Genomic DNA, 56321 nt, shown 5'->3' on the forward strand with positions numbered 1-56321 from the left:
ACGATCTGCTGGAGGCGTGGCGATCCTCCGATCACCGGCCGGTGCCGATCACGAAGGTCGTCGGGCACCGCTGGTCGGCGCGTTCGTCGGGGGTACGCGAGTTCCTGGCGCGGAACCAGGTGCCGTACCGCTGGTACTCGTGCGACGAGCCGGAGGGCCGGCGGCTGCTGGCCGCCGCCGGGCAGGACGAGCAGCGGCTGCCGCTCGTCGTCACCGCGGACGGCACCGCGCTCGTCGAGCCCGAGGATCCGGAACTGGCCGACCGGGTGGGTCTTGCCACGACGCCGACTGCGGACTTCTACGACCTCGTCGTCATCGGCGGCGGTCCTGCGGGGCTCGGCGCGGCCGTGTACGGCGCCTCGGAGGGACTGCGGACCGTGCTCGTGGAGCGGACGGCCACCGGCGGGCAGGCCGGGCAGAGCTCCCGTATCGAGAACTATCTCGGCTTCCCGGACGGCGTGTCCGGCTCCCAGCTCACCGACCGGGCACGGCGTCAGGCGGCGAAGTTCGGGGCCGAGATCCTGACCGCGCGCGAGGTGACCGGTCTTGAGGTCAACGGTGCGGCGCGCACCGTGCGGTTCTCCGACGGCTCCGCGGTCGCCGCGCACTGCGTGATCCTGGCGACCGGCGTGACATACCGGCAGCTGGCGGCGCCCGGAGCGGACGACCTGACCGGATGCGGAGTGTTCTACGGCTCGGCACTGACCGAGGCCGCCGCCTGCCAGGGACACGACGTGTACATCGTCGGCGGCGCCAACTCCGCCGGGCAGGCCGCCATGCATCTGGCCAAGGGTGCCAAGTCGGTCACCCTGCTGGTCCGCGGCGCGTCCCTGTCCGACTCGATGTCGCACTACCTGATCCAGCAGATCACGGAAGCGCCCAACATCTCGGTGCGTACGGGCACGGTCGTCGAGGCGGCGCACGGCTCGGACCATCTGGAGCAGCTCACCCTGCGCGATGTGGAGAGCGGGCACACCGAACTCGTCGACGCGCAGTGGATGTTCGTGTTCATCGGTGCGGCGCCGCTGACCGACTGGCTGGAGGGCACGGTGCTCAGGGACGACCGCGGATTCATTGTCGCCGGGCCCGATCTGACCGCCGACGGCCGGCCACCGGCGGGCTGGGAGCTGGACCGGCCGCCGTACCACCTGGAGACCAATGTGCCCGGGGTGTTCGTGGCGGGCGACGCGCGCGCCGAGTCCGCCAAGCGTGTCGCCTCCGCCGTCGGAGAGGGAGCCATGGCCGTGATGCTCGTCCACCGGTATCTGGAGCAGTCGTGAGCGGGCAGCCGATGCCGTGCGACGCGGCGGAGCTCGGCACGCTGTTCCTGTTCGAGAAGCTGGACGCCGATCAGCTGGCGCGGCTGTGCCGCGAGGGCCGGGTGGAGAAGTTCGAGCCCGGCTATGTGTACCAGGAGGGCGAGCCGGCCACCTGTTTCTTCGTACTCCTCGAAGGCACGCTGGTGATGTCGCGCCGGGTCGGGGCCGACGACGTGGAGATCAGCCGCACCTCCCAGCGCGGGGTGTACGCGGGTGCCATGCAGGCCTATCTCGCCGCACCGGACCAGGCGCGCTACAGGGGTTCCCTGCGGGTCACCGAGCCTTCGCGGTTCTTCGTCCTGCCCGCCGAGACATTCGCCGCGGTGCTGCGGGACTGGTTCCCCATGGCCGTACATCTGCTGGAAGGAATGTTCTTCGGAAGCCAGAACACCCAGCGGACGATCAACCAGCGCGAGCGGCTGCTGGCGCTCGGCTCGCTGTCCGCGGGGCTGACGCATGAGCTCAACAATCCGGCGGCAGCCGCGGTGCGGGCCACCTCGACACTGCGGGACCGGGTCGCGCACATGCGGCACAAACTCGGTGTCATCGCCGCGGGTCCGTACCACCGTGAGGCGTTGAAGACGCTGATCGACATCCAGGAGAGCACGGCCGAACGCGTCGCCAAGGCACCCGCCCTGAGCCCTCTCGAAGCCTCCGACCGCGAGGACGCGCTCACCGACTGGCTCGACGATCACGGCATCGAGGGCGGCTGGCAGATCGCCCCGACGTTCGTGCAGGCCGGGCTCGACACCGACTGGCTGGAACGGGTCGCAGCAGTCGTGGACCAGGAGATGCTGCAGGGGGCCGTGGGCTGGCTCAACTACACCGTCGAGACCGAGCTCCTCATGAACGAGATCGAGGACTCCACGACGCGAGTCTCGAACCTCGTGAACGCGGCCAAGCAGTACTCCCAGCTCGACCGGGCGCCCTACCAGGTATGCGACGTGCACGAACTCCTCGACAGCACGCTGCTGATGCTGTCCGGGAAGATCGGCTCGAGTATCAAGGTCGTCAAGGAGTACGACCGTACGCTGCCGAGAATTCCCACGTACCCCGGTGAGCTCAACCAGGTGTGGACGAACATCGTCGACAACGCGGTCTCCGCGATGAACGGTGCGGACGGCGCGGCTGGCGAGGGCACGCTGACCGTGCGGACGGCCCTGGAGCGGGAGCAGTTGCTCGTCGAGTTCCGCGACACGGGGCCCGGGGTGCCGGAGGAGATCCGCGGCCGCATCTTCGATCCGTTCTTCACGACGAAGCCCGTGGGTGAGGGCACCGGTCTCGGTCTGGACATCTCCTGGCGCATCGTGGTGAACAAGCACCACGGGCACCTGGAGGTGCACTCCGTGCCCGGCGACACCCGTTTCCGGGTCTTCCTTCCGCTCACGGCCACGGATCCCGAGCCCTCGGCCGCGGATAGGCCGGGGCGCGCCATGTCTCCCCGGCCGGTCGCAACCGGGACCCCTCAGGAGGCGCCATGACCACTCCGGCCGGAACCGACCCCGGCGTTCCGCCGAGCGGCACCGGATGCGTCGAGTGCGGTGAGGTCGGCGGCTGGTGGGTCCATCTGCGGCGGTGCGCCCAGTGCGGCCATATCGGCTGCTGCGACAGCTCCCCCGCGAAGCACGCCACGGCCCACTTCACGGCCACGGGCCATCCCGTCGTCCGCAGTTTCGAACCGGGTGAGGCCTGGTTCTGGAACTACGAGACCTCCGAGCTGTACGAGTCCGGCCCCGCCCTCGCTCCCCCGGTCAGCCGCCCGTCGGACCAGCCCTCGCCCGGGCCCGCGGGCCGGGTTCCCGCGGACTGGGCGGACACACTGAGCTGACGCGGCCCTGCGTGCCGGTCGCTTGGACGAGCGGGAGGAAGGCCGCAGCCATGATCGATCCGAGACATCCGCCACAGACACCGACGTACCCGGGCTCAGCCGGGTCCGCCCGTTATCTGCCCATCGCCGAGCACGGGCTGATCGGCGACCTGCGCACCGTCGCGCTGGTGGGCACCGACGGCACGATCGACTGGTACTGCTGTCCGTCCTTCGACTCTCCGAGTGTCTTCGGCTCGATTCTCGACGCGGACCGCGGCGGGTGCTTCGAGCTGGCCGCCGCCGTGCCGGCGACGACGAAGCAGTTCTATTTCCCGGACACCAACGTGCTCATCACCCGCTTTCTCACCGAGGACGGGGTCGGCGAGGTGCAGGACTTCATGCCGGTCGCCGATGAGACGACCGCGGCGACGGAGGCCGACCGGCACCGGCTGATCCGCCGGGTGGTCTGCGTACGGGGGTCCATCCCGTTCCGCGCCCGGATCGCGCCGCGGTTCGGTTACGGGGCGCAGCCGCACACCCTGCGGCAGCTCGACAACGCGACGCTGTTCGAGTCCCCCGATCTCTCGCTCGCGCTGACCGCCACCGTTCCGGTCGAGTGCGACGACCTCGACGTGACCACGGAGTTCAAGCTCAGCCAGGGCGAGTCCGCGGTGTTCGCGCTGGACCGGGTCGACGGCGGCATCGAGGCGCGCGGCTGCCCGCACATCGAGGCGGAGGAGCAGTTCGTCGCCACGGTGGCGTTCTGGCGGAGCTGGCTGTCCGCCTCTCAGTACCGCGGCCGGTGGCGGGAGATGGTGCACCGTTCCGCGCTGACCCTCAAACTGCTCACCTACGCACCGACCGGCGCGATGGTGGCCGCGCCGACGACCAGCCTGCCCGAGCAGATGGGTGGCGAGCGCAACTGGGACTACCGGTACCTGTGGGTCCGGGACGCCGCCTTCTGCGTCTACGCACTGCTGCGGCTCGGCTTCAGCAGCGAGGCCAAGGCGTTCATGGACTTCCTGTCCGCGCGCGTCGACCGGAACGGCGGCGGGCCCTCGGGCCCCCTGCAGATCATGTACGGCATCGACGGGCGCACCGAGCTGCCCGAGCGCGAACTGGACCACCTGGAGGGACACCAGGGCTCCGCACCGGTACGCGTCGGCAATGACGCGGCCGGCCAGCTGCAGCTCGACATCTACGGAGCCCTCATCGACTCGGTGTACCTCTACGACAAGTGGGGGCAGCCCATCTCCAGCGACCACTGGGACGCGGTCTGTGCCCTGGTCGACTGGGTCTGCGAGCACTGGGACCAGCCTGACGAGGGCGTCTGGGAGACACGCGGCGGGCGTAAGAAATTCCTGTACTCCCGCCTGATGTGCTGGGTGGCCATCGAACGCGCCATGCGTATCGCCCGGCGCCGTGGCCTGCCCGCCGAGCTGACCCGCTGGGGGCAGGTCCGCGACACGATCTACCGGCGGATCATGGACACGGGCTGGTCCGCGACCCGGCAGGCGTTCGTCCAGCACGAGGACGACCACGTGCTCGACGCCTCGGTGCTGATGATGCCGCTGGCGAAGTTCGTCTCCCCCAGCGACCCGAAGTGGCTCTCCACCCTGGACGCGCTCACCGCCGACCTGGTGTCCGACTCGCTCGTCTACCGCTACGACCCCCTGGTCAGCCCGGACGGTCTGAGCGGTCAGGAGGGCACCTTCTCCATCTGCTCCTTCTGGTACGTCGAGGCACTCACGCGCGCCGGCCGGCTCGACGAGGCCCGGCTGACCTTCGAGAAGATGCTCACCTACGCCAACCACCTCGGCCTGTACGCCGAGGAGATCAGCCACACCGGCGAGCAGCAGGGCAACTTCCCGCAGGCCTTCACCCACCTGGCACTGATCAGCGCCGCGTTCAATCTCGACCGGGTGCTGGGCTGAGCAGTTGGAGGCGGACTGAAGTGTCAGAGGTGCGTGCCAGGATGGTTCCGTGCCGACCACCGCATTCACCACGCCGTTCATCGGCCGCGAGGACGAACTCACCCGGCTGAACCGGGTGTTGGACCATGCCCGGGCAGGCGAGGCGCGTGCTGTGCTGGTGGCCGGGGACGCCGGTGTGGGCAAGACGCGCCTGCTGGCCGAGGCCGCCGGGCACGCCGTGGAGACGGACATGACCGTCCTCACCGGGCACTGCGTCGACCTTGGTGACGTCGGCCTGCCGTATCTGCCGTTCACCGAGGTCCTCGGCGTGCTCGCCGCCGACGACCGGTTCTCCGCCACCCTCGCGAAGCATCCCGTGGTCGGCCGGCTGCTCGGCGACGGCGGCGGTGCCGTACGGGACGCGGGCGGCCGACTGCAGCTGTTCGAGGACATGGCCGCTCTGCTGGCCGGCCTCTCCGAGGTCACGGCCCTGCTTCTGGTGCTGGAGGACCTGCACTGGGCCGACCAGTCCTCCCGCGACCTGCTGCGCTTCCTGCTCAGCCGGGGCATCCTCCAGCGGCCTGCGGGCGGCACCCCCACCCACCGCCTGGCGCTCTTCGCGTCGTACCGGGCCGACGATCTGCACCGCCGCCACCCGCTGCGCCCCCTGCTGGCCGAGCTGGTGCGGCTGCCCGCCGTCGACCGCCTCGAGCTGCGGCCGATGCCCGACGCCGAGGTGGCCCGGCTGGTACGCGCCCAGCGGCCCGCTCCGCTGCCGGAGGCCACCGTCCGCCGTATCGTCGAGCGCGCCGAGGGCAACGCCTTCTACGCGGAGGAACTGCTCGCCGCCACCGCCGACACCGTGCCCGGCGGATCCACTCCGGCGTCCGCCGTACCCAGTGGCCTCGCCGATGTCCTCCTCATCCGTTTCGAGCAGCTGTCCGCCACCGCCCAGCAGGTACTGCGCACGGCGGCCGTCGCCGGGCGCCGCGTCGAGCACGAGCTGCTGCACGACGCCGTCGGCCTGCCCGAGCAGGAGCTGGAGTCGGCGCTGCGCGAGGCCGTCGGCCGACAGCTCCTCGTCCCCGGCGAGGAGGACACGTACTCCTTCCGGCACGCCCTCATCCGTGAAGCCGTCTACGCCGATCTGCTGCCGGGCGAGCGGGTGCGGCTGCACCGAGCGTTCGCCCGGCTGCTCGCCGGGCGGGGCCACAAGGCCGAAAGCGCGGCCGAGCGCGCCCACCACTCCCGCGAGAGCCACGACCTGGCGGACGCCCTCGCGGCCTCACTCGAGGCCGCCGACCACGCCGCGCGGATCGGCGCACCCGCCGAGGAACTCCGCCACCTCGAAGCCGTCCTCGACCTGTGGTCGGCGGTGCCCCGTTCCGCTCTGCCGGACGGCGTCCCCGACACGGTGACGCTCACCCTGCGTGCCTCGGCCGCGGCCGCCCACGCCGGCGAGACCCACCGGGCGGTCGCGCTCACCCGTGCCGCGCTCGCCCGAGTCGGCTCGGACACGGACTCCGAACTGGCCGCGCGCGTCCGGTACACCCTCGCGGGCAATCTGATGCAGGTCGACAGCCTGACAGCGGCATTCACCTACAGCAGTGAGGCGCTCGCCATGATCTCCGCGGAGCCTCCGTCGCGTACGTGGGTGTGGGCCGCGGCCACCCACGTCATGGCGGCGAGATATGTGGGCGAGGACGAGACCGCCCGCCGCGTCGCCCTGCAGGCCCTGCGCGTCGCCGAGCTACTCGACGTGGGCGACGCCCGGGCCGATCTGCTGATCTCCCTGATCGGTCTCGAAGCGCACAACCGCCGTACCCCGGAAGGCCGGGCCCGGCTGCGGGAGGCCCGCGAACTGGCCCGTCGCGCCGGCAACGTCCCCATCGAAATACGCGCGCTGTTCAATCTCGCCATCGGCTCATACGAGGCCGGCGCCCTGGACGAGTGCCTCAGCTGGCTCTCCGACGGCCTGGAGCGCGCGGACCACGCCGGGCTGCTTTCCTCGCCGTATCCCCTGGAGATGCGCTTCCTGCACTCCATGGTCCTGTACACCCTCGGCCGCTGGGACGAATGCGTTCAGGCAGCGGCCGCCGACGCCGAACGGCTGCCCGCGGCAGGCGCGTTCGCGATCGGTCCCGCGCTGTACGTGGCTCTGGCCCGCGGCGATCACACGGCAGTCGAGCGGGCCCGCGCCCTCCTCGACGGACCGTTCGACTGGATGGCCACCCTCGTCGCGGGCATCGTGCTCACCGACGCCGCGGCCCTGCGGGGCGAACCCGAGGCGGCCGTCGAGCAGATGCGTACGGCGCTCGAGGCACTGACCGACGAGTCCGTTGTGGAGCACCCCGATGTCGCCGTACGGCTCGCGGCCCTCACGCTGTCCGCCGTCGCGGACGCGGCCGTGGAGTCACGGCTGACCGGCGACGAAGCGGGGGCTCTCCGCTGGACGGACACGGCCACGGAGCTGGTGGAGCTGGCCCGGGTCACGGCCGCCAAGGGTCAGGACGGCGGACCGCAGGGCCCCGAGGGACTGGCATGGCAGGCCCGCGCGGAGGCGGAATGGGCGCGCGCCACCAGCGGGCCCGATGTCGCAGCCTGCGAGAAGGCCGTCGCCGCGTTCGGCTACGGGGACGTCTATGAGCAGGCTCGCTGCCAACTCCGCCTGACGGAGGCCTTGGTGACGGCGGAGCGCCGCGAGGAGGCGGCCGAGCACGCACGTGAGGTGCGCGACACGGCCGTACGGCTCGGTGCGGTGCCGCTCCGCGACAGCGTGGACCAACTGATCCGCCGGGCCCGCCTCGCGGACATCTCACCCGCGGCAGGTGGCGCCCCGGTGCTGACCTCGCGCGAGAACGACGTTCTGCGGCTCCTCGCCCGGGGCCGCACCAACCGCCAGATCGGCGAGGAGCTGTTCATCAGCGGCAAGACGGCGAGCGTCCATGTCTCCAACATCCTCGCCAAGCTGGGCGCCACCGGCCGCACCGAAGCCGTGGCTCTCGCCTACCGCGAAGGTCTGATCGAGCCCGGGACGATCACGTCCGGCTGACGGCTCGGACGGTAGCGATGCGGAAAGGGGCCGCCGCCCCATCCCGGCTCATGACCCGTGACGCAGCATCCGCATCTGTTCTTCCAGCGGGGCCAGACCGACGTCGCGACGGCGTTCGTCGAGGGTGTCGGGGCAGCGGGTCGGGTACGGGCGGAACGTCGCCGGGTCGATGCGCGTGCCGTAGTACTGCGGCTGGCCCAGTTCGACGGCGCAGTGGTCGGCGATGTAGGCGTGATGCAGGGCAGGGCAGCGGCCGTCCGCCGTGGCCTGGGCGATCAGGTCGCGGCAGCTGAGCTGGAAGTCGAGATCCGGGGCGTGCAGCAGAATCATCAGGGCCGCCGTCGACGCCTCCGCGCCCACCAGGTCGGCGGTCGGCCAGGCGTGCCGGCGGACGATCGCCTTGAGCGCCTCGGCGTTGTCCTTGCGGCAGTCGAGGATGCGGCGGCGCAGGCCCGGCGTGCGATTGCGCTGTGCCTGCCGCATGAGCAGTTGTTCCTCCTCCGCCCTGCGCACGAGCTCGCGGGCGAGGGCGGAGGCCAGCGCGGGAAGCACGGTCGTGCCCGGGTCCTGGGGCACGTCGTGCGCCAGGGCGGTGTGTTCCTCGTGTTGCGCGTCGTGTGGCGCATCCTGGGTCGAGTGCCTTGAGGCACCGATGCCGTTCATGAGGGCTCCCGAAGCGTCAGCGTGAACCACACGCTCTTGCCCGTGGTGCCGGGGGCGGGCCCTGCGATGCCCCAGTCCTCGGACAGTGCGGCCACGAGGGCGAGTCCGCGTCCGGACTCCTCCGCCGTGTCCGTCGCACGCAGCTGTGGCAGGGCCGGCGAGCGGTCGGCGACCGTCACGCGTACGTCGTGGCCGGTGCGCTCGACGGTGACGGTGATGGTGTCGCCGGAATCGGTACTCCCGTGTCTGACGGCGTTGGCGAACAGCTCGCCCGTCGCGAGGACGGCGTTGTCGAGTTGCTCCGGCGTCAAGGGGAGGGAGGTGAGGTGTGCGGCGACGGCGCGGCGCACCGCAGAGGCACGTGACGGCTGGGCGGGGACCACGGTACGCAGGAGGCCGGGAGGTCCGCCGACCAGGACCGGAACGAACTCACCGGGCCGTGCCCGGCGGCCCGGTTCATCGGTCCGGAGCGAGAGTGACGCGTTCGAACGGCCGGCCTCCCTCACGGCGGCGGCCAGCACCTCGTGGGCCCCGGCGGGGCCCTTGGCCGGACTCCTTGTTTGTCCCTCGGTCACGGTGGCCATCCCGGTCTCGCATCACGGTGCGCGGCATCCCCGTACCTGCCTCGCGATCAACTCCCGTGCGATCGGGCACGGTTGACCGCCTTCGCCGCTGACTGTGCGACAGGTCACACGATCACTATGACGGCCTGCACATGCAGCCCGCAACACGCGTTCTGATAATTTCAGAACTATTCGCATCAGCCTGTCTCTGTCAGCGGCTACGTGGCACACTGCTCGCTGTGACGGCCGTTCCGGGAGGGTTGACGTGAGCGACAACCGCTCTGGCGGCAACGCGCCGACAGTCCTGCGCATGGTTCTCGGTAAGCGGCTTCGGCAACTGCGGGAGCAGGCCGGGGTGTCGTTCGAGGATGCGGCACGGGCCATCGAGGTGACCCCTCTGACGGTCCGGCGGATCGAGAAGGCCGAGGTCGGCCTTCGAATCCCGTACGTAAAGGAGTTGCTGCGCACCTACGGGGTTCCGGCGTCGGAGATCGACGACTTCCTCGCCTTGGCCAGGGAGGCCAACCAGCCCGGCTGGTGGTACAAGTACCGCGACGTACTGCCCGAGTGGTTCAGCGCCTACGTGAGCCTGGAGAGCGAAGCCAGCGTCATCCGTCTCTACGAACCCCACTACGTCCCGGGCCTGTTGCAGACCCACGACTACGCCACCGCACTGATGCGGGTGGGGTTTCCCAACGAGTCGAAGGAGGACATAGAGCGCCGGGTCACGCTGCGCCTCAAGCGCCAGGACCTGCTCGCCAAGCCGGAATCCCCCGCCATCTGGGCTGTCCTGGAAGAGAGCGTGCTGCGCCGCCCGGTGGGCGGACGCGAGGTGATGCAGGCTCAGATCGACCGGCTGGACGAGGCGTTGGACCTGCCGAAGGTCCGGATCCAGGTCATCAGCCTCGCCACAGGAGCACATCCCGGCGCGTACGGCCCGTTCCACTACTTCCGTTTCGGATTCTCCGAGCTTCCCGACGTCGTCTACACCGAAAGCCTCGCCGGCGCGGTCTATGTCGATCAGCCCGCCGACGTCGTCACGTATCTCGAAGTAATGGACCGGATGTCCGTGCAGGCGGAACCGGTCGCTCGAACCAGGGCCATCCTGGGTAAATTGCGCAAGGAGTTGGACGAATGAACGCCAAGGGCCCCATCTACAGCGGCATGCCGGCCACCGACCTGGGCACCGAGGGCTGGCACAAGCCCTGGAGCGGTACGAACGGCGGGAGCTGCGTCGAGGCCAAGCGGCTGCCCGACGGCAGCGTCGCCGTCCGCCAGTCCACGGACCCGGAGGGTCCCGCGCTGATCTACACCCGGGACGAGATGCTGACGTTCCTGGAGGGCGCGAAGTCCGGCAAGGCGGACTTCCTGGTCGCCTGAGGCACCACGGGAAAACCCGCACGCGGACTCCCCTCGTGCGGGTCGTCCGGTCACACTGAGGAAGTCAGTCGTCCGGAGGGAGTGGTATGCACACGCTCCATCCGGAAGTCAGTCGTCCGGAGGGAGTGGTATGCACACGCTCCATCAGGCCGTCGCTCGGTGCCGAACGCTGGTCGTCGAAGGCCCTGACGGCATCGGCAGGAGCGGTCTGCTCACCGAACTCGCCAGCCACGGGTTCCTCATCAGACGCGCACGGGAACAGTTGCACCACGTGGACCCGTGCCGCCCGTACCATGAACTCCTCGCCGCGCCAGGCCTGTTGGCCGTCGACGGCAGCATCATCCACGAACTCGTCTACGGTCCACTGCGCCGGGGACACTCCCGGGTGACCTGGATCCAGGCCCTCGACTTCGCCGAGGCGGTCGCCGAACGTGACGGCGCCCTCGTGCATCTGACGGCACCTCAGGACCAGACGGTGTCTCAAAAACAGGAGGACATGGAAGGCGCCGACGAGATCCGTGCGTACGAGCGGGCCTTCCGCACCCTCGCCCGGCACGTCCCCGTCGTCACCGTGGACGTCGGCGGCCTCGGCCCTCCGATCCGTGCGCCTGCCTCGTCCCCTTTTCAACTGGGGCGATACACACGGAAGTTGACGGTAGGTTGAGCACAGACCCGTGACGCACGGCAGGAGAACTCTGATGGCAGAAGCCCAGTCCCACCCCGACCAGGACGCTCTGTCCAAGATCGACACAACGGTGCCGCATTCGGCCCGGATCTGGAACTACTGGATGGGTGGGAAGGACAACTACGAGGTCGACCGGGTGGCGGGCGACGCCTACCGCGAGACCGCACCGAACATCGAGACCATGGCCCGCGCCTCTCGTGACTATCTGATCCGCACGGTGACCTTCGTGGCCGGTGAGCTCGGCATCCGCCAGTTCCTGGACATCGGCACGGGCCTGCCCTCGTACGACAACACCCACCAGGTCGCCCAGCGCATCGCGCCCGAGTCCCGCATCGTCTACGTGGACAACGACCCGTTGGTGCTCCGGCACGCCCAAGCCCTGCTGACCAGCACCCCCGAGGGCGTCACCAACTACATCGACGCGGATCTGCTCGAGCCCGAGAAGATCATCGCCCAGGCGGGCGAGATCCTGGACTTCACCAAGCCCGTCGCGCTGATGCTCATGGGCATCCTCGGCCACATCCACGACTACGAGGAGGCCAAGTCGATCGTCAGCCGCCTCCAGGCCGCGCTCCCGTCGGGCAGTTACTTCGTGCACTACGACAGCACGGACACCGACACGGCGCTCAAGGAGGCCCAGCAGGGCTACGACGACACGGGCGCCATTCCGTACGTGCTGCGCAGCCCCGAGCAACTCGCCGCGTACTACGAGGGACTTGAACTGCTCAAGCCCGGCATCGTGTCGTGCCCCCTGTGGCGCCCGGAGCCCGGGACGTCGCCCGAGCCCACGGACGTCTACGGCGGCGTGGCCCGCAAGCCGTGACGCCGCCACACCGATCAGTTGATCAGGAGCCTGCGGCCGGCTGGATGTTCTGGTTGAGCCGGAACAGGTTCCCCGGATCACGGTCGGCCTTCACGCGGGCCAGGCGGGCGTAGTTGTCGCGGTAGCTCGCGCGTACGCGTTCCTGGCCTTCGTCCATCATCATGTTGACGTAAGCGCCGCCCGCTGAGAACGGGTGCAGGGAGTCGAAGTAGTCGACGGTCCATTGTTTGATGCCCTCGGCATTGGCCGGGTCGGAGTCCACGCCCGCGTAGACGGACGCCCAGCGTGCGTCGCGGTAGCTCCAGGCGGTGTCCGTCGCTGCGAGGTCATGGACGGCGCCGTCGATGGGGTACAGGTGCATCGTCGACTTCCAGGTCGGCAGTTCGGCGCCGAACTTGGCGTGCAGGCCGATCGCGTCGCCGGGGATGTCGTTGACGAAGTCCGCGCGCCAGTACCACTGGTCGCCTGGCGGGTAGAGGCCGTCGAACGCGGACTGGATCGCGGGGTGCGGCATAGGCGCGGGGGCGTGCAGCAGGGGCGTGGGCAGTGCGTCGAGCAACGGTGCCATGACCCGTGCCGCCGCGTCCGTGTCCTCGCCCGCGTAGTACCAGACGACGCCGGCGATCTTCCGCAGGTGCAGTTCCTCGGGGAACGGCGGGGCCGGTGGGACGGAGCCGAAGAGGAAGAAGGCGTTGAGGTCGCGGGGTGCGTGCGGGATGAAGTCCCGGTAGGCGCTGAGGACTTCGGCGCCGAGTTCGACGGGCCAGAAGGTGGGCCCGGCGACGACCGTGCTCACCTCGTGCAGGCGGAACAGGAACGAGGTGACGACGCCGAAGTTCCCGCCGCCGCCGCGGATCGCCCAGTACAGGTCGGTGTTCTCGTCCGCGCTCGCGCGCACGTGCGCGCCGTCGGCCAGGACGAGTTCGGCCTCCAGGAGATTGTCGATGGTCAGCCCGCACTTACGGCTGAGGTGGCCGAGGCCGCCGCCCAGGGTGAGACCGCCGACGCCGGTCGTGGAGTTGATGCCGCTCGGGGTGGCCAGGCCGTGCTCGTGGGTGGCGCGGTCCACCTCGCCCCAGACGCAGCCTCCGCCGACGCGGACGGTGCGGGCCCTCGGGTCGACCTCGATGTTCTTGATCGGGGACAGATCGACGACCACACCGTCGTCGCAGGTCCCCAGGCCCGCTCCATGGTGCCCGCCGCCGCGCACCGCGAGCGGCAGGCCGTGGTCTCGGGCGAAGCCGACGGCGTGGGCGACGTCCTTGGCATCGCCGCAGCGCGCCACGAGGGCGGGCCGCCGGTCGATCATCGCGTTGTAGACGGCGCGGGCCTCGTCGTAGCCGGAGTCGTCCGGTCCTACCAACTGGCCTGCGAATCTGGTGAGTTCATGACGGGCTGCTTGTGCCGGAGTCATGGACATGCGTGTCCCCCGTTCGGTCCGGGGCCCTTCGACGGGCCCGATCCGCATGTTCTAGTCCGATGCCCGGGGCGCGGATATCCGTGACCGCCACCCAGGTCGGCGGCCACGGCTACCTACGTCTCGGCGCCGGGCAGCAGGCCCAGTTCCGTGGCCTGGACCGATACCTCGCGCCGGGTGCGGGCCCCCAGTTTGTCCAGCACGGCGGAGACATGGTTGTCGACAGTACGGACCGACAGCACGAGCCGCTCGGCGATCTCGTGGTTGGTGAGCCCCTGGGCGAGCAACCGCATCACCTGGAGCTGGCGCTCGGTGAGACCGGCGGGATTGTCTCGGGTCACGGCGAGCGGACCGCGCGGGATGTGCCGTACGCCGATCCGGCGCAGCTCGCCGCGGATCAGACGGGCGAGCGGCTGCGCGCCAAGGGCGTCCAGGGCGGAGAGTGCGGCCAGCTTGTCCTCGGGGTCCGCGCTCTCGGCGAGCGCGGCGGCGTGTTCGTACGGGCATCCGGCCGCCAGCCAGGCCCGCGCCGCCTCTCGCCATCGGCCGGCGCTCTGGAGGGCGTACGGATGATCCGAGCCGTCCGGCGGGATGGGATGTCCGGCCTTGGTGAGCCAGTATCCGAGCTCTGCCCGGTACGGTACGGCGGCCAGTCCCCGCGCCTGCTCGAAGGCTTCACCGGCGGCGTCCACCACTGCGGGCCGATCACCACGCAGCCAGGCGGCCTCGGCCAGGGCTGCCGCGACCGGTCCGATGCGCTGGAGCTCACGGGTATGCACGGCGATCTCCCGGGCCTGGTCCAGCGGTTCGCCGGCGCCGCTCCTGCCGCGCCGGACACGCACCCGCGCGAGCACGGTGAGCGCGGGGCAGCGGGCGGGTACGAAGTCATGGGCGCCGAGTTCGGCGTGCTGCTCGGCGTCGTCCCAGGCTCCGGCCGCGAACCGGCGCAGCGCCAGCTCGACGTGGAAGTAGCTGAGGAAGCCCAGGTGTTCGGCCCGGTCCGCCAGTTCCATGGCCGGGCCCAGGAAGCGGTCGGCCTCGGCGTACTGGAGGTTTTCGAGAAGGGACCAGATGAGGTTGGCGTACGAGCGGCAGGCGTGGTCGATCTCACCCGCCGCCAGCGCCACCTTCAGGCTCTCCTCCACCTGGGCGCGGCCGAGGGGGTCGCCGGACCGCCAGCGTGCGGAGCCCACGTTGTTGAGGGCGTGCGCGAGGATCGCCGGGTCGTCGGTGCGGTGGGCCAGGGCGATGGCGCGTTCACCGTAGTCGATGGCCTCGATGTGGCGGTCGGAGAGCATGTGCAGCTGCGAGGTGTTGCTGAGGGCGAGGGCGAGCAGCCGGTCGTCGCCCGCGTCCTCACCTACGGCGATGGCCTCCCGCGCGGCTCGCTGCGCCTCGTCGGCGTCGCCGGCCCACCAGTGGATCCGGGACAGCCAGCGCAGGTCGGCGCCGAGCGCACGGGTGTCGCCGAGGGACCGGCGCAGCGCGACCGCGTCCCGCTCGGCGCCGACGGCCGCCGCGGAGTCCGCGATGGTGTAGCTCTCGACGGCGTACCGCTCCAGCAGGCCTGCCAGTTCGGCCGTGCCGAAACGGTCACGCTGCCGCAGTACGAGCCGCAAGTGGGCCGCTGCTTCCCGGTGCGCTCCCGCCTCGGCGGCGTCGCGTGCCGCGTCGGGCCCGTAGCGCACGATCGCCTCCTGGTCGCCCGCTTCCGCCGCGTGGTGGACGACACGGGAGGGGTCGGAGCCGGGGGATGCGACGAGTGCGGCGAGCACGGCCCGGTTGAGTTCGATGCGGCGCGCGGCCGGCAGCGAGTCGGCGATGGCACGGCGGATCAACTCATGGCGGAAACCTGCCCGTTCGGGGGTCACCGTCAGCATTCCGCGCCGCTCGGCAGCCGCCAGTTCTGCCACGCCGTCCGTGAGCAGCGCGTCGACCAGCGGGCGCTCGACCGCGGAGGGCACCACGGCGAGCTGCTCCAGTGCGTCCCGGGTGCGGTCGTCGAGGCCGCGCAGCCGGGCCAGTACGGCGTCGACCACGGTCGGCGGTACGCCACCCGTGCCGCCGGCGGCCAGCACCTCGGCGACGAAGAAGGGGTTGCCGGATGTCACCGCGTACACCTCCGCCGGGTCCAGCCGGCTGGCCGCGCTGAGCCGGTGTACGGCCTGGACGGAGAGCCGGGACAGCGGGAGGCGGTGCACTCGCTCGGCTCTGGACACCTGGCCGAGGAGATGGCGCAGCGGGTGGGCGCGGTCCAGTTCGTCGTCCCGGTACGTCAGCACCAGGACGGCCGGGAGCCGTTCCACCCGGTGCACGAGGAACCGCAGCACGTCGAGCGAGGCCTCGTCGGCCCAGTGCACATCCTCGACGACGAGGACCGCGGGATGTGGGGCCGCGGTCAGCTCCGCGCGCAGGGTGTCGTACACCAGGTGCCGGTCGCCGCCCTGTGTGAGCGCCCGCGCCAGCTCCGTACCGACGCTTCCGACCAGGTCGCGGAAGGGGCCCAGGGGCCGCCGGGTCGCGAGGTCGTCGCACTCCCCCACCAGGATCCGCGCCTCGGTGGGCAGCACGCACGGCATGGCCTTCACCAGGGACGACTTGCCGATACCGGCCTCTCCGAAGACGAGCGCCACCGAACCGGCTCCGTCCGCCGCGTCCCGCGCGGCGGCGGCCAGTCGCTCCAGCTCGTGGTCTCTCTCGAGGACCCCCCGATCCACGGTGCGATTCTGGCACGTACGGGGGCGTTCCGGGACCGCGCGCGTGCGTATCTCCTGACCCGCACACGCCGGAGCGGCCGTCCGAAGCGCCGTGCGGGGACGCTTCGGACCGCCGCCTTCACCGTGGGAGGACCACCTGCGGGTGGGACCTACCTGTAGGTGATGTCCGAGTTGCTGTACTTGCAGTTCGTGCTGTCGGGGCCCGTTCCGACGGCGGTGTTGTTGTTGTACTTCTGGCAGGGGATGACCTTGCGGCCGGCGTCGTTGAGGATCGTGATGCCCCGCAGCGTCGCCACGTCATTGCGGTTGACGTTGATGCCGACCAGGCGCGCGGTGGATCCGGTGCCGGTCACCTCGATGTTGCTGAGGTTGACCTTGCGCGTGTGCTGCGTGGAGCAGTCGCCGCACGAGCGGTACAGCGTCTTGAACTCGCTGACCGCGAAGTTGGAGATGTTCACCGTGCCGGGCCCGTTGTGCTGGAAGACCTTGTCCGCGGCCTTCTTGGCGCCACCACCGATCACGTTGTAGGTGGAGCCGCCACGGAAGGTCGCGGCGTCCTCGCCGACGTCCTCCCACCACACGTTCTGCAGGGTGCAGTTGCCCTCGCAGTGGATGCCGTCGGCGCCGGGCGCGCCGATGATGACGTTCTTCAGCGTCGCGCCGTTCGCGAGCTTGAAGATCGGGTCCTGGCCCTCCTCCTGGCCGTCACCGGCCAGGTCCCCGGTGCCGTAGAACTTCTTCATCCCGTAGTCCTTGGTGCCGGACACGGAGATGGTGGAGGAGGTTCCCTGGCTGCCGTTGGGGGTCGGCCAGTTGGCGGCGCTCGCCGGGGGCGCGCCGAGTGTCATGATCATGACAGCAGAGAGGCCGAGCGTGGCCAGTCCGCTGGTCAGTGCGCGCCGACGGGCGCGGGGCTTTGCTGGTGAAGTCATGTCCCGATGCCTTCTTCCAGTTGGGGGGTGATCAGATCTTTCCGGTGCCCGCGCCGGACGTCACCGAGGCGACGACGGACGAGGCGGGCTCGGCGGTGTAGCTGTAGGGCGGATTGGTGAAGCTGCCGACCCGCGAGACCTCGGTGGCGGCTCCTCCGAGGTCGTTGCCGCGCAGGTTGGCGTATCCGTCGACGTCGCTGCTGCGGTTCGTGGTGACCGCGATCTTCGTCGAGCGGAAGACGTTGTTCTCGACGAGCATCTGGGCGCCCATGCGCGAGTGGCAGGCGGTGTCGGCTCCGGCCACGTAGTTGTTGTAGAAGTGCCCGGTGCCGAAGCGCAGGCTGGGGATGCGCGAGTAGACGTTGCTGAACTGGTTGTGGTGGTACGTCACCTTCAAGTGGCCCGTGTCCTCAGAGGCGTTGTTGTCGCTGTGGCCGACCAGTGAGCCCTTGAAGTGGTCCTTGAAGGTGTTCCAGGACACCGTCACATGGTCGGAGCCGTGGTTGATGTCCAGCAGCCCGTCGTAGTAGTCCTTGTCGTGATCGCGGTCCGCCGAGAAGGAGTTGTGGTCGATCCACACCTTCGTCGACTCCTGGACGGTGATCCCGTCCGACGGCTTGAGCGGCTTGCTGATGTTGAGGTTCCGGACGACGACGTTGGTCGCCTCCTTGATCCGCAGCCCGCCGCCGGTGAATCCGGACGCCGAACCGACGCCCAGCACCGTGGTGTTGGAGCCGATGTCGACCTGACCGCTCAGCGAGATCAGGCCGTTGACCCGGACCACCTTCGCCGATCCGCCCGTGACGGCCGTCTTGAAGGCGGCCAGGGTCGACACGGTCACCGGTGTGGCGCTGCCGCCACCGGTGGTCCCGGCACCGAAGCCGATGGGGGCGCTCTCGGCGGCACCGGCCGGCTGGGGAAGGACGAACACGGTGACGGTCGCGAGGGTGGCTGCGGCTGCCGCGGCCAGGGTGGATCTGTGCGCTCGTGTACGTGGGGGACGAGTACGCATGCGGGTGCGTCCCTTCAGGAGAACCCGAGAATCATGTATATGGCTGTAGTTCACTGATCTGATCGCACACGCAGACAGAGGCACACCCGATGCGGGGCGCATAGGGCTCTGGAGCGTGCGGTTCCGCAGGTGGTACGGACCATGGCGTCGCTATCTCATATACGAGATACCTGATACCGGGTCACTGTTCTGAACGGACCGTAAGGGGTAAGCGCTTTCTGGTCAACGGTTCCCGCAGAACGTGTTCCGGACATCTGGGAGCGCTTCCACGGACGGCGCCAGGGCCTGTCCGGCGGATCAGGTCGGACAGGCCCTGGGCTCGTCGTTCCCGTCGGGAACGTTCCGCCGGCCGGAGGCACCGTGCCGTCAGTGCCCCCCGTCCGGGGCAAAGGGCCCGGCAGTCGGGGCCCCTGCTATCGGGTTTGCGGGCGCGCCGCAGGTCCTTGCGTGGGGGTGCTCGCCCTGTGTTCTCCATGCTGATCTCTCTTACACGGGCGCCCAGTTGGGCTGACCGACAGGGAGGGAACAGGGATGACTGGGAGATCCCTATCTATTTTTTCCGGGTCATTGACGAAAAAGGTGAAGGGCCACCATGCTGGTCGGCAGGCGGTCTCACGACGGCCTCTGTCCCAACTTCGGCCGAGACGTGAAGAGTCCCCGCCTGTTGCGCAAGCACGGCAAGTTGAACCGGGGCGAACACGGCGGGCCGGCCTTCGGCCACGTGAAGCGCGGCGCGGACGGCACCGCGCGGCTGGGCTGCAGTCCCCGCGCGGTCCGAATGGAGTTGGGCGCCGGTGCCGCGCAAGGCCACGGCCAGCCAGTGGCCGTCCGACCACACGCCATGAAGATCACGATGCAGTTCACAGCGCCACGAGCTTTGGCGCGGAAGAAAGGAAATTGTGATGGGGGAAAACTTCGGCATGGACTCGACCGGAGCCGCCAACCGCCATGGGTTATCCCGTAGGCAGATGCTCGGCGCGTCCGGGGTTGCCGGGCTGGCCGCGCTCGGCGCCACGGGCTGCCAGGACGACGTGTCCGGACCGAGTAAGGATGCCGGACAGAGCCAGGCTGCGGGAACGCACCAGAAGGCAGAGCTGAGCCGGAACGTAGCGCCGGGTCAAGGTGCCGTGCCGGGCGAGGACGCGGCTCGCGTGAGCGCACCGCCCCCCGTCGGGGTCCTCGGGGCCAACTTCAACGGCGACCCGGGCAAGCTGACATTCGAGCAGCTGGAGGATGTCGACGCCACTTGGCTGCGGGGGTTCTATCCCATGCGCGATGCCGATGGTGCCGATCAGGAGGAAATCGCCGGGAGCCCACAGATCGGAACGCTTCTGACTGCCGGTGATCGTGGATACGGCACTATCCTGTCGCTCAAATTCGAATACAAAGAGAATCCCATCCCGACTCCCGGCAGCGATGCCTGGAGGACCGCGTTCGAACGCCTGGAAAAGGTGCTGCAGGTCGTCATAAACAAGGTCGACATTTTGGTGATCGGAAACGAACCGTTCATCGAAAGCCCGGACGAGGACGGCAACGACCGCCTCAACGTCTTCTACGAGAAGCTCGCTCAACGCGTCATCGCCTACCGTGACGAGAACTCCGCGGACAGGACCAAGCTCTATATGGGGGCGCTCAACCACCTCGATGACGAGAAAAAGCGAACGCGTGCCAAGCGGCGCTGGATGCTCTTCGTGAAGGACACCACGGCCATCGAGGGAGTGGACATCCATCCGCACGTGGCGGAGCCGGACGGTGGCGAGGACTACGTCCACTTCGTACTCGATCGCATGCGCCCCGAGCAGAAGTTCCTGGCCACCGAGTTCTCCCTGGTCAACCTCTGGTTCGACCACCTGACGGACCCGGTCTCCGCCGAATTCGCAGCCGTATACGAAGAGGAGCGGGGGAAACAGGTGTGGGAGGTGCTCAAGGGAGCTACCGAAAAGCGCTTCACCCAGCAGAAGTGGAACGACTTCCTCGCCACGAGTCCCTGGTTCAAGAGCAACAACACCTATCTCCAGGACCAGGTCGAGAGGTTCCGCAGCACCGGTAGGCTCGCGGTGGCCACCTACGGGGTGATCCAGGACAAAGCTATGGCGACGGACTTCACCGCGAAGAAAAAGCCGTGGCTACTCAACAGCTTGTTCTGCCCGTATACCGTGGAGGACGGCAAGGACGGTCTGCCCGGACGGAATCACGCGTGGATCAGCCAGTTCCGTGCGCTGCAGAAGACCTGACGGACCGGGAGGCATGGGGAACCTCCGGCCGGACAGGACAGCCGGACGCAAGTGTGCTCTGACCTGACCATAAGTCAGGGCAGCAGCTGGTCAGCCGCCGGCCTGCCGGACCGGCGGCGGCCGCCTGCGGCCAAGTTGGCTACGACAGCATCCTCGGCGCGCATCGCGACGCCGAAGTGGTCGATGAGGCCGTTGACAGACGCGCAGCCGTTGACGAGGCCGGACGACTGCGCCCCGACGTAGCCGCTTCTACGCCGCTCTGTCCGCCGACACCATGCCCGCCACCGATGCCCCGGACCGCAATTCGCGAGCCGGGGCGGGACGCTGCGCGAACGGTTCCCCGCTGGTCCGCTGCCCGCCTGACTCAGCGAGGACGACCTCGACGTCTACGACGCGGAGTTCGAGCGGACGGGCATGAGCGGGGCCCTCGACCGCTACCGGAACATGGACCGGGAGGACCTCGCCGCATTCGACGACGTCCCCGTCACCCAGCCTTCCCTGTTCATCGGCGCGCTCTGAACGCCTCCACGACCTGGATGGCCAGCACCATCGAGGCGTACACCACCCTGCCGGGCCTGATCTCCTCGCACCTCCTCGACGGCTGCGGCCACTGCATCCAGCAGGAGCGCCCCGACGAGGTCAACCCCGGCCCCGGGGGGCAATGAAACAGCGGTTGGCGCTAAGGCCTGATCTTGCCGTCTAGCACAGTGTGCAATGGCTCTGCCGAGGTTCGGGGCGAGGGGCGGCCCACGCCCTTGGGGCAGGCGTTCGCCGAGTACGGGCGGATCGCCAAAACCCTGCACCTGCTGCGGGTCGTCGACCCGGTCGACACCTACCGCCGGCAGATGAACCGGCAGCTCACCGTCCAGGAGTCGCGCACAACTCGCCCGCGACATCTGCCACGGCAAGCGCGGCCAGATCATGCAGGCATACCGGACGGGACAAGAAGACCAGCTCGGCGCGCTCGGCCTGGTCCTGAATGCCGCCGTGCTCTGGACGACCCGCTACCTGGACGCCGCGGTCGACCACCTGCGGGCCCTGCCGCCCGAGGAGCGGGAGCACGACGTCCTGGACGAGGACGTGGCCCGCCTCTCCCCGCTCAAGCACGCCAACCTCAACTGCCTGAGCCGCTACAGCTTCGCCGCCCGCCCGCCGCGCGAGGGTCTGCGGCCCGTGCGCTACCCGGCAACCGTCCACCTTGACGAGGACGACGGCGACTCGGTGTAGCAGCGGGCGAGACGGCTCCGTCGCGCTTTCGGCCAGCCCCCCGAGTATCGGTGGCCGCCGCACTCAGGACCGGGACGCGGAGGCGGCGGCGGTGCCGGCACGGGAACGGTTGGCGCGGATCTCGTCGTGGTGGTCGGCCGCCCAACCGATCAGCTGCTTGACGATCTCGTTCAGGCCGCCGCCGAGCGGGGCGAGCGCGTACTCGACGCGCGGTGGCACCTCGGCGTAGGCGGTACGGCTGATCAACCCGTCCTCTGTGAGCTGGCGAAGGGTGTGGGTCAGCATGCGCTGGGAGATGCCCGGGATCTGGCGCTGCAAGTCGGTGTAGCGCGTCGGGCCGCCCTCCAAGACGGCGATGATCAACATGCTCCACTTGTCGCCCACCCGGTCGAGCACCTGGCGGATGAAGTCCATGTGATCGGCGGGGATGCTCGCGCACGGCCCGACCGCAGCCGCCATCCCGATATCCGCGCTGTCCTGCATAGCGCCCGTTCCTCTCCGTCGCGCACACCGATGTGCCTTTTGTATCGCCTTCCATACTGGCTCATCATGGCGTTACGAACAAAGAGTAGGAATTGGAGGTCAGGCCATGAAGGTAGAGATCTGGTCTGAGATCGCCTGCCCCTGGTGCGGCCTGGGCAGCCATCGGTTGGATCGGGCCGTGGAGCGATTCGAGCACAGCGGCCACGTAGAGGTGGTCCACCGCTCGTTCCCTCTGGGCAGTGGCCTCCCCGAGGACCGCACGCTCAGCGTCCGCGAATTAGTGCTGGCCAAGTACGGCGTCATCCCCGGGCAGGCCGGCGTACCAGATATCGAAGGCATGGCCGCCGCCGAGGGCCTGGCCCCCTACCGGGTCCTGGACAACCGAGTCGGGAACACCGACCTGGCCCACGAGTTCCTGGCTCACGCCTCCACCGAAGGCAAGAACGGCGAAGCCTGGAACATGATCTTCCGCGCCTACTTCGGCAAGGCCGAGTCGATCTTCACGCTCGACGACCTGCTTGGGTTCTCCGACAAGCTCGGCCTGGACCGCGAACAGACTCGCCAGGTGCTCGCCGACCGGCGCTACCGCCGTCAGGTACAGGAAGACGCACACCAGGCGCAGCAGCTCGGGGCAACCGGCGCCCCCTTCACCGTCATCGACGGCCGGTACGCCGTGCCGGGTGCTCAGGGCAGCGACGCCCTGCTCGGGCTGCTACGGACCGCGTGGAACGAGACCCACCCGGTCACCGTGGCACCCGCCGGCGACGCGCCGGCCTGCGGCCCCGACGGCTGCGCCGTCCTCACCCGCCCCTGAACCACCGCACCATCACACACATCAGCTTTCGAAAGGCTCCACCATGTCGTACCTGCTGCACATCGACTCCTCCTCGCTCGACGAGGCGTCCGTCTCCCGTCAGGTCGCCCAGTCCTTCCGTGACGCCTGGCAGGGCGAGGTCGTCCACCACGATCTGGCTGCCGCTCCCGTGCCGCACCTGAGCGCCGCGGGCATCACCGCCCGCGTCACCGACCCGGCCCAGCACACCCCGGAGCAGGCATCGGCCGCCGCCCTTCAGGACGAACTCATCAAAGAGTTCCTCGGCGCAGGCGCCTACCTTTTCACCGTGCCGATGTACAACCTCACGATGCCCTCGGTGTTCAAGGCGTGGCTGGATCAGCTCATCGTCTTCGACCGGACCGTGATCCACGGCGGCCCCTCGCCCGCCGCCGGTCGCCCGGCCGTGCTGATCTCCGCCCGCGGTGGCGCCTACGGCCCCGGCGCGCCCCGGGAGGGTCTGGACTACGTTGTCCCCCCTCTGGAGGCCATACTCGGCCGGGACGAGCTGCTCGGCCTGGACCTCACCACGGTGACACCGGAGCTGACCGCGGCCCCGCACACTCCCGCCCTCGCCTCGCTCCTGCCCAAGCACGAGGCGTCCATGGCGAACGCCCACGATCAGGCGCGCCGCCTGGCCACCGCCATCGGCACCCCGCTTGCCGCCTGATCTTTCTCACCAGGTGGTCCCTACGACTGACCTGCTCGTTCTCGGGGGCAGCGGCCGCACCGGAACCCACGTACGCAAGCACGGCGGCCGGCCACCCGTCATTACCGACGACATGCTGCACACCGTGCTGCGTCGCCGGGCGAACGGCGAGTCGGTCGAGCAGATCCAGCCCGACCTGATCATCCCGAGCGGCAAGCGCAAGGGCCAGGCCACCAGCGTCGCGAGCATCTACCGCGCGCTTGCCGCGCACGAGAAGCAAGAGGCGTACCCCGAAGCCATCGCTCAGGCGCACGCCGACTTCGCCGACCTTCAGGACGTCGATGACATCCCCCGCCCTCGCCGAGACCGCATCCGGCGGCCGGACGATCCGCTCACCCCGGAGGAAGCCGACCTCCGGCAGCGCCTCCACGACCAGACCCAGCAGCCCACAGAGGCCGAATAGCCAGCAAGATCAGCCCTTAGCGCCAACCGCTGTTCCATTGTTCCCCGGGGCCGAACCAGATTCTGCCAGACAAGCGGCCGGCGCTCCGCCGTTCATGCCGAAGCGGTCCGTCAGACTCGGGGGCGGCCGTACCGCGCGTCGTTGTCACGCGTCGGCACCAGTGCGGCGAGCGCTGAACTGGTGTCCCGCAGCTCTTCGGGGACGGACTCCACCGCGCCGACACCACGACCGCGGTCCAGCCTCCGGCGCAGGCTCATGGGGGCACCCAAGTCCTTGCTCAACCCGACGGCCTCCACAAGGTCGCACAGGAACAGCATGTGTTCGTCGAGTCGGCGATGCTCGCTTCCGGCGGCGCGGACCTCCGCAATGAGCGCGTCGCGCAACGCACGGTCGGGGCAGTGGCGTTGGCTCGCGGGGAATCGGCTGAGGCCGGTGCGCTCGCCGGGCTCTGGGCGCAGTACGCCACGCTCGGCGAGCGCGGCCCGGTGCAGCGAGAACGCCTGATGGTGCCGCCGGAACCACCAGTGGAGGCGGACGCGGCCGTGTTCGGAAGCGGAACAGTGCTGCTGCAGCTCGGCCAGCAACGCGTCGGCCCAGACGAGGCCGGTAGGGCCGGTGTCGAGCAGCTCGATCTCGACGCCGTGCAGGCGGTAGACGTCGAAGCCCAGCATCTTGGATTTCCGGGAACGGACCAGCAGCTTGCGGCGCAGCGCGAGTTCGCCCAGTTCGGCCGCCGCGCATCCGATCACCGCCCGAGCGGAACCGTGCACCTTGCAAGAAGCCAGGTGTGAGAGCAGGACGAACTCCTCGGGCAGGGACAGGTGCTGCCGCGAACGCACAGACATGTGACTCATCTTCCTCGCTGTTGTGCGGACGGGTACGTTGCCGGGCCTCCCCCCTTATGGAAGGCGGGCCGGGCAACTATCAGTTGCGGTACGTGCGCAGGTAGTCGAACTGGGCGACTGCTCCCGCCGTGTTCAGTGAGACCAGGCCGATCTTGAGTCCTCCCTTCACCGGCAGGGTCCACACACCGGAGTTGACCCAGTGCTTGCCGTCCCGGCTGGTCGAGGCGCGTACCTCGTTCTCGTCGTGCGCCCGGTCGGCGTGGTAGGAGAGCCGCAGCCACATGGTGTCAGCGGTCGGTCCGCCGAATGTCTCGCCGTACGCCACCGAGGTCGGTGGCGTGGTGGTCGGACGCTCGCCCTCCTTGGCGAACTCACTGTCCAGCAGAAGAAGGCCGTCGCCCCGCTCCAACGGCAGTGCCGAGCGGGTCAGCGTGAAGTATCGGTCGTCGTTCTCGTACAGCACGAGGCCCGCCTTCTGGTTTGCCTGTCCCGGGGTGAAGTGGAGTTTCGTCTCCACGGTGTAGTCGCCCTCAGGAGCGTCACGTGTCAGCACCGATGCCGTATTGGTACCGAGGTTCAGCTCGGTGTTCTGTGTCGGCCAGGACAGGGCACCGCCGGTCATGGTGGTTCCGGAGGCCGGGCCGCGCACCCACTTCCAGGGCGAGGCCGGGTCCGTGCCCGGCACGGTGGCGCCGTTGAACTCGTCGCTGTAGTCCGTCAGTTGTGCACCCGGCTCGAGTTCGGGGACTCGGATGGTCTGTGGGGTGTGGAGCTTGGCCGCGCCCACGTTGTCCGCGGCGGTGCCCGCGCCGCGTGCGGCGGTGCCGATCTCGCCGGACCGCGACGCCTCGGCGGGCAGGCGTCGATGCTGTGTGGCGACCGCGTCGCGCAGGCGGTCCTCGCTGACTTCGACGGTCATACGGGTGCCGCGCACCTCTGCCGTGACGTTGTGCCAGGACTCCCACTGGAATCCGGACGGCAACGCGGTCACCTGCTCGCCACGGCTCGTACCGTCCGTCATGACCTCGGTGACCAGGGCGTTGCGGCTCCGGTCCAGCCAGGCGGTGACGTGGTTGTCGCGGTTCCGGTAGCCGAAGGTCAGCCCGGCCGCGCCGCCGGCCGAGGTCACCTTGAGGTCCGCCTCCGCGCGCAGGCGGGCGGGGGCCTTCTTGCCGGCGAGCAGATAAGCCGGGTCGGCGCCGTCGCCGGTGTGGGTCACGTACTGACGCGTGTCCGGGTCGTCGGCGAGCGACCAGTTGTCCGTACCGGCACCTTCGGCGTGCCAGCCGGAAAGGGAGCCGTCGTTGAACGTGCTGCCCGCATCCCAGGACGTCACCGGCGCGGGCTGACGGTCCTCGGAGGCCCCGGCTCCGGCCCGTACCACGGGCCAGCCGTCGATCCAGTCCAGCCGGTCGATCATCATGGGGCGCTTGGACAGCTGCTTCCGGTTGATGTCGGGCGTGGGGCTGAGATCCGGGTCGTCCGCGGCGATTCCGTGATAGACGAGCCAGTCCTGTCCCGCCAGGTCGGTCTGCAGCGAGTTGTGGCCCGGGCCGATCCAGCGATTGCCGTTCGCGCCGACGACGCCGCCGCCCTTACTGGTGGCCGCCATCAGGTCGACGCCCTCGTCATCCAGATAAGGCCCGGTCGGGCTGGTCGCACGGCCGACCTTGGCCTGGTAGCCGCTGTACGACCCCTGGCAGCAGCCAGCGTCGGAGTAGAACAGGTAGTAGTGCTCGCCGCGCCGGACGACGTACGCACCCTCCATCCGGCGTCCCTGGGCGACCTGGGTGACCTCACCCTCGATCCGCGTGCTGTCCGCGTTCATCCTGGCTGCACACAGGACGTCGTAACTCCCCCAGTACATATACGACTGGCCGCCGTTGTCGGTGAACTGCGCCGGGTCGATGTTGCCCGTGGGGCAGCCGCTCGACGCCTTCATGACGGGCCCCTGGTCGGTCCACGAGCCTGTGGGCGTGGGTGCGGTCGCGACTCCGATGGTGTTCCGGTCCGGCACCGAGTAGTAGAGGTAGTAGCGGCCGTCGATATAGCGGACGTCCGGTGCCCACAGCCGCGAACCGCCGTGCCAGTCGGGCTGGGTCGCCGGTGTGAAGACCTCCCCCGCGTACTCCCAGCGCACCATGTCGGCCGACCGCAGGATCGGCACGATCCGTTCGCCCTTCTCACCCTTGCTCTGGAACACGGGGTTCTGGGTGCCGTACGCGTACCAGAGCCCGTCCTTCCCGCGGATGGTCACCGGGTCGGGGAAGGTGTCGACCACGCCTTCGGTCACCGGGTTCGTGTACGTCCTGCGCTGCTCGTACGTCCCGCTGTGCTCGGTCCGGGTCGGTTCACCAGGGGCGGGCGGCTCCTGGGCTGTCGCGCCCTGGGGCTGCAGCAGCAGCGCGGCGACGAGGCCCAGGACCAGGGCAGCGATGCGGGGCAGGGCCCAGGGATGCCCGGCTCTCGCTGTGGATGGCTCACGCATGGCGACTCCTTGGGCTTGCTCCGTCAGGTCCGGGCGGAGGGCGAGTCAGGCGGTGCCTTCCAGCTCGAAGGAACTCAGGCTGGGGTCGTGGTCGGAGGCACCGACGTCGTACATCGGTGTCATCCAGTGGTAGAAGTTGTCGCCCCGCTCGCGGAGCAGGTCGTAGAGCCGGCGCAGCATGCGGCGGCGTACGGGCTCGAACTCGGGGTGCGTATACCGGTTGTCGAGCTCGCTGGGGTCCTGGAACAGGTCGTAGAGCTCGTTGACCGACTCGGGGTTGACGACGAGCTTGTAGCGCTCGTCGCGGAGCATCCGCTGCGGGTAGGGGAAGTGGTGGCCGTGGAACTCGGCGACCAGGTCGGTGGCCCAGTCAGGGTGTTCGCCACGCACCAGTGGTACGAGGCTTCGGCTGTCCACGGCGGGCGTGGGGTCGCAGCCGGCGAGGTCCAGGATGGTCGCCGTGCAGTCGGTGAGCGTGACCAGCTCGGGTCTGACCTGCGGGGCGGCCCCGGGGATGCGCACGATGCCGGGGATGCGGTAGATGTCCTCGTACATGGCCGGGCCTTTGTCGTGCAGCCGGTGGGCGCCGGTGAACTCGCCGTGGTCGGCGGTGAAGAAGGCCGCGGTCTCGTCGGTCAGGCCGAGTTCGTCGAGCCGGTTCAGGATGCGGCCGATCTGCTCGTCGATCAGCGTGACGTAGCCCCAGTAGACGGCGATCAGTTTGCGGGTGATCTCGATCGGGATGGTGTCGAACGTCCAGTGCTTGCTGTAGTTGCGCTGCACGGGCGGCTTGCCCTCGAAGGTCTCGGCGATCGACTCCGGCAGTTCCACGTGGTCCGGGTCATAGCGGTCGAAGTACGCGTCGGGCAGCAGGTAAGGCAGGTGGGGCCCGAAGAAGTGGGTGGCCAGGAAGAACGGGCGGCCGTCAGCGGCGTAGTCGGCGGCGTACTGGTCGAGCTGTTCGATGGCGCGGGTGGCGAGGTAGTACTCGAAGGTCGCCTCGACCGGCTGGTGCAGCCGTGCGGCGAGCAGGTTACCCGGGTTGCCGTTGGGCGTGGTGCCGCGCACGTGCTCGGATATCCGGAACGGCGGCAGCCCCCGTTCCTCCAGGTAGGCCAGGTAGTCGGGGTGGTCGACAGGGTTGTGCCAGCCGGGCAGGTCCGGCCCGTCGAATCCGTACGAGGCGGCGTTGCGGTGCGTGCCCCCGTGCCACTTGCCGATCAGGCCCAGCTGGTAGCCCCGCTCCCGCAGCGCGCCCGCGAAGGTGAACGCGTCTTCGCGCAGGTCCTCCAGATAGCCCACATTTCGCTCGTAGTTGGCCAGCAGCCGGTGGCGGAACGGCGCCTGCCCGGTGAGCAAACTGGCCCGGGCCGGGGTGCAGATGGCGGTGGGCGTGTAGCACCGGTCGAAGCGCGTGCCGTCGGCCGCCAGCCGGTCGAGGTTGGGGGTGGCCACGTGCGGGTTGCCGTAACAGCCCAGCGTGTCGACGCGGTGCTGGTCGGTCATCAGGAACAGCAGGTTCACTTCGCGTAGGCCTTCGTGTAGAGGTCACCGGTGTAGTAGCTGGACGGGTCCGGGGCCGATTCGAGCTGGCCGTTGCGGACGAAGAAGTCGCCCAGGACGTTCAGCCACTTGTCGACGGTGCCGTCTTTGGTCTTGGCGACCAGATCGGCGGTCGGCAGTGTCTCCACATTCGCGGCGTCGGCCTTGACCTTGCTCTCGTCGAGTTCGAGCATCCTGGCGGACTCGGTGATGGCCTCCCGGGGATGCCGGGCCCGCCAGTCGTTGGCCTTCTGGAGCACCTTGATCACCTTGCTGGTGAGTTCGGGCTTCACCTTGTTGCCCGCGACGAAGGCGGTGGGAAACGAGCTGTCCGTTTCCCGGGTGCTGGCCACCTCCTCGAGGTCGGGCACCTTCGCCTTGATGGTGTCGATCAGCGGGTACCAGATGCCCGCACCGTCGATCCGCCCAGAGGAGAACGCAGAGACGATCGTGGCCGGAGCCATCGGCACCTTCTGTACGTCCTTGGCGGTCATCCCCGCCTTCTCCAGCGCCAGGTTGAGCGCCATGTCGCCGGACGTGCCCTCGGGGACGCCGACCTTCTTCCCTTTGAGGTCCTTCATCGAGGTGATGCCGGGCTGGGCGATGACCCGGTCGGCGTACGCGAGCGTGTTGACCGCGACGACCTTGGCCTTGCCGGAGGCGGGCAGCCACATGGCGCCGGGGCCGATGTAGCCGAAGTCGAGGTTGCCGGCGCGGAGTGCCTGGACCTGGATCGGCCCGTCGTTGAAGGCCTTGACCTTCGCGGTGAGGCCCACCTCCTTCCACAGGCCGAGCTTCTTGGCGATGGCCAGCAGGCTCACACCGTTGTAGTCGCCGATGTAACCGAAGTCGACCGTGGAGTCGTTGGCGGTGTCCTCGGAGCAGGCACTCACGGAGAGTGCCAACATGGACACGGTCGAGGCGGCCGCGAGGGCACGCCGAATAGTGCTGCTGCGCATGGCGGGGCAGTCCTCTCGGGAGGAACCGAAAGCTCGGCAGAAAAAGGGCGGTCAGGCAGGGGATGCGGCCTGGGGCTGGTGGTAGACGGAGTGCCAGACCTCGTTCCGGATCTGCCGGAACTCCGCGGAGAGCCGGATCTCCTCGGTACGGGGATAGGGCAGGTCCACATCCAGGACCCGGTGGATACGGCCGGGCCTGGCCGCCATCACGACCACCCGGCCGGCCAAGTAGACGGCCTCGTCGACATCGTGCGTGATGAACAAGACCGTGCGCTGATCCTGCCGCCAGGTGTCGAGGAGCTGGTCCTGCAGTTGCACCCGGGACAGCGCGTCGAGCGCTCCGAACGGCTCGTCCATCAGCAGCACTTGCGGGTTCACCGCGTACGCGCGGGCGATCGCGCACCGCTGTTTCATGCCGCCGGACAGCGTCTTGGGCAGCGCGTCGGCGAAGTCGCCGAGCCCGACCAGGTCGATGGCGTGGTCGGCGCGCCGCTTGCGCTCCGCGGCGGGCAGCCCGGCAAGCTTCAGGCCGAACTCCACGTTGTGACGTACCGTCAGCCAGGGGAACAGCGCGTACTGCTGGAAGATCACGCCGCGGTCCGGCCCCGGACCGCTGACCGGCGCACCGTCCACCAGGACCTGGCCCGCCGTGGGCGCGACCAGTCCCGCCGCCATGCCCATCAGGGTGCTCTTGCCACAGCCGGACGGGCCGACGACCGTGACGAACTCCCGGTCGGCGATGTCCAGCGACACGTGGTCGAGGGCGACGAAGGTGGTGTCCTTCATCGGGAACGTCTTGGCCACGTCCTCAAAGGAGATCTTGGTGGTCATCGGCGCTCCTGCCAACCGGTGAGCCGTCGTTCGGCGAGCAGCAGCAGCCGGTCCATGGCCAGGCCGAGCACGCCGATGGTGATCAGCGCCACGAAGATCGTGGGGATTTCGTACCAGGTCGAGGCCTTCTGCATACGAAAGCCCAACCCTTCCTGCGCGCCGATCAGTTCGGCCGCCACCACGGTCGCCCAGGACGCGCCGAGCCCGATCCGCATCCCGACCAGGATGAACGGAGTGGACGCCGGGATGACGATCTTGACGAAGATGGTCCGGTCCGACGCGCCGAGCACCCGCGCGGCGTTGATGAGTGTCCGGTCCACGTCGACGACGCCCTGGTAGGCGGCCACCACACAGGACATGAACGCCGCCAGAAAGATCACGAAGATCTTCGGGGTTTCCCCGATTCCCATCAGCACGATCGCCAGCGGAATGAGGGCCAGCGGCGGGATCGTACGGAAGAACTGGACGAAGGGCTCGATGAGCCCCCGGGCCAAGGGGTACCAGCCCATGAGGAAGCCGATCGGGACGGCCACCACGGTGCCCATCGCGAAGCCCAGGAAGACCCGGCGCAGGCTCGCTAACGTGTCATCGAGGAGCGAGCCGTCAGCGATCATCTCGCCGGACCGCTCCGCCACGTTGACCGGTCCGGCAAGGTTCTCCACCCCGAGGGACGCCAGCGCCCAAACGGTCAGGCCGATCGCGAGCGCCACCAGGTTGAGGACCAGCGGCCGGCCGGCTCGCCGGGGGACGCGCCGCTCAACCGTCGGCGCGGGCTTCTCATCAGGTGTGGTGATCACGGCCATGGGTTCACCTGGTTCATCGGTCCTCCTCGGGATCCAGTTGCGCCGGATAGCGGGAAAGCACGGAGAATTCGCGCAGCACCAGCCTGATGCCGCCGAGGGCGCCGCCGACCTCGCCGAGCGTCGCCTGCCGCAGGTCGAGCCGGTGCCGCGAGAGCGGCAGGATGTGCGCGCTCAGCGCCTCCTCGACCGGTCCGGTGAGAGCGGCACCGGCCGCGGCCAGTTCACCGCCGATCACGATCACGCCGGGCCCGACCACATTGCACACCGTTGCGAGCACCATGCCGACCTGGGAGGCCGCCGCGCGCAGCACGTCCCGCGCCGCCCGGTCGCCGGAATCGACCGCCGCCACCAGTGTGGAGATGTCGTCGGCGCGCCCGCCCGAGGCGCGGTAGGAGTCGAGCACGGCGCCCACCGAGGCCACGGTCTCCAGGCAGCCGACACCGCCGCACTCGCAGCGCGCCCCAGCTGCGTCGACCGTGATGTGCCCGAACTCGCCGGACAGCCCGTATGCGCCGCGGTGCAGCGAGCCGCCCACCACTAGGCCGCCGCCGACACCGTGCGACAGCCGGAGATAGACCACGTCCTCATCACCGGCCGCCGCACCCCACACCGACTCGGCAAGCGCGGCGAGCCTGGTGTTGTTGTCCAGCAGCACCGGCACTCCGAAACGCTTGTGCAGCAGTTCCGGCAGGCCGTCGATGTCGCGGGAGTACGCGGCCTCGCCGCCCGGGTCGGCGAGGGGTCCGACGACGCCCACGCCGATGGCGCTGAGCGCACCGAACTCCAGCGCTCCGCCCGTCAGCGAGCCCACCAGACGCGCCGCGAGATCGGTCCGTTCCCCCCAGGACAGGTCCGCGGCGTGTGGCTCGCTCGCGGAACCGACGATCTCGTGCGCGACGTTGGCGGCGGCCACGTGCACCGCGCGTCGCGCGAAGTCGATGCCGATCGCCTGCCCGGCCTCGGGATTGAGGGTCAGCGTCTCCACCGGCCGGCCCCGTTTGCGCGGGGCCGCGTCGGAGGCGGCCGCGACCACGGCACCGCTGGCCAGCAGCCCGGCGACGATGTCGTAGAGCGTTGTGCGGGACAGCCCGCTGTGCGCGCCGAGTTCACCTCGGCTCAGCCGGCCGTGCTTGCGCAACAGGTCGAGCACCAACTCTTCGTGTCCCCGCCGCAGCCGAGTCAGGGGACCGTCGTGAGACTGCATGCCGGACAGCATGCTGACCCTTCACCTTTTTCGTCAATGACCCGGAAAAAATAATTCAGGCTCCCGGCCGATCCCCGTGTTCTCTCCGCCGGTGAGCCCAACTGGACGCCCGCACAAGGGGATCGACTCGGAGGACACCTGAACCGACGTGGCCGTCCGCCTGCCACGACATCACCGGCGACACCGAGACCGTGCACCCAGACCGCGTCAACGAGGCCCTGGACCGCCTTCGCCGCAACGACGTGCGCTATCGGTTCGTACGGGACATGAACGCCCCTCGGGCAGCCTGAGCCGCCGAACCTCTGTAGTGAGGCGGGCGGTCTGCCACTGGCCGGCTCCGTCCACTGGCTGCCTGGAGCAGTGCTGTCCCCATGCAGCCGGATCGCGATCGGGGCAGCAATGGGTTCGTTAATGCGTTCGTTGAGGACCGCCAGTCGCTCCATGCGACCCGTATGCCCTTGGTCAATGCCGGGCGGCTGCATCTGCTGCTGACCTGCGGCCGCGCGGTAGACCACAGCGAACGTGCGGCTGAGGTAGGTGCGATCTTACGGCTCACGGTGAGCCTCTACTGACGCCCGTGTGGCCGGTGAAGCCGACGGTCAAGAGCCAGTGGCCCCAGCGATGCCTGTGGTGGACCTGGTCGACCACAAACCACCAGCCTGCGGCCCGGACTGCGCGCGGCAGCGCCGTCAGGACACTCTCAGTACTAGGAGGCAGTGCGGGACTCGAGGTCGCGGCGGGTGTCGTTGCCGTAGACACCCGTCTCGTCACCCCGGATGCCGTACCAGAGCTGGAATCGCGCAACGGCCTCGGTGAGTGTGGCGTCGTACTCGCCGCTGGTCGCGCCGTCCCGGTACACGTCCGGGATCTTCAGCAGCCGTTCCTGGAGCTCGCTCACCTCGGGGCCGCTGTCGCCCTGGCGGAGTGTGCCGGGGCCGTCCGGGTCGGCCGCCGCCGGCGGGGCGGCGGGCGCGGATGCGGAGGGGGCGGGGGCGGGGGGTTTGGCCTGCGACTCGGCTGCCCCCCTGTCCCAGGTGAGCAGCAGCGCGGCGGCGAAGCCCGCCAGGGCGATCGCCACCGCGGCGACGGCAAGCGCCGCACGACGCATCCAGGGCGTACGTCCGTACGCCACCCGGGGTTCGGGCGGGCCCGAGCGCTCCTCGCCCGTGACGGGCGGCAGTTCCTGGGTGTCGTCCTCGGTCGTCCACGGAAGCGCGTTGGCCCCGGGCGTCCAGGCAGGTGGGGTGGCCTCGGCCTCCAGGGGAGGCGGCGTGGCTTCAGCCGCCGAAGGAGGCGCGGTGGTCTCGGCCGCCGAAGGAGGCGGGGTGGTCTCGGCCGCCGGTGCCGCGACGGCTTGGTACTCCTTGTTCCGCCGCTCGCGCTCCACAGCGTCGACCAGCCGCACGAGTTCCGACAGGGCCCCTGGCGTGCGGCGCCGCTGGACGTTGGTGGGCTCGAGCGCCGGGCGGCTCGGCTGCGGTTCGGGGTCGTACGGTATCGACACGCTGCTCTCCTACCGGTCGTACTGGGGATTGATACGCGTCACCGCGCCCGGAGGTTCAACGCCCGTGACATGGCGTCGCATTCAGTCCTCGGCGGCGATGGGGGCGCCGGGTGGCTCCATCGGCGGGAACATGTCGACATGACGACGATGCATGCCTGGGTGGTGGCCGAGCCGCGGCCTGTCGAGCGGGAGCCTTTGCGGTTCGTCGAGAAGCCGGTTCCCGCGCCGGGGCCGGATGAACTGCTCGTCCATGTGAGCGTCTGTGGCGTCTGCCGTACTGATCTCCATGTCAGCGAGGGCGATCTGCCGGTGCGCCGGCCACGGGTGACGCCCGGGCACGAGGTGGTGGGGCGGGTGGCGGGGATGGGTGAGGCGGTGACCGGATACGCGGTCGGGGACCGGGTCGGGGTGGCCTGGCTGCGTCGCACCGACGGCAGTTGTGGGTATTGCGCGCGGGGGAACGAGAACCTGTGCCCGGACTCCGTCTACACCGGCTGGGACGCCGACGGCGGCTACGCGGAGTACACCACCGTGCCGGCCGCCTTCGCCTACCGGCTGCCCGGCGACCTCGACGATGTCGCCCTGGCCCCGCTGATGTGCGCGGGCATCATCGGCTACCGAGCGCTGCGCCGCGCCGCGCTGCCCGACGGCGGGCGCCTCGGTCTGTACGGCTTCGGCGGAAGCGCCCACCTGTGCGCGCAGGTGGCGATCGCACAGGGTGCCATCGTCCACGTACGGACTCGTGATGTGGCCGCCCAGCGTCTCGCTCTCGCCCTGGGCGCGGCCTCGGCGGCCGGTACGTACGATCCGCCGCCCGAGCCGCTGGACAGCGCGATCCTGTTCGCCCCGGTCGGCTCCCTGGTTCCCGTCGCCCTACGGGCCCTCGACCGCGGCGGCATCCTCTCGATCGCGGGAATCCACCTCAGCGAGGTCCCGCCGCTCGACTATGAGCGGGAGCTGTTCTACGAGAGGGAGGTACGCAGCGTCACCTCCAACACCCGTGAGGACGGCAGGGAGTTCCTCACGCTGGCGGCCCGCTTCGGCGTACGCGCCACCACCCACACGTACCCCCTGTCCCAGGCCCAACAGGCCCTGAAGGATCTGAAGGCGGGCCGCTTCGACGGTGCGGCGGTGCTGGTCAACGACAGCGGACCCGGAACGCGGGGCTGACTTCCTGGGGCGAGGGGGACCCCTGACCGGGGCGCCGCCCCTAGGACGTGCCGAAGTCGGGGAGGGTGAGCGAGCCGTCCTCGGCGAGGGTGAATCCGGGATTGTGCGCGATCTCCCAGGCGTGGCCGTCGGGGTCGGTGAAGGCACCGGCGTAGAAGCCGACAGCATTGGTGGCCGCGGGCTTGGTGATGGTTGCCCCCGCTCGTTCCGCGGCGGTGAGCAGATCGTCGACCTCGGCGTCGGAGCGTACGTTGTGCGCCAGGGCGATCCCGCCGAAGCCGGCCGCGGCTCCGTCCGTCAGCCCGCAGTCGGCCGCGAGCTTCTCGCGGCCCCACAGGACCAGGGCCAGACCGCCCGCCTGGAAGAAGACGGTCTCCTCGATCTCCTGCCCCCGCCAGCCCAGGGCTTCGTAGAAGGTCCGGGAGCGCGTCACATCGGAGACTCCCAGCGTGACCAGACTGATGCGCTGTTCCATGCGAGGACATTAAAGGCCGTCGGAAGGGACAACAACGCGACAGCCGGGCTCACTCGGTAGGCGCCAGGGAGATCCGTATCCCGACCGTCCCCGTCTTCCCGCGCCGCAGCCGGCTGCCGAACAGGACGAGTCGGCCGGTGATGCCGTATTTGCGGGCGATGAGTGTGCAGTAGCGAGCGGTGACGTCCTGGTCGCAGATCTCGGCGGTGGCGGGGATCTGTTCGCCCGTCGGGTTGCCGCGCGCGTCGCACGGCCCCACGAGGACGTCGGCTCGGTTGCGGATCCGCTTGACCTTCCAGGAGTCCGCGGCCGACCAGGCACCGAGCGCCTCGCCGTCCCGCACGACCCACACGGGGGTCGGGACCGCCGAACCGTTCTTCCGATAGCTCGTGATCAGCAGGTACTTGGCGGCCCCTAGCCGCTCCAGCGCTGTGTTCTCCACGCCGGGAGTCTAGGCCGTACGCAGGGAACTGCCCCCTCCGCTGTACCGGTGCCATCCGTGCCGTACGCGCCCACGGCCCGGACGCCCCGTGTCAGACTCCCGCGAGGGGGATCCATGGCTGACAACACTTTGTGGGTGGCCGCGCTGACCGCGGGGACCGCCGTGCTCGCGAGTTGGGTGACCAGCCGCGGTACGGCGCGGGCCGCGCGTATCCAGGCCGAAGCGGCTGCCGCGACGGTGCAGGCTGACCGGTTGCGGGCGGCGCGGCGGGCGGCGTATGTGGACGTCATCGAGCAGGCGCAGAGGATGGGCGACCTCTACTGGAAGGTGACCGACGCGCACAAGATCACGGACGTCGGCGAGCGCCTTGCCGCGCTCGAGGATCTGCGGCTACGGCTCCGCGGCGAGTACGCCGTGCTGCGGCAGCGTGTGTGGGTGGTGGATCTGGAAGGCCCGGCCGAGGTGGCCTCGGCCGCGGACCGGCTCCGGGAGTCGACCAGCAACAACTTCCGGGCGCTGGAAGCGATGATCGCCGGTGAGGCGGACGCGGCCCAGCGGTTCGACGACTGTTTCCCGCCCTACTGGCAGTCGGTCGTGACCTTCGTCGAGGTCGCTCGCCGCGCCGTCCATGAGACGCGTACGGACTGATTCCTCGGACGCGTGAGGCCCGTACAGGCTGAGTGACCCGAGCCTGCTCGGTCCCATGCGGGCTGATTCCTCTGCGCACCTCGGGTACTCGCCCAACGACACACAAAGGCCTCGGACGAGGGGCTCTTCACCTCGGCGGGATACCCCCCAGGGTATTTCTGCTAGGGTGAGAACCACAGATACCCCCCGGGGTACACCATCCTGTGAGGAGTCCTAGCCGTGTTCTTCGTCGACACCCTGGAATTCGAGGGGCTGGGCAACCGCAGTTACCTGGCCGGAGGCCCCCGGGCCGCCGTGGTGGTGGACCCGCCCCGCGACATCGATCAGGTCATCGCCGCTGCCGCCGGGCGCGGGGTGCGGATCGCCTACGTGGCGGAGACCCATGTACACAACGACTACGTCAGCGGCGGCCTGGAGCTCGCCCGTGTCAGCGGCGCCCGCTACCTGGTGCCGGACGGGGCGTCGGTGTCCTTCGCCCGCACTGCTGTCGCCGATGGCGACACGGTCGTCGTGGACGAGGGCCTGGTGCTGCGCGCCTTGGCCACGCCCGGCCACACCCCGCACCACACCTCGTACGCACTGGAGGAGGACGGCCGGCCGGTGGCGGCGTTCACCGGCGGCTCGTTGCTGATCGGCACGGTGGGCCGGCCGGATCTCGTCGAGCCGCGGCTGACCGAGCGGTTGGCCCGCGCCCAGCACGCCTCGGCGCATCGTCTCGCGGACGAGCTGGACGACGAGGTCGCGGTGCTGCCCACCCATGGCTTCGGCAGCTTCTGCTCCAGTGCGCAGGCCGAGGGGGACGCGAGCACGATCGGCGCGGAACGCAAGAGCAATGACGCGCTGACGCAGGACGTGGACACCTTCGTCGCTCAGCTGCTCGCCGGACTGGACGACATACCCGCGTACTACGCGCACATGGGCCCGGTGAACGCCGCAGGACCGGCGCCGGTCGACCTCACCCCGCCGCGGCCCGCGGACGCCGAGGCGATCGCCTCCCGGCTGGCGGCCGGGGAGTGGGTGGTGGACCTGCGCAGCCGCGTCGCGTTCGCCGAGGGCCATGTCGCCGGATCGTTCAACTTCGAGGGCGAGGGCAAACTCGCCACCTACCTGGCCTGGTTGATCCCCTGGGGCAAGCCCGTCACGCTGCTCGCCGACACCCCCGAGCGGATCGCCGACGCGCAGCGCGAGCTGGCCAGGGTGGGCATCGACCGCCCGGCCGCCGCCGCGAGCGGCGATACCTCCGCGTGGATACGGGACGGGGAGCGGCTCGCGTCCTTCCGGCGCGCCCGCTTCACCGAACTCGTCGACGTACGCGATGACGTGGTGGTCCTGGATGTACGGCGGGACTCCGAGCGGGCGGGCGGTTTCATCGACGGTTCGGTGCACATTCCGATCCATCAACTGCCCGGCCGGGTCGGCGAGGTGCCGCCCGGTGTGGTCTGGGTGCACTGCGCCGGGGGGATGCGCGCGGCGATCGCGGCGTCCCTGCTCGATGCCGCCGGGCGGGAGGTGGTCGCTGTCGATGACGGGTTCCAGGCCGCAGCCGATGCGGGACTGGCTCTTGCCCGTCCCGCAGACGGTGACCGCTGAAGCGCGTCCGTCTCCGCCAACGCCCCCGCCCGAAGGTGATCGATTCATGGTGTTCTTCCGTCGTGGCTCCGGCCGTCTCTCCCCCGTACAGGCCCAGGAGCGTGTGGCACAGGGCCGGGCCGTGCTGCTGGATGTCCGGGAGGACTCCGAGTGGCGGGCCGGGCACGCGCCCGGTGCCCTGCATCTGCCGCTGAGCCGGCTCGAGTCCGGTGCCGCGGTGCCTCAGGCCGCGCGGGGCCGGCCGGTGGTGGCGATCTGCCGCTCCGGACGCCGCTCGCAGCGTGCCGCCGAGATTCTCACCGGTCGTGGTGTGGAGGCCACCGACGTCACCGGCGGCATGGTCGCCTGGGCCGGCGCGGGTCTGCCGGTCACCGGCCCGGACGGCGGTGTCACCGCGTGAGCACGCTGATCCTGGCGCTGGTCGCCGGAGGGGCGGTCGGTCTGGCGCTCGGTGCACTCGGTGGGGGTGGCAGCATCCTGGCCGTACCCGCGTTGATCTACCTGCTCGGCTTCTCCCCGGCTGCCGCCACCACGGCCGGGCTCCTCATCGTCACCGCCACCTCCGCCACCGCCCTGTACGCGCATGCCCGCGCCGGCCATGTCCGGTGGAAGGCGGGCGCATTGTTCGCCGCGGCCGGCCTCCTGCCGGCCGCGGCGGCGGGGGCGGCTGCGGCCCGTCTGCCGCAGCCGCTGCTGACCGCCGCTTTCGCCGCCGTTGCCGCCGTCGCCGCCTTCCGGATGCTCCGGCCCGCCGACGGCAGAGTCGTACGGGATGTGGCAGAGGTACGGCCGGGCAGGGCGGCCGGAGCTGGGGCGGGTCTGGGTGCGCTGACCGGGCTGCTCGGGGTCGGCGGGGGCTTCCTCGCCGTTCCGGCGCTCGTCACCGTGCTGGCCTTCGAGATGCAGGCCGCCGTCGGTACCAGCCTGCTGGTCATCACGGCCAACTCCCTGGCCTCCCTGACCCTGCGCGGCGCCTCCGCGTCGGCTCTGGACTGGGCGGTGATCGCGCCGTTCACCGCGGGGGCGGTCCTGGGCGCCTGGGACGGCAAGCGCCTGGCGGGCAAGATTTCCGGCCCGCTGTTGCAGCGTGTCTTCGCGGTGGGGCTGCTGGCCATGGCCACATTCATGCTCGCGGACGCCGTGGCATGAGCGGAGGCTGTGGCATGAGCGGCCGTCGCCGTTTCGGTCGGCGCCCTGAGGTACGTTCTCGGCCCGGAGATCAGGCGAGCGACAGGAAGAGCTTCTCCAGACGCGCGCGCATCTGTTCGCGGTCACCGCCTGCGGCCAGGTCCGAGTCGGCCAGGCAGTGCTGCAGACCGGTGGCGATGATCGCGAAGCCCGCCTTGTCCAAGGCCCGGGAGACCGCCGCGAGCTGGGTGATGACCTCCTCGCAGTCCCGGCCCTCCTCGATCATCCTGACCACACCGGCGATCTGGCCCTGCGCCCTGCGCAGCCGGTTGACCACCGTCTTCAGTTCGTCGGCCGCCATCGCCATTTCCACGAGCCACTCCTTCGCACACTAAATCTCCATACCCCTACGGGTATCCTACCTGTAGGCCGATCCCTCGAAAGAAGAGGAAAAATCCACGTGACCGTGACCACCGTCCTCGCCCCGGAACAGGCCCACGCCCGCCTGCACGAGTTGACCGTCATCGACGTCCGCACTCCCGGCGAGTACGCCTCCGGGCATCTGCCAGGCGCCCACAACATCCCTCTCGACCACCTCGACCAGGCGCTGTCCGCCTTCCGGAGCGTCGCCGACCGCGGTGATCTCCTCGTCGTGTGCGCCTCCGGCGCCCGTTCCGCCCGGGCCTGCGAACGGCTCGCCGAGCATGGCATCACCGCCGCCACGCTCTCCGGCGGCACCAGCGCCTGGACCCAGCTCGGTCACGACATCCACCGGCCTGCGGGCGCCCGCGCCGTCTGGGCCATGGAACGTCAGGTCCGCCTGGCCGCCGGTTCGCTCGTCCTGGCCGGGCTGGCGGCCGGACGGCAGTGGCCGCGCGCCCGCCTCTTGTCCGCGGGCATCGCGGGCGGCCTGGTCTTCTCCGCCCTCACGGACACCTGCGGCATGGCGCGCGTCCTCGCCAAACTCCCGCACAACCGCCCGCGCGCCACCGACCTGGACGCCACGCTCGCCGCGCTCGCCGAGTGAGGCGTCCCTCCGGGGGCTCAGGGGCGTGCTTCGGCGAAGGCCGAGGGCAGGATCCGGTCCTCCAGGCTGCGAGCGAGTCCACCGGAACTGTATTTCCGTACTCGGCCTCGACGACGACCGTACGGTAGGACAGCACGGGATTGCAGCGCAGGTCGTCTGGATGGTGCAGAGCACGCCTGCGGTGCCCGAGATGGGACATCACCTGCACCGCAGGCTGTCCCGGACCTCCGTGTAATCCGGATGAGCCAGGGCACTCGCTGCGCATGACACCTGCCGTCGCGCAAGAAGAGAACGCGCAGGTAATGGATCACCCCTTCCATCTCTCCAGTAATGTCGCGCCATGAGCCATCCACATCCAGAGCTGCAAGCCGCCCCGCCACTACCCAAGGGAGGGCTGCGGGTCGTCGCCCTGGGCGGCCTGGGTGAGATCGGCCGCAACATGACCGTCTTCGAGCACGACGGCAAACTGCTCATCGTCGACTGCGGCGTGCTGTTCCCCGAGGAGACCCAGCCCGGGGTGGACGTGATCCTTCCGGACTTCACCTCGATCCGGGAGCGCCTGGACGATGTCGTGGCCGTGGTGCTGACCCACGGGCACGAGGACCACATCGGGGGCGTGCCGTATCTGCTGCGCGAGCGCTCCGACATCCCCGTCGTGGGCTCGAAGCTGACGCTGGCGTTCCTTGAGGCCAAGCTCAAGGAACACGGCATCCGGCCGCGTACGGTGCGGGTGCGTGAAGGCGACCGGCGTGGGTTCGGTCCGTTCGACTGTGAGTTCGTGGCGGTGAATCACTCCATCCCGGACGGCCTCGCGGTCGCGATCCGCACCGGTGCCGGGATGGTGCTGCACACCGGCGACTTCAAGATGGACCAGTTCCCGCTGGACGACCGCATCACCGACCTACGGGCCTTCGCCCGCCTCGGCGAGGAGGGCGTCGACCTCTTCCTCACCGACTCCACCAACGCCGAAGTACCCGGATTCACCGTCTCCGAGCGCGAGTTGAACCCGGCGATCGAGCAGGTCCTGCGCACCGCGCCACGCCGCGTGATCGTCTCCAGCTTCGCCAGCCATGTGCACCGCATCCAGCAGGTCCTGGACGCCGCTCACCAGCACGGCCGCAAGGTCGCCTTCGTAGGCCGCTCCATGGTCCGCAACATGGGCATCGCCCGCGACCTGGGCTACCTGAAGGTTCCGCGTGGCCTGGTGGTCAGCATGAAGGAACTGGAGAAGCTGCCGGACCACAAGATCACCATGGTGTGCACCGGATCCCAGGGCGAGCCGATGGCCGCCCTGTCCCGGATGGCCAACCGCGACCATGTGATCCGCATCGGCGAGGGCGACACGGTCCTGCTCGCCAGCTCGCTCATTCCCGGCAACGAGAACGCCATCTACCGGGTGATCAACGGGCTGACCCGGTGGGGTGCCCACGTCGTCCACAAGGGCAACGCCAAGGTGCACGTCTCCGGACACGCCAGCGCCGGTGAACTCGTCTACTGCTACAACATCATCAAGCCCCGCCACGTCATGCCCGTACACGGCGAATGGCGCCACCTGCGGGCCAACGGCGACCTCGCCATCCGTACCGGCGTCGATCCCGACCGGGTGGTCATCGCCGAGGACGGTGTCGTCGTCGACCTCGTCGACGGTCGCGCCTCGATCACCGGCAAGGTACCCGCGGGCAACGTCTACGTGGACGGCATGGAAGTCGGCGGCGCCACCGAAGCCTCCCTCAAGGACCGCCTCACCCTCGCCGCCGAAGGCGTGGTGACAGTGGTTGCGCTTGTCGACGCCGACACCGGCGCTCTCGCCGAAGCCCCCGACTTCCTGGCGCGCGGATTCGTCCACGACGACGCCACTTTCGAACCGGTCATTCCGGTGATCGAGAAGACCTTGGCCACCGCAGCCGAGGAAGGCGTCGGCGACGCGCACCAGCTCGAACAGCTCATCGCCCGCGCGGTGGCGTCCTGGGCGTTCAGGACCTACCGCCGCAAGCCCTTGATCATCCCCGTCATCATCGATGCCTGAGCCAGGTACGACCGCCGACTGCGCAATGCGGCGTCGCCGTACGGCGAGCCCGGCTGCCGCTTGAGCCATGGCGGACGGCGCACCCAAGCGCGGCAGGCGAAAGAGGTACATGGGATGAGCGCGCGCTTCGAAGAGATCGACTGGCGCCCGACACCGCTCGGAGACATCAGTCTTCGACGTCGGCGCGACCCGGCATCGGGCGACGATGTGTACGAGGTGAAGCTCGGGGACGAGTTCCTGATGTCCAGCCTCTTCACCGCGGGAGAGGTCGCGCTCGCCCGACTCGGGCTGGCACAGCTACCCGATGCCGATCTCGACATCGCGGTGGGCGGGCTCGGCCTCGGCTACACCGCACAGGCCGCCCTGGACGACCCCCGTGTCCGGTCGCTGATCGTGGTCTAGGCGCTCGGTGAGGTGATCGAATGGCACGAGCGCCACTTGGTACCGCTTGGCGCCCGACTGGCATCGGACCCCCGCTGCCGACTGGTGCAAGACGACTTCTTCGCAGCGGTCGGCGATCCCCGCGGTCTCGATCCGCAGTCACCGGGCCGCCGCTTCCACGCCGTCCTGCTGGACATCGACCACTCGCCGCGCCACGTACTGAATCCACGCCACGCGGCGCTCTACCAGTCGTCGGGGCTCCGGGCCCTCGCCGATCACCTCCGCCCCGACGGGGTCTTCGCCCTGTGGTCCAACGACCGGCCGGACGAGCAGTTCACCTCCACACTCGCGGAGTGCTTCGCCGCGCCGGAAGCCCACGTCGTCGACTTCGCCAACCCGCTCCAGGGCGGCACGGCGACCAACACCGTCTACGTGGCGCGGAAGAAGTAGGTGCGCCTCTGTGCAGGGGCGCGGGACTCCGGGCGCCCGGCCGTTCGGGCATCGTCCGAGCTCCATGCACCGACCGCTCGGCTGCCTGCGGATCAGGCGCGTCGGAACAGGGGGTCGAGGTGATAGGCGAGCGCATCCCCCGCCGCTTCGGTACGCAGTTGCTTGGCGTCTCCGGTGGTGAAGAGCACTCGTACGGCGAGACCGGCGGCTTGGGCGGCCCCTTGGACGAGGGCGGTGTTGGCCGCCGCGTAGTCCACTCCGTCGACGCACACACCGTATGCGTCGGCGAGGTGGCGGGACAGGGCTCTGCCCCCGGGTTCGCCGAGCACCGCGTCGCGGCCCTGCGGGGAGGGGGGCTCGGCGGATCTCGGGTGCGCGCGGACTATGACAATCCACTCGGTGTGCCTGTCGTATCCACCGGCCCGCCAGTCGTCTTCTAGGTAGCAGGGCCACGTCTGGCCCTGCGTAACAGCCAGCGAAGGAGACGAGCCCATGTCACCGACAGCCGCCCTCAAGCCGATCCCCGACGCCTACCGAAGGGTCACCCCCTGCCTGGTCGTCCAGGGCGCCGCCAAGGCGCTCGAGTTCTACGGCGAGGTGTTCGGGGCCACTGAGCGGATGAGGTTCCCGGGGCCGGGCGGGACCGTCGTGCACGCCGAGATCGAGATCGGGGACTCGGTCGTCATCGTCGAGGACGCCTCGCCCATGCTGGGGACCGAGGCCCCGCCCGCCGGCGGCCTGCCCGGCAGCCCGGCCTTCCTGTTCGTCTACGTCGAGGACGTGGACGCGGTCGTCGCACGCGCCGTGGAGCTGGGGGCCACTCTCAAGCGGGCGCCGGAGGATCAGTTCTATGGGGACCGGGACGGATCCATCGTGGACCCGTACGGGCACTGGTGGACCGTGGCCACGCATGTGGAGGACGTGGCGCCCGAGGAGATGGAGCGGCGGATGGCCGCCATGATGGGGCAGGGAGGCGCCTGATGAAGTACGTGTTGCTGTTCGTCGAGACCGAGGAATTCGCCCGGGAGTTGCAGGCGATGGGCCCGGCCGAGCGGGCACGGGCCTTCGAGCGGGTCAACGAGTGGTTCACCGTTCACGCCGGCAAGATCACGGGCGGTCAGAAGCTGCGGGATGCGGAGACGGCGACGACCGTTCGGCTGGAGAGCGGGGAGCCGGTCGTGGTCGATGGGCCGTTCGTCGAGGGCAAGGAGGTCGTCAGCGGATACTCCGAGATCGAGGTCGCCGACCTCGATGAGGCGCTTCGCATGGTGCGCACCTGGCCCGGTTGCCCGGTGGTGGAGATCCGCCCCGTAGAGATCGGCCCGATGAAGTGAGGGACACGTGACGGCGCCGTCCTACGGAGCGACCGAGTCGCACGAGCGGCTGGCCCGCGTGGTCCGGGAGCACGCGGGCCGGCTGGCCGCTTCGCTGATCCAGGTGACCGGCGACTTCTCCGCCGCGGAGGACCTGGTGCAGGACGCCGTGCTGGTGGCGCTGAAGCACTGGCCGGTGGACGGGATCCCGGAGCGGCCCGACGCCTGGCTGTTCACGGTGGCCCGGCGGCGCGGGCTCGACCTGCTGCGGCGTCAGGAGAACTACCGGCGCAAGTTGCAGCAGTTGCAGTGGCCGCCGGACGAGGGCGAGGGGGCGGAGCCGGACGAGCGGTTGCGGCTGGTCTTCACCTGCTGCCATCCGGCGCTGACGCAGGAGGCGCAGATCGCCCTCACCCTGCGGGTGGTGTGCGGTCTGACCACCGCGCAGATCGCCCGCGCCTTCTTGGTGCGGGAGTCCACCGTGGCGCAGCGCATCACCCGCGCCAAGCAGAAGATCACCAAGGCCGGGATCCCCTACCGCGTTCCCGACGACGAAGAGCTGGGCACCCGCCTCTCCCAGGTCCTCGCTGTGATTTACCTGCTGTTCAACGAGGGCTACCTCTCCACCGCCGAGCAGGCGCAGTCGCACGACCTCGCCGACGACGCCGAGTGGCTGGCCGCCCTGCTGCACCGGCTGATGCCGACCGAGCCCGAGGTGGCCGGACTGCTGGCGCTGATCCGGCTGCACCGCGCCCGGACCGCCGCCCGCTTCACCCCCGAGGGCACGCTGGTGCGGCTTGAGGACCAGGACCGCTCCCAGTGGGACCACGAAGCGATCACGGCGGCCGCGGCCCTGCTGACCCGCGCCATCAGGCGGCAGCACCCGGGCCCGTACCAGCTCCAGGCCGCCATCGTGGCCTGCCATGCGGAAGCCGCGCGCTGGGAGGACACCGACTGGGAGCAGATCGTGCTGCTGTACGACATGCTGCTGCACCTCGCCCCCTCCCCCGTCACGCGGCTGCACCGGGCCATCGCCCTCCGCTACAAACAGGGCTCGCAGGCCGCGCTGGCGGAGGTGGACGACCTCGCCACGGAGCTCGATCGCTACTACCTGTTCCACGCCACCCGCGCCGACCTGCTGCGCGCACTGGGCCACCCCGACCAGGCGCGCGCCGAGGACCGGCTCGCGCTGGAACTGACCGCCAACCCCGCCGAGCGCGCCGTGCTCCAGGAACGCGCGGGCTTCTAGACAGGCCGATCTCTGCCTCTGGCCGCCGCCGGCCCCAGGACGGCCCACCATCAGACGCGGGAGCGAATCCCCGCTCTGGCCTCTGGGCTCTCGGCTCTGGGTGCGAGCTGTTCACGAATATGGCCAGCAGTCGATGGGGCCGGCGGCGCCGGCGTCAAGAACCCATCCCCGTGGATCTGCTGCTCAGGGATCTACTGGGCGGCTTGGATGACTCACGTAGGGGCCGACGGCCCCGTTCTCACAGTGCGGCAGCCGCCTTGAGCAGCGCGGTTACCGCCGTCTCGATGTCCTCAAGCGTGCTCCAGCGGCCCAGGGACAGCCGCAGAGCCCCGAGCGCGCGGTCTGCATCGAGGCCCATGGCGGTCAGGACGGGCGAGGGGGTGTGGGTGCCGCTGTGACAGGCCGAGCCGGTGGAGGCCGCGAGGCCGGGTGCGGCGGAGAGGAGTTCGTGCCCGAGCGCGCCGTCGATGCTGACGTTCAGCGTGTTGGGCAGGCGTCCCGTGCTGGGTCCGTTGAGGTGGACGCGGCCGGGCAGGGCGTCGGCCAGGCACCGGTGCAGGCAGTCCCGAAGTACCGCGATACGGCCCGGTGTCCCGTCGGCGAGTTCCGCGGTGGCGAGTTCGGCGGCCGTGCCCAGCGCGACGGCGAGCGCGACGTTCTCCGTACCGGCGCGCAGGCCGTGCTCCTGCCCTCCGCCGTAGACGAGCGGTTCTAGGGCTAGTCCCTGGCGGACGTACAGGGCGGCGATGCCCTTCGGTGCGTACATCTTGTGGCCGACGACCGTCAGCAGGTCGACGCCCAACTCTCGTACGTTCAGGGGGACTTTCCCGGCTGCCTGGGCGGTGTCGCTGTGGAAGAGCGCCCCGTGGGCGCGGGTGATGCGGGCCAGTTCGGCGATGGGCTGGAGGGCGCCGGTCTCGTTGTTCGCGGCCATGACCGAGACCAGGACGGTGCGCTCGCTGAGGGCGGCGGCGAGCGCCGCCGGGTCGACCAGGCCGTCGCCATCCACGGGCAGGTACGTCACCTCGGTGCCGTGGAGGCGTTCCAGGGCGCGGCAGGTCTCCAGGATGGCCGGGTGCTCGGTGACCTGGGTGATCACATGGGGGAGGTCGTTCTTGGCGGTCAGTACGGCGCCGCGGAGGGCGAGGTTGTCGGCCTCGGAGCCGGAGCCGGTGAAGACGATCTCTCCCGCCTCCGCGCCGATGAGTGCGGCGACCTGAGCACGGGCGCGGGCCAGGGCGTGCTTCGGCGCTGCCGCGTAGGGGTGGCTGCTGGAGGGGTTGCCGAACCAGTCGGCCAGATATGGGTGGATGGCCTCGGCCACCCTCGGGTCCACCGGGGTGGTGGCGTTGTAGTCCAGATAGACCGGCCCGCCGACCAGCCCAGGATGCGGCGGGAGACAGCCGGTCATGCCAACTCCCCCGCGTGTACAGGCATCTCGGCCAGGCGCCACTCCAGCATGCCGTCGTTCAGCCGGATCGCCCTGCGGCCGCGGTCGGTCAGCAGCCGCACCGCGTCGTACGCGAGCACGCAGTACTCGCCGCGGCAGTAGACGACGATCTCCGCGTCCTCGGGCAGCTCGTTGATCCGCCCGGCCAGCTCCTCCACCGGGATGGAGACGGCGCCGGGGATGTGTCCGGCCATGTACTCCTCCACCGGCCGTACGTCCAGCACCACCGCGTCACCGGTCTCCACCCGGGCGCGCAGCTGATTTCGGGTGACCTCCACCGCGTCGTCGGAACCGAGGTAGGCGTCCCGGGCGGCAGGGACCGCGGCCTGGTGTGCCTCGGCGACCTTGCGCAACAGCGCGAACAGCTGCGCCACATCGTCCCCGGCCAGCCGATAGTGGATGCGAACGCCCTCACGGCGCGTGGCGACGAACCCCGCCTGCTTGAGCGTCTGCAGGTGAGCCGAGGCCGTCGTCAGGTTCAGGCCGGCCGCCTTCGCCAGCGCGTCCACGGTCCGCTCGCCCTGCGCGAGCAGATCCAGCAACTCCAGACGCTTTCCGCTGGCCAGCGCCTTGCCGCTGGCCGCGAACGCGTCGTACAGCCGCGCCTTCGCACCGGCCCTGGTGGTCTCCGCCATGTCATCCTCCATTAATCCATGGAATAGTGTATCCGTGTGCGGGCGCTGTGACCACCCAGCGCCTACCGTGACACCAGGAGGACCTGATGGGCTTCGCAGACGATCACCTCACACCGCTGGTCGACGAGGGGCTGGGCAACAGCGCCTACCTCGTCGACCTGGGAGACGGACGCGCCCTGGCGGTGGACGCGAGCCGGGATCTGCGCGCCCTGCGCGCTGCCCGCCGAGCGGCGCGGGCTGAGCATCGCGTACGCCGCCGACACCCACCTGCATGCCGACTTCCTCACGGGTGCGCTCCAGCTCGCCGCCGACGACGGCGCGACTGTCCTGGCCTCCGCAGCCGCACACCGCTCCTTCCCGCACACAGCAATCTCCGACGGCGACGAGACTGATCTGGGCGGGCTGACACTGCGGGCCCTGGCCACACCCGGCCACACCGACGAGCACCTGTCCTTCCTCCTGCTGGACGGCACACGAGAGCTGGGCGTCTTCACCGGCGGATCCCTCATCGTCGGCTCCGCCGCCCGCACCGACCTGCTCGGCGCCGAGCGCGCCGACGAACTCGCCCGCGCCCAGCACCACTCACTGCGGCGCCTGGCCCAGCTGCCGGACGCGACCGCCGTGTGGCCCACCCACGGCGCCGGATCCTTCTGCTCCGCCCCGCCCGACGCCGAACGCACCACCACCATCGGCACCCAGAAGCGGGCCAATCCCCTGCTCGCCGTACGGGATGAGGACACCTTCGTACGGCAGTTGCTGGGCAGCCTCGGCTCCTACCCCGCCTACTTCGACCGCCTGGGCGAGATCAACCGGCGCGGCCCCGCGGTCCTCGGCACCACTCCCACCCTCACCGCGCTCTCGACCGCCGAGACCCGTCAACTGCTGGGCCAGGGCGCCCAGATCATCGACGTGCGGCCCGTCACGGACTTCGCCCACGGCCACATCCTCGGAGCGATCTCTATCCCGCTGCGCGACCAGTTCGCCACCTGGCTCGGCTGGCTGCTGTCCGACGACGCCCCCCTCGTCTTCGTCACCGCTCCCGGCCAGGACCTGGCCGAACTCACCTGGCAGGCCCTGAAGATCGGATACGAGCGGCTGGCCGGACACCTGGACATGACCGCCTGGCAGGCAGACGGTGGAGAGCAGCAGAGCATCGACCTGCTCACCGCCGACCGCATCGCCAACCGTCCGGTCCTCGACATCCGGCAGCGGGCCGAGCACGTCGCCGGGCACATCGCGGACGCGGTCCACCTCGAACTCGGCGACCTCGCCGGACATGCCGACGAAGCACCGCCCGGGGCCGTGGTCGCCTGCGGGCACGGCGAGCGCGCCATGACCGCCGCCAGCCTCCTAGCCCGTGCCGGACACCACGACCTCGCCGTCCTGGACGGCGGACCGGGTGACTGGGCCAAGGCCACCGGCCGCACGCTGGAGGCAGACGCATGACCTCCCCCGAGTTCTCGACTCCGCTCGAACAGGGGAGACCCCCAACCGCCACCGCCGGCGGCATACGGCTCGGACTGCGCGCGAACCTCGCCCAGTTCACCCTGCTCGTCGCGGTCAACGCCCTGGTCGGCGGCATGCTCGGCCAGGAACGCACCGTGCTGCCACTGCTCGCCGACGACGTCTTCCACCTGTCCGCCTACACCGCCGCCCTCACCTACATGGCCCTGTTCTCGTATAGCTACGGCGAACGGACATGTAGCGCTGTGTGATTGCCCGGTCCTCGTTTCTCCTGACTGGCCGCCTCGTTGAGCCGAACGAGTGATCTCGGTCGGGGTGGAGGAGTACGGGTGCGGCAGGACTGGAAGCCGGAGGACCTGATCGAGGTCTGGACGCTGCTGGAAGACGACATGAAGCGGGTGCGGAACAAGTCCGGGGCGACCCGGCTCGGCTTCGCGCTGTTGCTGAAGTTTTTCGAGGCGGAGGCCCGGTTCCCGGAGTCGGCCAGGGAGGTGCCGTCCGCCGCGGTGGAGTACGTGGCGCAGCAGGTGAAGGTCCCGGCCGGGGCGTGGGCGGAGTACGACTGGCAGAGCAAGGCGATCCAGCGGCATCGGGGCGAGATCCGGGCGGCGTATGGGTTCCGGGCGAACACCGAGGAGGACCAGGACCGGCTGGCCGCGTGGCTGGCGACCGAGCTGTGTCCGGTGGAGCTGTCGCGGGACCGGCTGGCGGCCGCGGTGGTGGCCCGGTGCCGCAACGACCACGTCGAGCCGCCGGCGCCCGGGCAGGTTCGGCGGCTGGTCGGCAAGGCGGTCAAGGACTTCGAGAAGCGGTTCTGCCGCAGCACGTTGGACCGGCTCAGCCACGCGACGCGCTCGCGGCTGGAGGACCTGATCACGGGCGACGGAACCGAGCAGGGCGTCGACGGCGACGGCGCCGCGGTCGGGGGCGGGCGGTCGCACTTCACCGAGCTGAAGACCGACCCCGGCGCTCCGGGTCTGGAGAGCCTGCTGGCCGAGGTGAACAAGCTGGAGCGGGTGCGGCGCCTGGAGCTGCCCGCGGACCTGTTCGCGGACGTGTCGGAGAAGCTCGTGGCCGCCTGGAGGGCGCGGGCGTCGAAGGAGTACCCGGCGAACCTGGAGCGGATGAAGCCGCCACGGCGCCTGACACTGCTGGCCACGCTGTGCCACGTGCGCCAGACGGAGATCACCGACTCGCTGGTGGACCTGTTCATCCAGCTCGTGCTGAAGATCAACACGCGGGCGGAGCGGAAGGTCGACAAGGAGCTGGGGGCGGAGCTGAAGAAGGTCCGGGGCAAGGAGGCGATGCTGCTGCGGGTCGCGGAGGCGGCCCTGTCGGAGCCGTCCGGCACGGTGCGGCGGGTGATCTTCCCGGTGGTCGGTGGTGAGAAGACACTGAAGGCCCTCGCGGCGGAGGCCGCGGCGAACGAGGCCCGGTACAAGGCCCGGGTCCGCACCGTGCTGCGCTCCTCGTACTCGGCGCACTGGCGGCGGATGCTGTCGCCGCTGCTCAAGGCGCTGGAGCTGAAGTGCAACAACACCGCCTACCGGCCGGTGATGGACGCGATCGACCTGCTGAGGCGGTATCTGGGGCAGCCGTTGAAGGAGGGCGCGTTCTTCGATGCGGCGGAGACGGTGCCGCTGGACGGGGTGGTGCCCGAGCAGTGGCGGGCGGCGGTGGTGGACGACAAGGGCCGGGTCGAGCGCATCCCGTATGAGCTGTGCGTGCTTGTATCCCTGCGGGACGCGCTGCGCCGGCGGGAGATCTGGGTGGTGGGCGCGAGCCGGTGGCGCAACCCGGAGGACGACCTGCCCGCCGACTTCGAGGACAACCGGGATGTCCACTACGCGGCCCTGGGCCAGCCGCAGGACGCGGGTGAGTTCATCACCGCCTTGAAGGCCAAGCTCCGCACCTCGTTGGACCGCTTCGAGCAGGCTCTGGCCGAGGGCACCACGGGCGGGGTCGCGATCGTCAAGAAGCACGGCGAGCCGTGGATCAGGGTCTCCCCGCGCGGCAAGCAGGAGGAGCCGGAGTCCCTGGTCGCCGTCAAGGCGGAGATCGAGCGGCGCTGGGGCACCATCGACCTGCTGGACATCCTGAAGTACGCCGAGTTCGACACCGGCTTCATCGCCGAGTTCACCTCGGTCGCCACCAGAGAGAACCTGTCCAGGGACGTACTGCGGCGCCGGCTGCTGCTGGTGCTGTTCGGTCTGGGCACCAACATGGGCATCAAGCGGGTCGCGGTCACCGGCAAGCACGGCGAGTCCGAGGCGACGCTGCGCCGGGTGCGGCACCTGTTCATCAACCGGGCCAACATGCGCGCCGCCTTGCGCAAGCTGGTGAACGCCACCTTCGCCGCCCGGGACGAGATGTGGTGGGGCACCGGCACCGCGTGCGCCTCCGACAGCCGCAAGTTCGGGGCCTGGTCCAGCAACCTGATGACCGAGTGGCACCAGCGTTACCGCGGCCCCGGCGTGATGATCTACTGGCACGTCGAGCGGAAGTCGGTGTGCATCTACTCCCAGCTCAAGTCCTGCTCCGCCTCCGAGGTCGCCTCGATGATCGAGGGCGTGCTGCGACACTGCACCGACATGGAGGTCGACCGGCAGTACACCGATACCCACGGCGCGTCCATCGTCGGCTTCGCCTTCGCCCACATGCTCGACTTCAAGCTGATGCCGCGGCTGAAGAACATCGGCTCCGCGAAGCTGTACCGGCCGGCCGCCGGTGAGGACGACAACTGGCCCAACCTCGCGCCGGTGCTGTCGACCAAGACGATCAACTGGGACCTGATCCGCCAGCAGTACGACCAGATCGTGAAGTACACCACCGCCCTGCGCCTGGGCACCGCCGAGGCCGAGCAGGTCCTGCGCCGCTTCACCCGCGGCGGACCCAAGCACCCCACCTACCAGGCGATCGAGGAACTCGGGCGGGCGGTACGCACGGCGTTCGTCTGCGACTACCTCGCCGACGCCGAACTCCGGCAGGAGATCCACGAGGGTCTGCAGGTGGTGGAGAACTGGAACAGCGCGAACAAGGACCTCTTCTACGGCAAGGACGGCGACCTGGCCGGGTCGGACAAGGAGTCCCAGGAGGTGTCCATGCTCGCCCTGCACCTGCTCCAGTCCGCCCTCGTGCACGTCAACACGCTGCTGATCCAGCAGGTCCTCGCCGACCAGAAGTGGGCCGACATGCTCACCGACGCCGACCGGCGGGCCCTGTCCCCGCTGTTCTGGACGCACGTGAACCCCTACGGCCGGTTCGAGCTGGACATGAACAGCAGCCTCGACCTGGACCTGACCGCCCCGGCCCGGGCCGTGCCCGCCCCGCGCAGCCCGCAGAGAGAGGTGGTGCCGACCGGAGGAGACGCCGCGGTGCGGTTCTAGACGCGGGCGGCAGCCGGGCCGGAGGAGTCGGACCCTGCCCGCTAGGCCGAGGCCCCTCGCCGCCTCCACGGCCGGCGTCCCTGGGGTCGCCTCTCGCGCTGCTGTTCGTCGCGCTTGCGCTGCCATAGAGGTGCCATGCCGGGCGCGTAACCGCAAACCGCCGTGACGTGAACGTTCGAGCTGCCCCGGACCTCACGATCGCGGCAGCCCGATCGGGGAGACACCCCTGCAGACAACCAAGAGCAACCTCAGTGCCGAAGACGGGGATGGGAAACAGCCGGGTCCCTGCCGCGCCGACGCGGCAGGGACCCGGCACGCCCGCGCTCCACGGGGGGATTGAAGAGCGCGAGGCGCAAGGGAAGAGCCCTTGACCGTGCACGCCTTGCCGCACACGCCCGGTTCAAACGCGCAGGGCGAAGAGAAAGCGGAGCGGCGGCAGAAACGTCCTGTTCCTCCAGGTCTGCGGCAAAGTACCGGCTGGTTCTGGATGCGCCCCGTCTTCTCGGGCAGGCGCCGGGGGAGGGAAGCGGCGGCCGGCCGGTTCGGTGTGTGCTCCCGGCGGGGTGACGGTGTCGTGCGTAGCGTGGGCGGTGAGGGATGAGAGCGAGAGGGCGTTGTGAACTCCGACGAGGAACCGAGCGGCACACCGAGCGAGACGCGTCTGCCCGGGCTTGGGCTGAAGCTGGACGAGCAGTTGGAGGGGATCGCGCAGCAGCTGCGGGCGCTGGCTCGGGCGAAGGACCGGTTGCAGGGGCTGCTGTCGGCGGTGCTGGCCATCGGCGGGGATCTGGACCTGCCGGCGGTGCTGCACCGGATCGTCACCACCGCCATGGACCTGGCCGGGGCGCGTTACGGCGCACTCGGCGTCCTGGCCCCTTCCGGAGATCACTTGGAGCAGTTCATCACTGCCGGCCTCACCGAGGAGGAACGGGCCGCGCTCGCGGGAATCGACTTCCCGCACGGCCGCGGCGTCCTGGGTCACCTGATCCACCATCCCGAGCCACTGCGCGTGGAGGACATCCCCTCGCACCCGGCCTCGGTCGGATTCCCGCCCGGCCACCCGCCCATGCGCACGCTGCTGGGCGTCGCGATCACCGTCCGCGGCGAGATCTACGGTGACCTCTACCTCTCCGAGCGCAGGGACGGCCGGCCGTTCGACGAGGACGACGAGGCCATCGTGCGCGCTTTGGCGGGAGCCGCCGGGATCGCCATCGAGAACGCCCGCCTGTTCGGTTACATGCGTGACAGCGCCGAACAGTTCCAGCGGCTGCTGCTGCCGACCCTGCCGGACCTGACGCCGTTCTCCGGCGCCGCGGTCTACCGCACCGCGGCCGAGCCGGCCAGCGTCGGCGGCGACTGGTACGACGCCGTCGTCCTGCCCGACCGTGCCTGCGCGGCCGTCATCGGCGACGTCGTCGGCCACGACCTGCACGCGGCCGCCGCCATGGCCCAGGCCCGCAACATGCTCCGCGCCCTGCTCTACGACCGCCAGACCCCGCCCAGTGAGGTGCTGACCCAGCTCGACCGCACCGTCCACGCCATCACCGACCTGCCGGTCACCACCGCATGCCTGGTCAGGATCGAGCCCACCGCCGACGGCTGGACGCTCCACTGGAGCACCGCCGGCCACCTCCCGCCGCTGATCCTGACCCCCGATGGATCCGCCCGATACCTGCATGCGGAGCCGGGCATCCCCCTGGGCGTCGACCCCGACATCCACCGCCCCGACCACACCCACGAGCTGCCGCCGGGCGCCATCGTGCTGCTGTTCTCCGACGGCCTTGTCGAACACCCGGACCATCCCATCGACGACCGCCTGAACGCCCTGGCCGATCTCGCCGCCGCGCACGCCACCCAGCCACTGGACGCCCTGGTCCACGCCCTCGCCGACCACCACCCCAGCGACGGCCACGACGACATCGCCATCCTCGCCATCCGCACCCCCAGCGAAGAATGACCCCCACCCGAGCCGAGCCTCCTTTCGCGAAGGCCAAGCACGGCAGGGTCAGACCGGTGCCCTGCAGGCTCTCCTCCAGGGCGGCCGCAGTGCGCACGGCTCCCGTCCCCGCAGGCGCGCAGTCCGGGCCGATCGTGGGCATGCTGGTGGGTGTAGTGCTCAGGTATCACGTCGTGGAGGGATCATGCTCATCCAGCACGCGTTCGAGAACGGCGTCCTGCATGTGCACCTCGTACAGGACCTCGAAGTCCACAACCGCGCCGCGGCCGCCGTACACATCGAGCAACTTCTCATCACACACCGCCCCCGGACGCTGCGCCTCCAGCTGCCCACCGCCACCCCCTCACCGGCATCCCTGAGCGCCCTGGCCCGCACCCGCCGGCTGTGCGAAAGCCTGGGCGTCGGTCTGAGCGTCGTCAGCTCCGCCTCCCTCGCCCCGCCCGCCGCCGCATGAGCGAAACTCTGCAGCGGGTGCGCGAAGCGCTCCTGCGCGCAGGATTCGACCCCCACCCCGCCGGCGACAGCGGCCTGCAGATCCGCAAACAGGACGAGGAGACGGTCGAGGTGTGGTGGGAAGCCGGCGACGTCCTGCGCCCCACCGCGATCACGCATGCCGCCGAGCCAGGCCTGGCCGGCCGTATGGAGATCGCGGGCATCCACCACGCGATGGACATCGCCCTCACCGAGATCTTCCGGAAAGCGGGCCTGCACGTCACCCACCGCCCCGACGACACCCTTCTCGTCCAACCGCCGCCCAAGGAATAGGGACGGCGACGGACTCTTCCCCCTTCACTCCCGTGTGGTTCTCACAAACGGTCCTTTGCGCGAGTAAGATCAATTGCGGGTCGTCGGGCCTCCGCCGGACCCGGATTCGTTCGCAGAACCCGTTCTCACTCAAAAGCGGGACGGACCCCCTTCTGAGAGTTGCATTGTGCGAAAATCCGGGCCCATGACGGACCCTCAGCAGCCTTCCCCAACCGACCGGTCGGATGCCGGCGACGTCGAACAGCACGCCTGTCCGAAGTGTGACGCTCAGCCCGGCTCGCCGTGCCGCTCGCGCGGCGGCGCGGTCGCCTCCGCCTACCACACCCGCCGCTTCACCCAGGTGCCCCGGCTGAAGAAGGCGCTGCGGGTGCCGACCCCGGCCGACCGCGGACCGGGCCGGCCGTGGAGGCCGGGCACC

At 69.9% G+C, this 56321-nt stretch carries 52 protein-coding genes and 3 pseudogenes (2 of these 55 cut by a window edge); 33 read left to right on the forward strand and 22 right to left on the reverse strand.

Annotated features, from left to right (window positions below; translation table 11 throughout):
- The 5 genes in view from ACGFNK_RS19975 to ACGFNK_RS19995 are tightly spaced (at most 50 nt apart) and all read left to right on the forward strand, a layout consistent with a single transcriptional unit that may run on beyond the window.
- Positions 1–1280 carry the 3' portion of an FAD-dependent oxidoreductase gene (locus tag ACGFNK_RS19975; RefSeq protein WP_393417555.1) on the forward strand. It extends 397 nt beyond the left edge of the window, so 1280 of the gene's 1677 nt are visible here — the last part of the coding sequence; the start codon falls outside the window, past its left edge; the stop codon is at positions 1278–1280.
- Entirely contained in the window at positions 1277–2800 is a 1524-nt protein-coding gene (locus ACGFNK_RS19980; RefSeq protein ID WP_393417556.1) for an ATP-binding protein, read from the forward strand. Before ACGFNK_RS19975 ends, ACGFNK_RS19980 begins: the two co-directional genes overlap by 4 nt.
- The gene (locus tag ACGFNK_RS19985) at positions 2797–3147 is read left to right on the forward strand and encodes a UBP-type zinc finger domain-containing protein (RefSeq protein WP_393417558.1); all 351 of its coding nucleotides are present in this window, start codon (positions 2797–2799) and stop codon (positions 3145–3147) included. Before ACGFNK_RS19980 ends, ACGFNK_RS19985 begins: the two co-directional genes overlap by 4 nt.
- 50 nt (positions 3148–3197) lie before the next feature.
- The gene (locus tag ACGFNK_RS19990) at positions 3198–5060 is read left to right on the forward strand and encodes a glycoside hydrolase family 15 protein (protein WP_393417560.1); all 1863 of its coding nucleotides are present in this window, start codon (positions 3198–3200) and stop codon (positions 5058–5060) included.
- Between the two features lie 49 nt (positions 5061–5109).
- Complete coding sequence (locus tag ACGFNK_RS19995; protein ID WP_393417562.1) at positions 5110–8091, forward strand: AAA family ATPase; 2982 nt, start codon at positions 5110–5112, stop codon at positions 8089–8091.
- A 48-nt stretch (positions 8092–8139) separates the two neighbouring features.
- Here the strand turns inward: ACGFNK_RS19995 and ACGFNK_RS20000 are convergent, their stop codons facing one another.
- Both ACGFNK_RS20000 and ACGFNK_RS20005 read right to left on the reverse strand, forming a co-directional pair.
- Entirely contained in the window at positions 8140–8754 is a 615-nt protein-coding gene (locus tag ACGFNK_RS20000; RefSeq protein WP_393417564.1) for a DUF6624 domain-containing protein, read from the reverse strand.
- A complete protein-coding gene (locus ACGFNK_RS20005) occupies positions 8751–9338 on the reverse strand; it encodes an ATP-binding protein (protein ID WP_393417566.1) in 588 nt (195 codons plus the stop codon). Before ACGFNK_RS20005 ends, ACGFNK_RS20000 begins: the two co-directional genes overlap by 4 nt.
- A 289-nt stretch (positions 9339–9627) precedes the next feature.
- Between ACGFNK_RS20005 and ACGFNK_RS20010 the strand changes: the two genes are divergently transcribed.
- From ACGFNK_RS20010 to ACGFNK_RS20025, 4 genes are all read left to right on the forward strand, one after another.
- Positions 9628–10455 carry a helix-turn-helix domain-containing protein gene (locus ACGFNK_RS20010; RefSeq protein WP_386351869.1) on the forward strand — a complete coding sequence of 276 codons (828 nt, stop codon included), beginning with the start codon at positions 9628–9630 and terminating at the stop codon, positions 10453–10455.
- On the forward strand, positions 10452–10697 hold the full coding sequence (locus ACGFNK_RS20015; protein WP_386351723.1) for a DUF397 domain-containing protein: 246 nt from the start codon (positions 10452–10454) through the stop codon (positions 10695–10697). Before ACGFNK_RS20010 ends, ACGFNK_RS20015 begins: the two co-directional genes overlap by 4 nt.
- Positions 10698–10827: 130 nt before the next feature.
- Positions 10828–11361, forward strand: a complete 534-nt coding sequence (locus ACGFNK_RS20020) for a hypothetical protein (protein ID WP_393417568.1) — start codon at positions 10828–10830, stop codon at positions 11359–11361.
- A 34-nt stretch (positions 11362–11395) separates the two neighbouring features.
- Positions 11396–12205, forward strand: a complete 810-nt coding sequence (locus ACGFNK_RS20025) for an SAM-dependent methyltransferase (RefSeq protein ID WP_393417570.1) — start codon at positions 11396–11398, stop codon at positions 12203–12205.
- Positions 12206–12227: 22 nt separating this feature from the next.
- Here ACGFNK_RS20025 and ACGFNK_RS20030 read toward each other — a convergent pair whose 3' ends face one another.
- The 4 genes from ACGFNK_RS20030 to ACGFNK_RS20045 form a co-directional block, all read right to left on the reverse strand.
- Entirely contained in the window at positions 12228–13625 is a 1398-nt protein-coding gene (locus ACGFNK_RS20030) for an FAD-binding oxidoreductase (protein WP_393417572.1), read from the reverse strand.
- 113 nt (positions 13626–13738) lie between these two features.
- Positions 13739–16339: an ATP-binding protein gene (locus ACGFNK_RS20035; RefSeq protein WP_393417574.1), complete on the reverse strand. Its 2601-nt coding sequence runs from the start codon at positions 16337–16339 to the stop codon at positions 13739–13741.
- Between the two features lie 149 nt (positions 16340–16488).
- A complete protein-coding gene (locus tag ACGFNK_RS20040) occupies positions 16489–17271 on the reverse strand; it encodes a pectate lyase (RefSeq protein ID WP_393417576.1) in 783 nt (260 codons plus the stop codon).
- Positions 17272–17302: 31 nt separating this feature from the next.
- The gene (locus tag ACGFNK_RS20045) at positions 17303–18283 is read right to left on the reverse strand and encodes a polysaccharide lyase family 1 protein (RefSeq protein WP_393417578.1); all 981 of its coding nucleotides are present in this window, start codon (positions 18281–18283) and stop codon (positions 17303–17305) included.
- 902 nt (positions 18284–19185) lie between these two features.
- Here ACGFNK_RS20045 and ACGFNK_RS20050 point away from each other — a divergent pair.
- The 3 genes and pseudogenes from ACGFNK_RS20050 to ACGFNK_RS20060 form a co-directional block, all read left to right on the forward strand.
- Positions 19186–20517: a hypothetical protein gene (locus ACGFNK_RS20050; RefSeq protein WP_393417580.1), complete on the forward strand. Its 1332-nt coding sequence runs from the start codon at positions 19186–19188 to the stop codon at positions 20515–20517.
- A 247-nt stretch (positions 20518–20764) separates the two neighbouring features.
- Positions 20765–21182, forward strand: a pseudogene (locus ACGFNK_RS20055) (alpha/beta hydrolase); the annotation flags it as partial.
- Positions 21183–21248: 66 nt separating this feature from the next.
- Positions 21249–21744: pseudogene (locus ACGFNK_RS20060) on the forward strand (Tn3 family transposase); the annotation flags it as partial.
- Positions 21745–21807: 63 nt separating this feature from the next.
- On the opposite strand, the gene ACGFNK_RS20065 reads toward ACGFNK_RS20060, so the two are convergent.
- On the reverse strand, positions 21808–22227 hold the full coding sequence (locus ACGFNK_RS20065; RefSeq protein ID WP_393417582.1) for a winged helix-turn-helix transcriptional regulator: 420 nt from the start codon (positions 22225–22227) through the stop codon (positions 21808–21810).
- Between the two features lie 106 nt (positions 22228–22333).
- On the opposite strand from ACGFNK_RS20065, the gene ACGFNK_RS20070 reads away from it, so the two are divergent.
- The 3 genes from ACGFNK_RS20070 to ACGFNK_RS20080 are packed head-to-tail and all read left to right on the forward strand — an operon-like array spanning position 22334 to position 24171.
- Entirely contained in the window at positions 22334–23041 is a 708-nt protein-coding gene (locus ACGFNK_RS20070; RefSeq protein ID WP_393417584.1) for a DsbA family protein, read from the forward strand.
- A gap of 43 nt (positions 23042–23084) precedes the next feature.
- Entirely contained in the window at positions 23085–23729 is a 645-nt protein-coding gene (locus ACGFNK_RS20075) for an FMN-dependent NADH-azoreductase (RefSeq protein ID WP_393417586.1), read from the forward strand.
- Between the two features lie 13 nt (positions 23730–23742).
- A complete protein-coding gene (locus tag ACGFNK_RS20080; protein WP_393417588.1) occupies positions 23743–24171 on the forward strand; it encodes a hypothetical protein in 429 nt (142 codons plus the stop codon).
- 110 nt (positions 24172–24281) lie between these two features.
- Here the strand turns inward: ACGFNK_RS20080 and ACGFNK_RS20085 are convergent, their stop codons facing one another.
- The 8 genes from ACGFNK_RS20085 to ACGFNK_RS20120 all read right to left on the reverse strand — a co-directional run bounded on the left by ACGFNK_RS20085 (position 24282) and on the right by ACGFNK_RS20120 (position 34347).
- Entirely contained in the window at positions 24282–25016 is a 735-nt protein-coding gene (locus tag ACGFNK_RS20085; protein ID WP_393417590.1) for a GPP34 family phosphoprotein, read from the reverse strand.
- 79 nt (positions 25017–25095) lie between these two features.
- Entirely contained in the window at positions 25096–27504 is a 2409-nt protein-coding gene (locus ACGFNK_RS20090; RefSeq protein ID WP_393417592.1) for a family 43 glycosylhydrolase, read from the reverse strand.
- 45 nt (positions 27505–27549) lie between these two features.
- Positions 27550–29028: a sulfatase-like hydrolase/transferase gene (locus ACGFNK_RS20095; protein ID WP_393417594.1), complete on the reverse strand. Its 1479-nt coding sequence runs from the start codon at positions 29026–29028 to the stop codon at positions 27550–27552.
- A complete protein-coding gene (locus tag ACGFNK_RS20100) occupies positions 29025–30005 on the reverse strand; it encodes an aliphatic sulfonate ABC transporter substrate-binding protein (protein ID WP_393417596.1) in 981 nt (326 codons plus the stop codon). Before ACGFNK_RS20100 ends, ACGFNK_RS20095 begins: the two co-directional genes overlap by 4 nt.
- Before the next feature lie 51 nt (positions 30006–30056).
- Complete coding sequence (locus ACGFNK_RS20105) at positions 30057–30836, reverse strand: ABC transporter ATP-binding protein (RefSeq protein WP_393417598.1); 780 nt, start codon at positions 30834–30836, stop codon at positions 30057–30059.
- Positions 30833–31639: an ABC transporter permease gene (locus tag ACGFNK_RS20110; protein ID WP_393417600.1), complete on the reverse strand. Its 807-nt coding sequence runs from the start codon at positions 31637–31639 to the stop codon at positions 30833–30835. Before ACGFNK_RS20110 ends, ACGFNK_RS20105 begins: the two co-directional genes overlap by 4 nt.
- Positions 31640–31652: 13 nt before the next feature.
- Entirely contained in the window at positions 31653–32855 is a 1203-nt protein-coding gene (locus tag ACGFNK_RS20115; RefSeq protein ID WP_393417602.1) for an ROK family protein, read from the reverse strand.
- A 694-nt stretch (positions 32856–33549) separates the two neighbouring features.
- The gene (locus ACGFNK_RS20120) at positions 33550–34347 is read right to left on the reverse strand and encodes a peptidoglycan-binding protein (RefSeq protein ID WP_393417604.1); all 798 of its coding nucleotides are present in this window, start codon (positions 34345–34347) and stop codon (positions 33550–33552) included.
- A 147-nt stretch (positions 34348–34494) separates the two neighbouring features.
- Between ACGFNK_RS20120 and ACGFNK_RS20125 the strand changes: the two genes are divergently transcribed.
- The gene (locus ACGFNK_RS20125; RefSeq protein ID WP_393417698.1) at positions 34495–35517 is read left to right on the forward strand and encodes a zinc-binding alcohol dehydrogenase family protein; all 1023 of its coding nucleotides are present in this window, start codon (positions 34495–34497) and stop codon (positions 35515–35517) included.
- 40 nt (positions 35518–35557) lie between these two features.
- Here ACGFNK_RS20125 and ACGFNK_RS20130 read toward each other — a convergent pair whose 3' ends face one another.
- Together ACGFNK_RS20130 and ACGFNK_RS20135 are read right to left on the reverse strand one after the other, a co-directional pair.
- Positions 35558–35992: a VOC family protein gene (locus tag ACGFNK_RS20130; RefSeq protein WP_393417606.1), complete on the reverse strand. Its 435-nt coding sequence runs from the start codon at positions 35990–35992 to the stop codon at positions 35558–35560.
- Between the two features lie 49 nt (positions 35993–36041).
- On the reverse strand, positions 36042–36434 hold the full coding sequence (locus tag ACGFNK_RS20135; protein WP_393417608.1) for a PPOX class F420-dependent oxidoreductase: 393 nt from the start codon (positions 36432–36434) through the stop codon (positions 36042–36044).
- Between the two features lie 114 nt (positions 36435–36548).
- On the opposite strand from ACGFNK_RS20135, the gene ACGFNK_RS20140 reads away from it, so the two are divergent.
- From ACGFNK_RS20140 to ACGFNK_RS20155, 4 genes are all read left to right on the forward strand, one after another.
- Positions 36549–37082 carry a hypothetical protein gene (locus ACGFNK_RS20140; protein WP_393417612.1) on the forward strand — a complete coding sequence of 178 codons (534 nt, stop codon included), beginning with the start codon at positions 36549–36551 and terminating at the stop codon, positions 37080–37082.
- 219 nt (positions 37083–37301) lie between these two features.
- Positions 37302–38672, forward strand: a complete 1371-nt coding sequence (locus ACGFNK_RS20145; protein ID WP_393417614.1) for a rhodanese-like domain-containing protein — start codon at positions 37302–37304, stop codon at positions 38670–38672.
- Positions 38673–38718: 46 nt separating this feature from the next.
- A complete protein-coding gene (locus ACGFNK_RS20150; protein WP_393417616.1) occupies positions 38719–39072 on the forward strand; it encodes a rhodanese-like domain-containing protein in 354 nt (117 codons plus the stop codon).
- The gene (locus ACGFNK_RS20155; protein WP_393417618.1) at positions 39069–39821 is read left to right on the forward strand and encodes a sulfite exporter TauE/SafE family protein; all 753 of its coding nucleotides are present in this window, start codon (positions 39069–39071) and stop codon (positions 39819–39821) included. Before ACGFNK_RS20150 ends, ACGFNK_RS20155 begins: the two co-directional genes overlap by 4 nt.
- A 70-nt stretch (positions 39822–39891) precedes the next feature.
- Here ACGFNK_RS20155 and ACGFNK_RS20160 read toward each other — a convergent pair whose 3' ends face one another.
- Positions 39892–40173, reverse strand: a complete 282-nt coding sequence (locus ACGFNK_RS20160) for a metal-sensitive transcriptional regulator (protein WP_393417620.1) — start codon at positions 40171–40173, stop codon at positions 39892–39894.
- Between the two features lie 87 nt (positions 40174–40260).
- On the opposite strand from ACGFNK_RS20160, the gene ACGFNK_RS20165 reads away from it, so the two are divergent.
- The 3 genes and pseudogenes from ACGFNK_RS20165 (at position 40261) to ACGFNK_RS20175 (ending at position 43684) form a co-directional block, all read left to right on the forward strand.
- Complete coding sequence (locus tag ACGFNK_RS20165) at positions 40261–40827, forward strand: rhodanese-like domain-containing protein (protein WP_393417622.1); 567 nt, start codon at positions 40261–40263, stop codon at positions 40825–40827.
- A 340-nt stretch (positions 40828–41167) separates the two neighbouring features.
- Positions 41168–42853: a ribonuclease J gene (locus tag ACGFNK_RS20170; RefSeq protein ID WP_393417624.1), complete on the forward strand. Its 1686-nt coding sequence runs from the start codon at positions 41168–41170 to the stop codon at positions 42851–42853.
- Positions 42854–42967: 114 nt separating this feature from the next.
- A pseudogene (locus tag ACGFNK_RS20175) lies at positions 42968–43684 on the forward strand (spermidine synthase).
- A gap of 92 nt (positions 43685–43776) precedes the next feature.
- Here the strand turns inward: ACGFNK_RS20175 and ACGFNK_RS20180 are convergent.
- On the reverse strand, positions 43777–44178 hold the full coding sequence (locus ACGFNK_RS20180) for a hypothetical protein (protein WP_393417626.1): 402 nt from the start codon (positions 44176–44178) through the stop codon (positions 43777–43779).
- Between ACGFNK_RS20180 and ACGFNK_RS20185 the strand changes: the two genes are divergently transcribed.
- From ACGFNK_RS20185 to ACGFNK_RS20195, 3 genes are read left to right on the forward strand one after another with little or no spacing between them, the layout of a single operon-like run.
- Positions 44177–44665 carry a VOC family protein gene (locus ACGFNK_RS20185; RefSeq protein WP_393417628.1) on the forward strand — a complete coding sequence of 163 codons (489 nt, stop codon included), beginning with the start codon at positions 44177–44179 and terminating at the stop codon, positions 44663–44665. The genes ACGFNK_RS20180 and ACGFNK_RS20185 overlap by 2 nt on opposite strands.
- Positions 44665–45018, forward strand: coding sequence for a YciI family protein (locus tag ACGFNK_RS20190; protein ID WP_393417630.1), 354 nt, complete (start codon positions 44665–44667; stop codon positions 45016–45018). The genes ACGFNK_RS20185 and ACGFNK_RS20190 overlap by 1 nt, the downstream gene beginning before the upstream one ends.
- A gap of 7 nt (positions 45019–45025) precedes the next feature.
- Positions 45026–46246, forward strand: coding sequence for an RNA polymerase sigma factor (locus tag ACGFNK_RS20195; protein WP_393417632.1), 1221 nt, complete (start codon positions 45026–45028; stop codon positions 46244–46246).
- A gap of 238 nt (positions 46247–46484) precedes the next feature.
- Here the strand turns inward: ACGFNK_RS20195 and ACGFNK_RS20200 are convergent, their stop codons facing one another.
- The 3 genes from ACGFNK_RS20200 to ACGFNK_RS20210 form a co-directional block, all read right to left on the reverse strand.
- A complete protein-coding gene (locus ACGFNK_RS20200) occupies positions 46485–47657 on the reverse strand; it encodes a cysteine desulfurase family protein (RefSeq protein ID WP_393417634.1) in 1173 nt (390 codons plus the stop codon).
- Positions 47654–48331: an ArsR/SmtB family transcription factor gene (locus tag ACGFNK_RS20205; RefSeq protein ID WP_393417636.1), complete on the reverse strand. Its 678-nt coding sequence runs from the start codon at positions 48329–48331 to the stop codon at positions 47654–47656. Before ACGFNK_RS20205 ends, ACGFNK_RS20200 begins: the two co-directional genes overlap by 4 nt.
- Before the next feature lie 62 nt (positions 48332–48393).
- Entirely contained in the window at positions 48394–48618 is a 225-nt protein-coding gene (locus tag ACGFNK_RS20210) for a hypothetical protein (RefSeq protein ID WP_393417637.1), read from the reverse strand.
- A 334-nt stretch (positions 48619–48952) separates the two neighbouring features.
- Between ACGFNK_RS20210 and ACGFNK_RS20215 the strand changes: the two genes are divergently transcribed.
- The 7 genes from ACGFNK_RS20215 to ACGFNK_RS20245 form a co-directional block, all read left to right on the forward strand.
- Positions 48953–49777: a rhodanese-like domain-containing protein gene (locus tag ACGFNK_RS20215; RefSeq protein WP_393417639.1), complete on the forward strand. Its 825-nt coding sequence runs from the start codon at positions 48953–48955 to the stop codon at positions 49775–49777.
- Positions 49774–50046, forward strand: coding sequence for a hypothetical protein (locus ACGFNK_RS20220; protein ID WP_393417641.1), 273 nt, complete (start codon positions 49774–49776; stop codon positions 50044–50046). Before ACGFNK_RS20215 ends, ACGFNK_RS20220 begins: the two co-directional genes overlap by 4 nt.
- Positions 50047–50124: 78 nt before the next feature.
- Entirely contained in the window at positions 50125–53181 is a 3057-nt protein-coding gene (locus tag ACGFNK_RS20225; protein ID WP_393417643.1) for a Tn3 family transposase, read from the forward strand.
- Between the two features lie 616 nt (positions 53182–53797).
- The gene (locus tag ACGFNK_RS20230; RefSeq protein WP_393417645.1) at positions 53798–55138 is read left to right on the forward strand and encodes a PP2C family protein-serine/threonine phosphatase; all 1341 of its coding nucleotides are present in this window, start codon (positions 53798–53800) and stop codon (positions 55136–55138) included.
- A gap of 184 nt (positions 55139–55322) precedes the next feature.
- Positions 55323–55592, forward strand: a complete 270-nt coding sequence (locus ACGFNK_RS20235; protein ID WP_189947814.1) for a hypothetical protein — start codon at positions 55323–55325, stop codon at positions 55590–55592.
- Positions 55589–55903, forward strand: a complete 315-nt coding sequence (locus ACGFNK_RS20240; RefSeq protein WP_393417647.1) for a hypothetical protein — start codon at positions 55589–55591, stop codon at positions 55901–55903. Before ACGFNK_RS20235 ends, ACGFNK_RS20240 begins: the two co-directional genes overlap by 4 nt.
- 184 nt (positions 55904–56087) lie before the next feature.
- On the forward strand, positions 56088–56321 hold the 5' portion of the coding sequence (locus tag ACGFNK_RS20245; protein ID WP_393417649.1) for a recombinase family protein. Its footprint extends 774 nt past the window's final position; 234 of the gene's 1008 nt are visible here — the first part of the coding sequence; its start codon is at positions 56088–56090; the stop codon falls past the right edge of the window.

Origin of the sequence: Streptomyces sp. NPDC048825 (assembly GCF_043198355.1) — a bacterium.
Lineage (GTDB): Bacteria > Actinomycetota > Actinomycetes > Streptomycetales > Streptomycetaceae > Streptomyces > Streptomyces xiangluensis.

Bases quoted from the DNA above. Each gene is read 5' to 3' on its own strand.
- ACGFNK_RS20200 (WP_393417634.1), bottom strand. From the start codon at position 47,657: ATGACCGGCTGTCTCCCGCCGCATCCTGGGCTGGTCGGCGGGCCGGTC.
- ACGFNK_RS20180 (WP_393417626.1), bottom strand. From the start codon at position 44,178: ATGGGCTCGTCTCCTTCGCTGGCTGTTACGCAGGGCCAGACGTGGCCC.
- ACGFNK_RS20010 (WP_386351869.1), top strand. From the start codon at position 9,628: ATGGTTCTCGGTAAGCGGCTTCGGCAACTGCGGGAGCAGGCCGGGGTG.
- ACGFNK_RS20085 (WP_393417590.1), bottom strand. From the start codon at position 25,016: ATGTCTGTGCGTTCGCGGCAGCACCTGTCCCTGCCCGAGGAGTTCGTC.
- ACGFNK_RS20045 (WP_393417578.1), bottom strand. From the start codon at position 18,283: ATGCGTACTCGTCCCCCACGTACACGAGCGCACAGATCCACCCTGGCC.
- ACGFNK_RS20110 (WP_393417600.1), bottom strand. From the start codon at position 31,639: ATGGCCGTGATCACCACACCTGATGAGAAGCCCGCGCCGACGGTTGAG.
- ACGFNK_RS20070 (WP_393417584.1), top strand. From the start codon at position 22,334: ATGAAGGTAGAGATCTGGTCTGAGATCGCCTGCCCCTGGTGCGGCCTG.
- ACGFNK_RS20220 (WP_393417641.1), top strand. From the start codon at position 49,774: ATGACCTCCCCCGAGTTCTCGACTCCGCTCGAACAGGGGAGACCCCCA.
- ACGFNK_RS19985 (WP_393417558.1), top strand. From the start codon at position 2,797: ATGACCACTCCGGCCGGAACCGACCCCGGCGTTCCGCCGAGCGGCACC.
- ACGFNK_RS20105 (WP_393417598.1), bottom strand. From the start codon at position 30,836: ATGACCACCAAGATCTCCTTTGAGGACGTGGCCAAGACGTTCCCGATG.
- ACGFNK_RS20115 (WP_393417602.1), bottom strand. From the start codon at position 32,855: ATGCTGTCCGGCATGCAGTCTCACGACGGTCCCCTGACTCGGCTGCGG.
- ACGFNK_RS20205 (WP_393417636.1), bottom strand. From the start codon at position 48,331: ATGGCGGAGACCACCAGGGCCGGTGCGAAGGCGCGGCTGTACGACGCG.
- ACGFNK_RS20000 (WP_393417564.1), bottom strand. From the start codon at position 8,754: ATGAACGGCATCGGTGCCTCAAGGCACTCGACCCAGGATGCGCCACAC.
- ACGFNK_RS20040 (WP_393417576.1), bottom strand. From the start codon at position 17,271: ATGACTTCACCAGCAAAGCCCCGCGCCCGTCGGCGCGCACTGACCAGC.
- ACGFNK_RS20050 (WP_393417580.1), top strand. From the start codon at position 19,186: ATGGGGGAAAACTTCGGCATGGACTCGACCGGAGCCGCCAACCGCCAT.
- ACGFNK_RS20090 (WP_393417592.1), bottom strand. From the start codon at position 27,504: ATGCGTGAGCCATCCACAGCGAGAGCCGGGCATCCCTGGGCCCTGCCC.
- ACGFNK_RS20190 (WP_393417630.1), top strand. From the start codon at position 44,665: ATGAAGTACGTGTTGCTGTTCGTCGAGACCGAGGAATTCGCCCGGGAG.
- ACGFNK_RS20005 (WP_393417566.1), bottom strand. From the start codon at position 9,338: ATGGCCACCGTGACCGAGGGACAAACAAGGAGTCCGGCCAAGGGCCCC.
- ACGFNK_RS20130 (WP_393417606.1), bottom strand. From the start codon at position 35,992: ATGGAACAGCGCATCAGTCTGGTCACGCTGGGAGTCTCCGATGTGACG.
- ACGFNK_RS19990 (WP_393417560.1), top strand. From the start codon at position 3,198: ATGATCGATCCGAGACATCCGCCACAGACACCGACGTACCCGGGCTCA.
- ACGFNK_RS20170 (WP_393417624.1), top strand. From the start codon at position 41,168: ATGAGCCATCCACATCCAGAGCTGCAAGCCGCCCCGCCACTACCCAAG.
- ACGFNK_RS20015 (WP_386351723.1), top strand. From the start codon at position 10,452: ATGAACGCCAAGGGCCCCATCTACAGCGGCATGCCGGCCACCGACCTG.
- ACGFNK_RS20100 (WP_393417596.1), bottom strand. From the start codon at position 30,005: ATGCGCAGCAGCACTATTCGGCGTGCCCTCGCGGCCGCCTCGACCGTG.
- ACGFNK_RS20030 (WP_393417572.1), bottom strand. From the start codon at position 13,625: ATGTCCATGACTCCGGCACAAGCAGCCCGTCATGAACTCACCAGATTC.
- ACGFNK_RS20065 (WP_393417582.1), bottom strand. From the start codon at position 22,227: ATGCAGGACAGCGCGGATATCGGGATGGCGGCTGCGGTCGGGCCGTGC.
- ACGFNK_RS20075 (WP_393417586.1), top strand. From the start codon at position 23,085: ATGTCGTACCTGCTGCACATCGACTCCTCCTCGCTCGACGAGGCGTCC.
- ACGFNK_RS20150 (WP_393417616.1), top strand. From the start codon at position 38,719: ATGGTGTTCTTCCGTCGTGGCTCCGGCCGTCTCTCCCCCGTACAGGCC.
- ACGFNK_RS20125 (WP_393417698.1), top strand. From the start codon at position 34,495: ATGCATGCCTGGGTGGTGGCCGAGCCGCGGCCTGTCGAGCGGGAGCCT.
- ACGFNK_RS20240 (WP_393417647.1), top strand. From the start codon at position 55,589: ATGAGCGAAACTCTGCAGCGGGTGCGCGAAGCGCTCCTGCGCGCAGGA.
- ACGFNK_RS20235 (WP_189947814.1), top strand. From the start codon at position 55,323: ATGCTCATCCAGCACGCGTTCGAGAACGGCGTCCTGCATGTGCACCTC.
- ACGFNK_RS20140 (WP_393417612.1), top strand. From the start codon at position 36,549: ATGGCTGACAACACTTTGTGGGTGGCCGCGCTGACCGCGGGGACCGCC.
- ACGFNK_RS20020 (WP_393417568.1), top strand. From the start codon at position 10,828: ATGCACACGCTCCATCAGGCCGTCGCTCGGTGCCGAACGCTGGTCGTC.
- ACGFNK_RS20025 (WP_393417570.1), top strand. From the start codon at position 11,396: ATGGCAGAAGCCCAGTCCCACCCCGACCAGGACGCTCTGTCCAAGATC.
- ACGFNK_RS20185 (WP_393417628.1), top strand. From the start codon at position 44,177: ATGTCACCGACAGCCGCCCTCAAGCCGATCCCCGACGCCTACCGAAGG.